Annotated in this window: 58 protein-coding genes (1 of these 58 only partly in view); 36 read left to right on the top strand and 22 right to left on the bottom strand. The window is 63.1% G+C overall.

Annotation, left to right across the window (positions count from 1 at the left end; translation table 11 throughout):
- The 24 genes from HEP69_RS06305 to cysE all read left to right on the top strand — a co-directional run.
- A protein-coding gene (locus tag HEP69_RS06305; protein WP_290557716.1) for a GNAT family N-acetyltransferase crosses the window boundary here: on the top strand, positions 1-511 show its 3' portion. The gene continues 62 nt to the left of window position 1, outside the view; only the last 511 of its 573 coding nucleotides appear in the window; its start codon lies beyond the left edge, outside the window; its stop codon occupies positions 509-511.
- 80 nt (positions 512-591) lie between these two features.
- Entirely contained in the window at positions 592-1,335 is a 744-nt protein-coding gene (locus HEP69_RS06300; protein WP_290557715.1) for a 1-(5-phosphoribosyl)-5-[(5-phosphoribosylamino)methylideneamino] imidazole-4-carboxamide isomerase, read from the top strand.
- Positions 1,336-1,338: 3 nt separating this feature from the next.
- Complete coding sequence (locus tag HEP69_RS06295; RefSeq protein ID WP_290557714.1) at positions 1,339-2,286, top strand: arginase family protein; 948 nt, start codon at positions 1,339-1,341, stop codon at positions 2,284-2,286.
- A 73-nt stretch (positions 2,287-2,359) separates the two neighbouring features.
- Complete coding sequence (gene fabF / locus HEP69_RS06290) at positions 2,360-3,619, top strand: beta-ketoacyl-ACP synthase II (RefSeq protein WP_290557713.1); 1,260 nt, start codon at positions 2,360-2,362, stop codon at positions 3,617-3,619.
- Positions 3,619-4,776: an endolytic transglycosylase MltG gene (gene mltG, locus HEP69_RS06285; protein ID WP_290557712.1), complete on the top strand. Its 1,158-nt coding sequence runs from the start codon at positions 3,619-3,621 to the stop codon at positions 4,774-4,776. The genes fabF and mltG overlap by 1 nt, the downstream gene beginning before the upstream one ends.
- A gap of 213 nt (positions 4,777-4,989) precedes the next feature.
- Positions 4,990-5,334, top strand: a complete 345-nt coding sequence (locus tag HEP69_RS06280) for a hypothetical protein (protein ID WP_290557711.1) — start codon at positions 4,990-4,992, stop codon at positions 5,332-5,334.
- On the top strand, positions 5,243-6,613 hold the full coding sequence (locus tag HEP69_RS06275) for a terminase family protein (protein WP_290557710.1): 1,371 nt from the start codon (positions 5,243-5,245) through the stop codon (positions 6,611-6,613). The genes HEP69_RS06280 and HEP69_RS06275 overlap by 92 nt, the downstream gene beginning before the upstream one ends.
- Before the next feature lie 123 nt (positions 6,614-6,736).
- Positions 6,737-7,921, top strand: a complete 1,185-nt coding sequence (locus HEP69_RS06270; protein WP_290557709.1) for a phage portal protein — start codon at positions 6,737-6,739, stop codon at positions 7,919-7,921.
- Positions 7,914-8,132, top strand: a complete 219-nt coding sequence (locus HEP69_RS06265; RefSeq protein WP_290557708.1) for a hypothetical protein — start codon at positions 7,914-7,916, stop codon at positions 8,130-8,132. The genes HEP69_RS06270 and HEP69_RS06265 overlap by 8 nt, the downstream gene beginning before the upstream one ends.
- A gap of 20 nt (positions 8,133-8,152) precedes the next feature.
- Positions 8,153-8,707 carry an HK97 family phage prohead protease gene (locus HEP69_RS06260; RefSeq protein ID WP_290557707.1) on the top strand — a complete coding sequence of 185 codons (555 nt, stop codon included), beginning with the start codon at positions 8,153-8,155 and terminating at the stop codon, positions 8,705-8,707.
- Between the two features lie 34 nt (positions 8,708-8,741).
- Complete coding sequence (locus tag HEP69_RS06255) at positions 8,742-9,923, top strand: phage major capsid protein (protein ID WP_290557706.1); 1,182 nt, start codon at positions 8,742-8,744, stop codon at positions 9,921-9,923.
- Positions 9,924-10,096: 173 nt separating this feature from the next.
- Positions 10,097-10,693, top strand: coding sequence for a hypothetical protein (locus tag HEP69_RS06250; RefSeq protein ID WP_290557705.1), 597 nt, complete (start codon positions 10,097-10,099; stop codon positions 10,691-10,693).
- Complete coding sequence (locus tag HEP69_RS06245) at positions 10,693-11,031, top strand: head-tail adaptor protein (protein ID WP_290557704.1); 339 nt, start codon at positions 10,693-10,695, stop codon at positions 11,029-11,031. Before HEP69_RS06250 ends, HEP69_RS06245 begins: the two co-directional genes overlap by 1 nt.
- Entirely contained in the window at positions 11,028-11,438 is a 411-nt protein-coding gene (locus HEP69_RS06240; RefSeq protein ID WP_290557703.1) for a DUF3168 domain-containing protein, read from the top strand. The genes HEP69_RS06245 and HEP69_RS06240 overlap by 4 nt, the downstream gene beginning before the upstream one ends.
- 21 nt (positions 11,439-11,459) lie before the next feature.
- A complete protein-coding gene (locus HEP69_RS06235) occupies positions 11,460-11,873 on the top strand; it encodes a phage major tail protein, TP901-1 family (protein WP_290557702.1) in 414 nt (137 codons plus the stop codon).
- A 4-nt stretch (positions 11,874-11,877) separates the two neighbouring features.
- Positions 11,878-12,201, top strand: coding sequence for a gene transfer agent family protein (locus tag HEP69_RS06230; RefSeq protein ID WP_290557701.1), 324 nt, complete (start codon positions 11,878-11,880; stop codon positions 12,199-12,201).
- A complete protein-coding gene (locus HEP69_RS06225; RefSeq protein ID WP_290557700.1) occupies positions 12,198-12,401 on the top strand; it encodes a rcc01693 family protein in 204 nt (67 codons plus the stop codon). Before HEP69_RS06230 ends, HEP69_RS06225 begins: the two co-directional genes overlap by 4 nt.
- The gene (locus HEP69_RS06220) at positions 12,394-13,050 is read left to right on the top strand and encodes a phage tail tape measure protein (protein ID WP_290557699.1); all 657 of its coding nucleotides are present in this window, start codon (positions 12,394-12,396) and stop codon (positions 13,048-13,050) included. Before HEP69_RS06225 ends, HEP69_RS06220 begins: the two co-directional genes overlap by 8 nt.
- Before the next feature lie 15 nt (positions 13,051-13,065).
- Positions 13,066-13,698, top strand: a complete 633-nt coding sequence (locus HEP69_RS06215) for a DUF2460 domain-containing protein (RefSeq protein ID WP_290557698.1) — start codon at positions 13,066-13,068, stop codon at positions 13,696-13,698.
- Complete coding sequence (locus tag HEP69_RS06210; RefSeq protein ID WP_290557697.1) at positions 13,698-14,585, top strand: DUF2163 domain-containing protein; 888 nt, start codon at positions 13,698-13,700, stop codon at positions 14,583-14,585. The genes HEP69_RS06215 and HEP69_RS06210 overlap by 1 nt, the downstream gene beginning before the upstream one ends.
- Positions 14,582-15,025 carry a peptidase gene (locus HEP69_RS06205; RefSeq protein ID WP_290557696.1) on the top strand — a complete coding sequence of 148 codons (444 nt, stop codon included), beginning with the start codon at positions 14,582-14,584 and terminating at the stop codon, positions 15,023-15,025. The genes HEP69_RS06210 and HEP69_RS06205 overlap by 4 nt, the downstream gene beginning before the upstream one ends.
- Positions 15,022-18,951: a glycoside hydrolase/phage tail family protein gene (locus HEP69_RS06200; protein WP_290557695.1), complete on the top strand. Its 3,930-nt coding sequence runs from the start codon at positions 15,022-15,024 to the stop codon at positions 18,949-18,951. Before HEP69_RS06205 ends, HEP69_RS06200 begins: the two co-directional genes overlap by 4 nt.
- On the top strand, positions 18,951-19,247 hold the full coding sequence (locus HEP69_RS06195) for a hypothetical protein (protein WP_290557694.1): 297 nt from the start codon (positions 18,951-18,953) through the stop codon (positions 19,245-19,247). The genes HEP69_RS06200 and HEP69_RS06195 overlap by 1 nt, the downstream gene beginning before the upstream one ends.
- Positions 19,248-19,541: 294 nt before the next feature.
- Positions 19,542-20,351, top strand: coding sequence for a serine O-acetyltransferase (gene cysE / locus HEP69_RS06190; protein ID WP_290557693.1), 810 nt, complete (start codon positions 19,542-19,544; stop codon positions 20,349-20,351).
- 119 nt (positions 20,352-20,470) lie between these two features.
- Here cysE and HEP69_RS06185 read toward each other — a convergent pair whose 3' ends face one another.
- From HEP69_RS06185 to HEP69_RS06160, 6 genes are all read right to left on the bottom strand, one after another.
- Complete coding sequence (locus HEP69_RS06185; RefSeq protein WP_290557692.1) at positions 20,471-21,772, bottom strand: pyruvate dehydrogenase complex dihydrolipoamide acetyltransferase; 1,302 nt, start codon at positions 21,770-21,772, stop codon at positions 20,471-20,473.
- Between the two features lie 10 nt (positions 21,773-21,782).
- Positions 21,783-23,138: a pyruvate dehydrogenase complex E1 component subunit beta gene (locus HEP69_RS06180; RefSeq protein ID WP_290557691.1), complete on the bottom strand. Its 1,356-nt coding sequence runs from the start codon at positions 23,136-23,138 to the stop codon at positions 21,783-21,785.
- A gap of 14 nt (positions 23,139-23,152) precedes the next feature.
- The gene (gene pdhA / locus HEP69_RS06175) at positions 23,153-24,154 is read right to left on the bottom strand and encodes a pyruvate dehydrogenase (acetyl-transferring) E1 component subunit alpha (protein WP_290557690.1); all 1,002 of its coding nucleotides are present in this window, start codon (positions 24,152-24,154) and stop codon (positions 23,153-23,155) included.
- Positions 24,155-24,341: 187 nt separating this feature from the next.
- Positions 24,342-24,641, bottom strand: coding sequence for a septum formation initiator family protein (locus tag HEP69_RS06170; protein WP_290557689.1), 300 nt, complete (start codon positions 24,639-24,641; stop codon positions 24,342-24,344).
- Positions 24,642-24,865: 224 nt separating this feature from the next.
- A complete protein-coding gene (locus HEP69_RS06165) occupies positions 24,866-25,642 on the bottom strand; it encodes an SDR family oxidoreductase (RefSeq protein ID WP_290557688.1) in 777 nt (258 codons plus the stop codon).
- A 66-nt stretch (positions 25,643-25,708) separates the two neighbouring features.
- A complete protein-coding gene (locus HEP69_RS06160; protein ID WP_290557687.1) occupies positions 25,709-26,899 on the bottom strand; it encodes a phosphoglycerate kinase in 1,191 nt (396 codons plus the stop codon).
- Between the two features lie 126 nt (positions 26,900-27,025).
- On the opposite strand from HEP69_RS06160, the gene HEP69_RS06155 reads away from it, so the two are divergent.
- The 3 genes from HEP69_RS06155 to HEP69_RS06145 all read left to right on the top strand — a co-directional run bounded on the left by HEP69_RS06155 (position 27,026) and on the right by HEP69_RS06145 (position 29,469).
- Positions 27,026-27,532, top strand: coding sequence for a peptidylprolyl isomerase (locus tag HEP69_RS06155; protein WP_290557686.1), 507 nt, complete (start codon positions 27,026-27,028; stop codon positions 27,530-27,532).
- Positions 27,525-28,073 (top strand): peptidylprolyl isomerase, encoded by a 549-nt coding sequence (locus HEP69_RS06150; RefSeq protein WP_290557685.1) that lies wholly within the window; start codon positions 27,525-27,527, stop codon positions 28,071-28,073. The genes HEP69_RS06155 and HEP69_RS06150 overlap by 8 nt, the downstream gene beginning before the upstream one ends.
- A gap of 457 nt (positions 28,074-28,530) precedes the next feature.
- Complete coding sequence (locus HEP69_RS06145) at positions 28,531-29,469, top strand: DUF3179 domain-containing protein (protein WP_290557684.1); 939 nt, start codon at positions 28,531-28,533, stop codon at positions 29,467-29,469.
- A 315-nt stretch (positions 29,470-29,784) separates the two neighbouring features.
- Here the strand turns inward: HEP69_RS06145 and HEP69_RS06140 are convergent, their stop codons facing one another.
- The 5 genes from HEP69_RS06140 to HEP69_RS06120 all read right to left on the bottom strand — a co-directional run bounded on the left by HEP69_RS06140 (position 29,785) and on the right by HEP69_RS06120 (position 34,632).
- Complete coding sequence (locus HEP69_RS06140) at positions 29,785-31,275, bottom strand: MFS transporter (protein ID WP_290557683.1); 1,491 nt, start codon at positions 31,273-31,275, stop codon at positions 29,785-29,787.
- A 10-nt stretch (positions 31,276-31,285) separates the two neighbouring features.
- Positions 31,286-31,804 (bottom strand): polymer-forming cytoskeletal protein, encoded by a 519-nt coding sequence (locus HEP69_RS06135; protein ID WP_290557682.1) that lies wholly within the window; start codon positions 31,802-31,804, stop codon positions 31,286-31,288.
- A complete protein-coding gene (locus HEP69_RS06130; protein ID WP_290557681.1) occupies positions 31,794-33,119 on the bottom strand; it encodes a M23 family metallopeptidase in 1,326 nt (441 codons plus the stop codon). Before HEP69_RS06130 ends, HEP69_RS06135 begins: the two co-directional genes overlap by 11 nt.
- A 229-nt stretch (positions 33,120-33,348) precedes the next feature.
- Positions 33,349-34,167 (bottom strand): ferritin-like domain-containing protein, encoded by an 819-nt coding sequence (locus HEP69_RS06125; RefSeq protein ID WP_290557680.1) that lies wholly within the window; start codon positions 34,165-34,167, stop codon positions 33,349-33,351.
- Positions 34,168-34,632, bottom strand: coding sequence for a peroxiredoxin (locus tag HEP69_RS06120; protein ID WP_290557679.1), 465 nt, complete (start codon positions 34,630-34,632; stop codon positions 34,168-34,170). It lies immediately after the preceding gene.
- A gap of 156 nt (positions 34,633-34,788) precedes the next feature.
- Between HEP69_RS06120 and HEP69_RS06115 the strand changes: the two genes are divergently transcribed.
- From HEP69_RS06115 to uvrA, 8 genes are all read left to right on the top strand, one after another.
- Positions 34,789-38,145 carry an AsmA-like C-terminal region-containing protein gene (locus HEP69_RS06115; protein ID WP_290557678.1) on the top strand — a complete coding sequence of 1,119 codons (3,357 nt, stop codon included), beginning with the start codon at positions 34,789-34,791 and terminating at the stop codon, positions 38,143-38,145.
- A gap of 108 nt (positions 38,146-38,253) precedes the next feature.
- A complete protein-coding gene (gene queA, locus HEP69_RS06110; protein ID WP_290557677.1) occupies positions 38,254-39,309 on the top strand; it encodes a tRNA preQ1(34) S-adenosylmethionine ribosyltransferase-isomerase QueA in 1,056 nt (351 codons plus the stop codon).
- Positions 39,310-39,409: 100 nt separating this feature from the next.
- Positions 39,410-40,663 (top strand): MFS transporter, encoded by a 1,254-nt coding sequence (locus HEP69_RS06105; RefSeq protein ID WP_290557676.1) that lies wholly within the window; start codon positions 39,410-39,412, stop codon positions 40,661-40,663.
- Positions 40,664-40,773: 110 nt separating this feature from the next.
- Complete coding sequence (locus tag HEP69_RS06100; RefSeq protein WP_290557675.1) at positions 40,774-41,352, top strand: DUF924 family protein; 579 nt, start codon at positions 40,774-40,776, stop codon at positions 41,350-41,352.
- Between the two features lie 337 nt (positions 41,353-41,689).
- Positions 41,690-43,084: a dihydrolipoyl dehydrogenase gene (gene lpdA / locus HEP69_RS06095; protein WP_290557674.1), complete on the top strand. Its 1,395-nt coding sequence runs from the start codon at positions 41,690-41,692 to the stop codon at positions 43,082-43,084.
- A gap of 66 nt (positions 43,085-43,150) precedes the next feature.
- Positions 43,151-43,708, top strand: a complete 558-nt coding sequence (locus tag HEP69_RS06090) for a class I SAM-dependent methyltransferase (protein ID WP_290557673.1) — start codon at positions 43,151-43,153, stop codon at positions 43,706-43,708.
- On the top strand, positions 43,709-44,866 hold the full coding sequence (locus HEP69_RS06085; protein WP_290557672.1) for an MFS transporter: 1,158 nt from the start codon (positions 43,709-43,711) through the stop codon (positions 44,864-44,866).
- A gap of 71 nt (positions 44,867-44,937) precedes the next feature.
- Entirely contained in the window at positions 44,938-47,802 is a 2,865-nt protein-coding gene (gene uvrA / locus HEP69_RS06080) for an excinuclease ABC subunit UvrA (protein WP_290557671.1), read from the top strand.
- Between the two features lie 130 nt (positions 47,803-47,932).
- Here the strand turns inward: uvrA and mmsB are convergent, their stop codons facing one another.
- The 4 genes from mmsB to HEP69_RS06060 form a co-directional block, all read right to left on the bottom strand.
- Positions 47,933-48,808, bottom strand: coding sequence for a 3-hydroxyisobutyrate dehydrogenase (gene mmsB, locus HEP69_RS06075; RefSeq protein ID WP_290557670.1), 876 nt, complete (start codon positions 48,806-48,808; stop codon positions 47,933-47,935).
- A gap of 11 nt (positions 48,809-48,819) precedes the next feature.
- Positions 48,820-49,851, bottom strand: coding sequence for an enoyl-CoA hydratase/isomerase family protein (locus tag HEP69_RS06070; RefSeq protein WP_290557669.1), 1,032 nt, complete (start codon positions 49,849-49,851; stop codon positions 48,820-48,822).
- A gap of 78 nt (positions 49,852-49,929) precedes the next feature.
- Positions 49,930-51,075, bottom strand: a complete 1,146-nt coding sequence (locus HEP69_RS06065) for an acyl-CoA dehydrogenase family protein (protein ID WP_290557668.1) — start codon at positions 51,073-51,075, stop codon at positions 49,930-49,932.
- 162 nt (positions 51,076-51,237) lie between these two features.
- A complete protein-coding gene (locus HEP69_RS06060) occupies positions 51,238-52,068 on the bottom strand; it encodes a DNA adenine methylase (protein ID WP_290557667.1) in 831 nt (276 codons plus the stop codon).
- Positions 52,069-52,144: 76 nt separating this feature from the next.
- Here HEP69_RS06060 and HEP69_RS06055 point away from each other — a divergent pair, with 76 nt between their 5' ends.
- Entirely contained in the window at positions 52,145-52,291 is a 147-nt protein-coding gene (locus HEP69_RS06055) for a hypothetical protein (RefSeq protein ID WP_290557666.1), read from the top strand.
- Here HEP69_RS06055 and HEP69_RS06050 read toward each other — a convergent pair.
- The 7 genes from HEP69_RS06050 to HEP69_RS06025 all read right to left on the bottom strand — a co-directional run bounded on the left by HEP69_RS06050 (position 52,279) and on the right by HEP69_RS06025 (position 56,255).
- On the bottom strand, positions 52,279-53,178 hold the full coding sequence (locus tag HEP69_RS06050; protein ID WP_290557665.1) for a DNA cytosine methyltransferase: 900 nt from the start codon (positions 53,176-53,178) through the stop codon (positions 52,279-52,281). The two genes, HEP69_RS06055 and HEP69_RS06050, sit on opposite strands and share 13 nt — an antisense overlap.
- 10 nt (positions 53,179-53,188) lie before the next feature.
- The gene (locus HEP69_RS23710; RefSeq protein WP_366111306.1) at positions 53,189-53,341 is read right to left on the bottom strand and encodes a Com family DNA-binding transcriptional regulator; all 153 of its coding nucleotides are present in this window, start codon (positions 53,339-53,341) and stop codon (positions 53,189-53,191) included.
- 211 nt (positions 53,342-53,552) lie between these two features.
- Positions 53,553-53,963, bottom strand: a complete 411-nt coding sequence (locus HEP69_RS06045; protein ID WP_290557664.1) for a DUF4376 domain-containing protein — start codon at positions 53,961-53,963, stop codon at positions 53,553-53,555.
- On the bottom strand, positions 53,960-54,271 hold the full coding sequence (locus HEP69_RS06040; protein WP_290557663.1) for a hypothetical protein: 312 nt from the start codon (positions 54,269-54,271) through the stop codon (positions 53,960-53,962). The genes HEP69_RS06045 and HEP69_RS06040 overlap by 4 nt, the downstream gene beginning before the upstream one ends.
- Positions 54,272-54,281: 10 nt before the next feature.
- Positions 54,282-55,187 carry a hypothetical protein gene (locus tag HEP69_RS06035; protein WP_290557662.1) on the bottom strand — a complete coding sequence of 302 codons (906 nt, stop codon included), beginning with the start codon at positions 55,185-55,187 and terminating at the stop codon, positions 54,282-54,284.
- 12 nt (positions 55,188-55,199) lie between these two features.
- A complete protein-coding gene (locus tag HEP69_RS06030; protein WP_290557661.1) occupies positions 55,200-55,616 on the bottom strand; it encodes a phage tail assembly chaperone in 417 nt (138 codons plus the stop codon).
- 3 nt (positions 55,617-55,619) lie between these two features.
- Positions 55,620-56,255, bottom strand: coding sequence for a hypothetical protein (locus HEP69_RS06025; RefSeq protein ID WP_290557660.1), 636 nt, complete (start codon positions 56,253-56,255; stop codon positions 55,620-55,622).
- Positions 56,256-56,577: the final 322 nt, after the last annotated feature.

The raw sequence follows: 56,577 nt of genomic DNA, 5'->3' as shown, positions 1-56,577 counted from the left end.
AGACTTTGATCGCTTTGCGGAAATCTGGGCAGACCCAGAGGTCGTCGCGCAGATCCGGGGCGGGCCGAGGTCGCGCGCGGCGAGTTGGGACGCCTTCCTGCGCAATGCCGGGCACTGGCAGATGACCGGGTTTGGTCAATGGGCCATCTCGGAGGTGCGCTCGCGCCGGATGGTCGGGCAGACCGGGTTCTTTTATGGCAACCGCGAACTGGGCGATGATTTCGACCCCTATCCAGAGGCGGGCTGGGTTCTGGCCCGCGAGGCGCAAGGACAGGGTCTGGCTCTGGAAGCGGTACAGGCCGCACATGAGTGGTTCGACCGGGTCATTCCCGGTCCGCTCACCGCGCTGATCACGCAGGCGCATGACCGGTCGCTGAGGATTGCGGAGGCGTTGGGATATCGTACGCTGCGCGATGCCGAGATGGACGGTGTTGCGCTGGTTCTGATGCGCCGAAACGGCCCACCCGGAGGCCGACCATGCCGCTATCGGTCCGCGGGATGTCGAAACTGAGGATCGGTGTGGCTCGCTCTGTGGTAGAGTGATCGGACCCAGAGCGGTGCGATGATGGTCCAGGCGGGGAGGCCGAGACGATGATACTCTTTCCGACAATCGAATTGCAGCACGGGGGCTGCGTGACACTGAACCGGGGACGGCTGGAAGAACCGGTGATCTGGCATGTTGATCCGGTCGAAACCGCGCGCGGTTATGCCTCGGCGGGGGCGGAGTGGATGCATCTGACCGATTTGGATGCGGTGGAGGGGCGGTCGGAAAACAGTGATCTGGTCGAAGAGATCATCCGCGCCGCAGGGATTCCGGTGCAGTTGGGCGGCGGGTTCCGGACACGCGATGGGGTGGAACGCTGGATCGACAAAGGGGCCGGGCGTGTGGTTGTGGGCACGCTTGCGGCGCAAAATCCCGATCTGGTCAAGGAGTTGGCCAAGTACCACCCCGATCAGATCGTTCTGGCGGTGGATGTATGGCAGGGTCAGGTGATGACCGAGGGGTGGCGCACGCCCAGTGCCTTTACACCATCCGGGTTCATCCAAGCGTTCGATGACGCGCCGCTGGCCGGCATAATCGTGACGGATATCGACAGCGATATGGCGGAGGTGGAGGCGCAATTGGGTCTGATTTCCGGTTTGGCGACCGAGGCCCGCACGCCGGTGATCGCGAGCGGTGTGGTCCGCAACATCGACGATATCGCGCGTCTGAAATATGTGCCCAATATCGCCGGTGCGATCGTTGGCAGGGCGCTCTTTCGCAAGGATATCGATCTGGTAGAGGCGCTGGGTGTGGCGCGCCCGGGACCGGAACCCGTGGCAGGCTTTCAGTAAGCGATGGTGTTGTTGTCGGATATGTTTGGCGGCGATGCGGGCGAAACGCTGATGGGGTTGCCTGCCGCGAGGGCCGAGAGTTTTTCAGGCGATATAGGGGTCTTTGGCGCCGATTGCGCAACGCCCTACGGATCCGTGGGGGCCTATTGCGCAGGCGGGCCGCACGCGATGCGCCTGGGGGCCGCCGCCTATGCGGGCAGCCATGACCGGTACAATTTCGATCTGGGCCATCGCGTCCTGCCAAAGGGCATATGCGCGTTCGATTTGGGCAATCTGCCGGTCGATCCCAACACTCCCCAGGAGAACCGGCGACTGATCTCAGAGAGGACCTCTCAAATCCTGGACGGCGGCGGTGTCCCTGTGCTGTTGGGCGGTGACGACTCGGTCCCGATCCCGATGCTGAAGGCCTTTGCCGGGCGGGGCATATTCAACATATTGCAGATAGATGCCCATATCGACTGGCGTGCAGAGGTGGAGGGGACGCCCTGGGGGCTGAGTTCCACAATGCGGCGCGCCAGCGAGATGGAGCATATCGGCACGATTGTTCAGGTCGGTGCGCGCGGCATTGGATCGGCAGGCAAGGCCGAGGTGGCAGCAGCCGACGCTTATGGCGCGCAGATCATGCCTGCTCACATTGTGCATCAGGTTGGTGTGAGTTCTGTCTTGGACGCCGTGCCTGCGGGCCAGCCGGTGATCGTGTGCTTTGATTGTGACGCGCTGGACCCGTCGATCATGCCCGCGGTGATCGCCGCTACCGGTGGCGGCCTGACCCATGCGCAGGTCTTGCAGCTGTTGCGCGGGCTTGCCGCGCGATGCCCGATTGCGGGGTTCGATCTGGTCGAGTTCATGCCAGAGGCGGATCAGGCTGGCATCGGCGCACGCACCGCCGGCCAGATCCTGGCGACGGTGCTGGGTCTGATTGCGCGTCAGGTCGCCGACCGGGACATCTGAGCACCCTTGCCCCCGGGGGACCGGTCGGGGTAAGAGCAGGGCGCTGGAAAGACGACAGGCAAGAGGGCAGTTCATGCGCAGAGTTGTGGTGACGGGTCTGGGGCTGGTGACGCCTCTGGCGGATGGTGTGGACGAATCCTGGGCGCGGATCCTCGCGGGGAAATCGGGGGCCGGTCCAATTGCCGGTTTTGACACCACCGGGTTGACGACGACCTATGCCTGTGAGGTGCCGCGCGGGGACGGCAGTGACGGGACATTCAATCCCGATACCTATCTGGAGCCCAAAGAGCAGCGCAAGATCGACACGTTTATCATGTTTGGTCTTGCCGCCGCGCAGCAGGCGGTTGAGGATTCGGGCTGGATGCCGGACGATGCCGAAAGCCAGGAGCGGACCGGTGTCCTGATCGGCTCGGGGATCGGCGGGCTGAATTCCATCGCAAATACGGCCGTGATGATGGAAGAGAAGGGCCCGCGCCGCGTCAGCCCGTTCTTTGTTCCGGGCGCGCTGATCAATCTGATCTCGGGTCAGGTGAGCATCCGTTATGGTTTTCGAGGGCCAAACCATTCTGTGGTCACGGCCTGTTCCACAGGTGCCCACGCGATCGGCGACGCGGCCCGTTTCATCAAATACGGCGATGCGGATGTCATGGTCGCAGGCGGCGCCGAGGCCGCAATCTGCCGGGTGGGTATAGCTGGATTTAACGCCTGTAAGGCGCTGTCGACGAAGCGCCCGGACGCGCCAGAGACGGCCAGCCGCCCTTATGACGCAGACCGCGATGGGTTCGTCATGGGCGAAGGGGCGGGCATCGTCGTTCTCGAAGAGTATGAACACGCCAAGGCGCGCGGCGCGAAGATCTATGCCGAGGTTCTGGGCTATGGTCTGTCGGGGGATGCGTATCATATCACCGCCCCGTCCGAGAATGGCGAAGGCGCAGAGCGGTCGATGCGCGCGGCCCTGCGTGATGCCGATATTGATCCGTCGGCAGTGGATTACATCAATGCGCATGGCACCTCGACCATGGCGGATGTGATTGAGCTGGCCGCGGTCGAACGTCTGATGGGCGATGCGGCGGGCAAGGTGACGATGTCGTCGACCAAATCCGCGACGGGGCATCTGTTGGGTGCGGCAGGCGCGATCGAGGCGATTTTCTCGGTCCTGGCGATCCGCGACCAGGTGGCTCCGCCGACCATCAATCTGGACACACCCGCCGTGGAGACACCGGTTGATCTGGCCCCGAATGCCAAGCGTGAGCGCGATATCAACATCGCGCTGTCGAACTCGTTCGGGTTCGGCGGGACAAATGCAAGCGTGGTCTTTGGGAAGGTCGACTGATGTGGCGGGCGGTTGCCTCTAACGGGCTGTCCCTGCTGATCGTGGGGCTGTTTCTGCTGGGCGGCCTGATCATGTGGGGTCAGGGTCAGTATCGTGGACCCGGCCCGTTGAGCGAGGCGATCTGTGTTCAGGTCGAGCGCGGCTCGAACATGGGGCGGGTGAGCCAGACGCTGGAGGCGGATGGCGCCATTACATCGGCGCGCATCTTCCGGATGGGCGCGGATTACTCCGAGAAATCCGATCAGTTGAAGGCGGGGAGTTTTCTTGTCGCGCCGGGTGCATCGATGGAGACCATCGTTGACCAGATCACCCGTGGCGGGGCCAGCACCTGTGGCACCGAGATTGTGTACCGGATCGGTGTCACACGGGTTCTTGCCGAAGTGCGCGAGCTTGATCCGGCAACAAACCGGTTTGTCGAGATGGCGCAATACAACCCGGCCGAAGAAGAGGCTCCCGACCTTTACGTGGAGAAGAAGGCCGAGATCGGAACGCGCTTCCGGATCGCTCTGGCCGAAGGCGTCACCAGCTGGCAGGTCGTGGAAAGCCTCAAAGCGATGGATGTGTTGGAGGGGGAGGTTGAGGCCGTTCCCGCCGAGGGTCGCCTTGCGCCAGACAGCTATGAGGTGCAGGCCGGTGACAACCGGGCGGATATCGTGAGCAGGATGGAGGCAGCACAGACCGAGCGCATCGCGCAGGCCTGGCAGAACCGGCAAGAGGGCCTTCCGCTGGAAAGCCCCGAAGAGATGCTGATCCTGGCCTCGATCATTGAAAAGGAAACCTCGGTCGCAGAAGAGCGCGAGCAGGTGGCAAGCGTCTTTGTGAACCGACTGAACCGGGGCATGCGCCTGCAAACCGACCCCACGGTAATCTATGGCATTACTCAGGGTCAGGGAACGTTGGGCCGCGGCCTGAGACGCAGTGAATTGCGCGGCGAAACACCTTGGAATACTTATGTTATTTCAGGTTTGCCGCCAACCCCCATCGCCAATCCGGGATTGGCCAGTCTTGAGGCGGCCGTGAACCCGGACGAGACTGATTATGTGTTCTTCGTGGCCGACGGCACCGGTGGTCATGCCTTTGCCGAGACCCTGGCCGAGCATAACCGCAATGTGGCGCGCTGGCGCCAGATCGAAGCGGAACGGGCCAATTCCGACTGACCTTGCGAACGCCCTGTTAACCAATAAATAACATTTATAATCAGGGGGTTGGGTGGCGAAGCTCATCAGAAATTCCTTGACATTCCGAACGCTTTCCCTTATAAGTTGCGACAAGCTGGAAGATTTGCATAACCCATCCTGAGGCGATGCTTCAGGGGCGGATCTGCGTCTCTCTCGTGCGGAGTTCACTCACGCATGAGGATAATAATCAATATGACTATCGTGACCCCGGAAGACCATGAGCATGGCACGGCCGATCTGATCGGTGCGTTCCACGACTCGATCCGAGAACTACGGATCGTCATTGAAGATCTGAAACAACAGATCCGCGACAGTGAGGGCGTTGATTTGACGGTGGCGTCGAAACATCTGGCGCCGTCAGAAGCCTTGATCAGAAATTGTTTGAAAGTGGAGGCAAACCTTGTTGATCAAAAGAACCGAGAGCTGGGAATCGCGCAAGGTGGATATGCCATCGACCTTGACCGCGCTCGATTTGAAGTCGGGTGCCGCCTGGCTCGCCTCCGCGCCTGTTGCACAACAGGAGCGGTTCCTAAATGAGATCGGAGAGGGAGGGCTCGCTGCCCTCCCTTTTCTTTTTGAGTTTTGGGCCTTGCCGCATCAGCTTCCTCCTGGGGGCGATTGGCGATCCTGGGTCGTGATGGGGGGCCGGGGTGCTGGCAAGACGCGCGCCGGTGCCGAATGGGTGCGCGCACAGGTCGAAGGGGCGATGCCGCTGGATCCTGGAGCGGCGTCCCGCGTGGCGCTGGTTGGCGAAACCTTTGACCAGGTGCGCGATGTGATGGTGTTCGGCGAAAGCGGCATTCTGGCTTGTTCGCCGCCCGATCGCCGCCCTGTATGGAAGGCGGGGGAAGCCAAGTTGATCTGGCCCAACGGAGCAGAGGCCAAGGCCTATTCCGCGCATGACCCCGAAGGGTTGCGCGGCCCGCAATTCGATGCGGCCTGGGTGGATGAACTGGCCAAGTGGCGCAAGGCGCGCGACACCTGGGACATGTTGCAATTTGCCTTGCGGCTGGGCGAGGATCCGCGGGTTTGCGTGACCACCACGCCGCGCAATGTCGATATACTCAAGGAACTGCTGGAGGCGCCATCGACGGTTGTTACCCATGCGCCGACGGAGGCTAATCGCGCCAATCTTGCCGGATCCTTTCTGGAAGAGGTGCGGCGACGCTATGCCGGAACCCGATTGGGCCAGCAGGAGCTGGACGGGGTTCTGTTGTCGGATGTGGACGGGGCGCTTTGGACCTCGGATCTGTTGGAAGGGGCCTTGATCGACCATGCCCCGCCGCTGGACCGGGTGGTTGTGGCGCTGGATCCGGCGGTGTCGGGGAAGACGTCGTCAGATGCCTGTGGGATTGTCGTGGCCGGGGTGCGGATGGACGGGCCGCCGCAGAACTGGCAGGCGGTCGTTCTGGCCGATGAGACCGTACAGGGGCAAAGCCCGCTGGGCTGGGCGCGCACCGCGATCGAGGCGATGCGGGAACATGGCGCGGACCGGCTGGTGGCCGAAGTCAATCAGGGCGGGCAGCTTGTCGAGGAGGTGGTGCGCCAGCTCGATCCGTTGGTGGCCTATCGCGGGGTGCACGCAAGCCGGGGCAAGGCCGCGCGGGCCGAACCGGTGGCGGCCCTTTATGAGCAGGGGCGGGTGCGGCATCTGCGGGGGTTGGGCGCGCTTGAAGAGCAGATGGTGCAGATGACAGTGAGCGGGTATCGCGGCAGCGGATCGCCCGACCGGGTCGATGCGTTGGTCTGGGCGCTGCATGAGCTGATGATTGAACCGGCGGCCAAATGGCGGCTGCCGCGGGTTCGGTCCTTGTAAACAAGGGCCCGGCGAGCACCGTTCGGTGGATTGTGAAAGTCTTCGGAAAGCTCTGTCAAAACTCTTCTCAACACGACGGGTACGAGGCCCGGCCAGGGTGCCGGGCGAACGAGGAGCTTGAGAATGGTGTTTGATTTCTTGCGCGGCACAAAGCAGGAGAACCTGCCGGAACAAAAGGCGAGCCGGACGGGGCCGGTGGTCGCCTATCACAGCTCGGGCCGGGTGGCGTGGAGCCCGCGCGATACCGTCTCGCTGACCAAGACCGGCTTTGCGGGCAACCCCGTGGGGTTCCGGTCGGTCAAGCTGATCGCCGAGGCTGCCGCCGCGTTGCCGGTGGTGTTACAGGATGCGGAGCGGCGCTATGACACGCACCCGCTGCTGACATTGCTGGCGCGCCCCAATCTGGCGCAAGGGCGGGCGGAGTTGATGGAGGCGCTTTATGGTCAGTTGATGCTGTCGGGCAATGCCTATCTTGAAGCCGTGCCCGGCGACGGTCTTGTGCCTGTTGAATTGCATGTCTTGCGGTCTGACCGGATGCATGTGGTGCCCGGGTCCGATGGCTGGCCTGCCGCCTATGAATATGCGGTTGGGGGACAGAAGCATCGCTTTCACGTGACCGAGCCGTCGCCGATCTGCCATATCCGCAGCTTTCATCCGCAAGACGACCATTACGGGCTTTCGCCGATGCAGGCCGCCGCGATGGCGTTGGATGTGCATAACGCGGCCAGCCGCTGGTCAAAGGCACTGCTGGACAATGCCGCGCGGCCGTCAGGTGCGATCGTCTATCGCGGGGCCGACGGGCAGGGCGTGATGAGCGCCGAGCAATATGACCGCCTGCAATCTGAGATGGAGAGCCATCATCAGGGTGCGCGGAACGCCGGTCGCCCGATGCTGCTGGAGGGGGGGCTTGACTGGAAACCGATGGGGTTTTCGCCCTCGGACATGGAATTTCAGAAGACCAAGGATGCCGCGGCGCGTGAGATTGCTTTGGCCTTTGGCGTGCCGCCGATGCTGCTGGGGATCGCGGGAGACGCGACCTATGCCAATTATCAGGAGGCCAACCGCGCGTTTTACCGCCTGACTGTGCTGCCGCTGGCCACGCGGGTCACGGCGGCGGTGTCGTCCTGGCTTTCAGCCTATAGCGGCGAGGCGGTGGAGTTAAAGCCCGACCTTGATCAGGTGCCTGCCCTGGCAGCGGAGCGCGATGCGCAATGGGCGCGCGTGACCCAGGCCGATTTTCTGAGCGAGGGGGAGAAACGCGCCTTGCTGGGTCTGCCCGCGCGGGATGAAGGGTCTGCGGATGGCTGAGCCCGACACAAGCTTTCTGTGTGCTCCCGGTCTGCGGCTGGAAGCGCACGAAAGGGTGACGAAAATTCAGATTGAGATGCTGCACACGCAAATCCAGCGGATCGAGGACATGGTCGAGCTGATCGAACGGCGGCTGTGGCTGATGGTCTACGGCATGCTCGCGGTGATCCTGGCGGAGACATTCCGGTCGGTATCGAGCCTGGTGATGTGAGACAACGAGGAGTGGATGAGATGCAAGAGACGGGTTTGGAGCACAAATTCGCCCGGTTTGGCGAAGGAGTGCAGCTGTCGGAAGGGTCGGTGATCGGTGGCTATGCCAGCCTTTTTGGCGAGACCGATCAGGGCGGGGATATAGTCCAGCGGGGCGCCTATGCCGCCTCATTGGCCGCGTTCAGGACGGAAAACCGTCACCTCAAGATGCTGTGGCAGCACGATCCGGCGCAGCCCATCGGGATCTGGGACGAGGTGCGCGAGGATCAAAAGGGGCTTTTTGTCCGGGGGCGGCTTTTGGACAGCACCCAGCGAGGTCGGGAGGCCGCCGCACTGATCGAGGCGGGCGCGCTGGACGGATTGTCGATCGGGTATCGCACGCTCAAGGCGGCAAAGAACGACAAGGGCCAGCGGCTCTTGACAGAACTGGAGCTCTGGGAGGTGTCGTTGGTGACCTTCCCGATGCTGCCCAGTGCGCGGGTGGCGTCCAAGGGCGAAAGCCTGGAAACCGACGCTGGCCTGCGCGAATTGGCGGCGGCCCTTGAGGGCGCGCGGCTGGAGCTGGGGCGCCGCTGACGCGCCTCTTTCTCAGCATCAAAAGGAAAAGCTGATGAGCAAGACCGAGACGAAGGCTCGGGTCGGGGAAGGTGTGTCTCCGGCTGAGGAAGTGAAGCAGGCGGTGACCGGTTTCATTTCCGATTTCAAGGGCTTTCAGAATGAAATTCAACACAAACTTCAACAAACGGAAGAGCGACTGACCATGCTGGATCGTAAAACCCAATTTGCGGCGCGCCCGCATCTGGCAGGCGGCGTCGAGATGGACGCACCGCACCAGAAAGCCTTTAAAGCCTATCTGCGCAGCGGCGATGACGATGCGCTGCGGGGCCTGGAGATGGAGGGCAAGGCGCTCTCGACGGCCGTCAACAGCGATGGCGGGTATCTGGTGGATCCGCAAACCTCTGACACGGTGCAGTCGGTTCTGAATGCCACGGCCTCGATCCGGGCGATTGCCAATGTGGTCAATGTCGAAGCGACGTCCTATGACGTGCTGGTCGATCACACCGATGTGGGCGCAGGCTGGGCCACCGAGACTGCAGCCACCGGCGAGACCGACAGCCCGCAGATCGACAGGATCTCTATTGCGCTGAACGAGCTGAGCGCGATGCCCAAAGCCTCCCAACGGCTGCTCGATGACAGTGCCTTCGATATTGAAGGCTGGCTGGCAGGCCGGATCGCGGACAAGTTCGCGCGCGCCGAGGCGGCGGCCTTTGTCGCAGGTGACGGTGTGGACAAGCCCAAGGGGTTTCTGGCGCATACCATCGTGGATGACGCATCGTGGTCCTGGGGGGATCTGGGCTATGTCGCGACCGGGACCGATGGCGGGATCGGCAATGCGGAGGCGATCGTCGACCTGGTCTATGCCCTGGGGGCGGAGTATCGCGCCAATGCGACTTTCGTGATGAATTCCAAGGTAGCGGGCCTGGTGCGCAAGCTCAAGGATGCCGATGGCCGGTTTTTGTGGTCCGACGGTCTCGCGGCGGCGGAACCCGCGCGCCTGATGGGGTATCCTGTGCTGATTGCCGAGGATATGCCGGATGCGGCCAGCGGCAGTCATTCCATTGCCTTTGGCGATTTCGCCGCCGGTTACACCGTGGCCGAGCGTCCCGATCTGCGCGTGCTGCGCGACCCGTTCAGCGCCAAGCCGCATGTTCTGTTTTACGCGACCAAGCGCGTCGGCGGGGATGTGAGCGATTTCGCGGCCATAAAGCTGCTGAAATTCGGCCTTTCGTAAGGAAGGTCGATAGAGGTCGGCCTGTGCAGGCCGACCTCGGGATCGGGCGCGTGTCTGAGAAGACCCCTCATGTTGTCTAGCTGCTCCCCTCCGTCCGAGCAACGTGGGGCGGCACGCGGTCGATTTCCCGCGCCGAGCAGGTGCGGACGGGCAGAGAGATTCGGAGTGAATTGATGATGTTGATAGAAGAGAACATCGTACCTGATGCGGCATTGCCGGTGGAGGCGTTCAAGGCGCATCTGCATATGGGCAGCGGGTTTGACGAAGGCAGTTTGCAAGACAGTGTCTTGCAGTCATTTTTGCGCGCGGCCATCGCTGCGGTTGAGGCCCGAACGGGCAAGGTGCTGATCACGCGCAACTTTTCCCTTGTTCTGAACGGTTGGCAGAATGCCATGGGTCAGGTGTTTCCGGTGGCTCCGATTGCAGCGGTCGATGCGGTGACGTTGATGGATCGCCTGGGTCAGGAGACCGCCGTTCCGGCCGAAAGCTACTGGCTGGAGCAGGATACGCACAGGCCCGCGCTCAAGCCGCGCAGCATGTTGCTGCCTTTGTTGCCTCAGGACGGCTCGGTCAAGGTTACCTTCAGCGCCGGCTATGCGGCGGCGTTCACGGAGATTCCGTCTGATCTGGCTCAGGCCGTTCTGATGCTGGCCGCGCATTATTACGAGTTCCGGCATGAGACCGGCCTTTCGGGCGGCTGCATGCCGTTTGGCGTCTCGAGTCTGATCGAGCGGTACAAATCATTGCGCCTGCGCGCGGGCCGGGCGTGATGAAGGTGCCGCATCTGAACCGCAAGCTGGTGCTGGAATCTCCGGAGCGCGCGCCCGACGGCGCGGGCGGCTATTCTGAGACCTGGGTCGCGCTGGGAGAGCTTTGGGCGGGGATTCAAAGCCGCTCGGGGCGGGAACGGACATCTGGCACGGCAACCGTTGCAACGGTTCCGCTTAAGATCGTTGTGCGCGGGGCGCCCTATGGGGCGGCATCGCATCCTCAGCCCGGACAGCGGTTTCGAGAAGGGACGCGGATCTATGCCATCACAGCAGTGACCGAATGGGACGGGCATGGCCGGTACCTGACATGCTTTGCGCAAGAGGAGGTCGTGGCATGAGCTATGCAGTGTCCGCGGCGTTGCAATCGGCAGTGTATCAACACCTGCAAGCGGATCCCGCGTTGGACGCGTTGGTCGGCAGCGCGATTTACGATGCAATGCCCGAGGGGGCCTTGCCGAGCCTCTATGTAAGCCTTGGACCCGAAACCGCCACCGACCGGTCGGATGTGACGGGATCGGGCAGCCTGCACCGGTTCACCGTTTCGGTGGTGTCGGCGGCGGCCGGGTTCGCATTGGCCAAGCAGGCCGCCGGTGCGATCACGGATGCGCTGGACATGCCGCTGCCTCTGACCCGTGGCACGCTCGTCTATCTCAATTTCGACCGCGCCGTTGCGCGGCGGACCGGGCCCGCGGGATCGCTGCGGCAGATCGATCTGAGATTTCGCGCCCGCGTCGATGACATTTAACACTCAACACGGAGAAGAGACATGGTTGCCCAATCTGGCAAGGATCTTTTGGTCAAGGTGGACATGACCGGTGGCGGTCAGTTCGAAACAATCGCGGGGCTGCGCGCCACGCGGGTCAGCTTCAACGCCGAGGCGGTGGATGTCACCAGCCTGGAAAGCCAGGGCGGCTGGCGGGAATTGCTGAGCGGGGCAGGCGTCAAATCTGCGGCGATCTCCGGCTCGGGCGTGTTCAAGGATCAGGGCACCGATGAGCGGACACGGCAACTGTTCTTCGATGGGGAGACGCCGGAGTTTCAGGTGATCATTCCCGATTTCGGCATTGTGGAGGGCGCCTTTCAAGTCACCGCGATAGAGTATTCCGGCGCGCATAATGGTGAGGCGACCTATGAAATCTCGCTGGCCAGTGCCGGTGCGCTGACCTTCACCGCGATCTGAGCCGATGACCAATCCGTGGAGGGGAGAGGTGGCGCTGACCATCAACGGGGAGCCGCATGTCCTCAAGCTGACGCTGGGGGCGCTGGCCGCTCTTGAGGCGCGGGTTGAAGCAGGTTCGCTGGTGGCGCTGGTGGAGCGGTTCGAGGGCGGTGCGTTTTCCTCGGCGGATGTGTTGGCGCTGGTGCATGCCGGGCTGCTGGGCGGCGGCGCGGTGATCAGCATCCAAGAGCTGGGCCAAGCCGATATCGCGGGTGGGCCGATGGCTGCCGCGCGGGCGGGTGCCGAGCTTTTGGCGCGCGCATTCATTGTGCCCGGAGAGAACGCATGAGCGGGTTTGATTGGCCTGGCCTGATGCGCGCCGGGATGCAGGGGCTTCGGCTGGAGCCCGAGCGGTTCTGGGCGCTGACACCGGCGGAGCTGGCGATGATGCTGGGCCATGGCGGAGGCCGCGCGCCGATGACACGGGCCGGGTTGGAGACGCTGGAAGCGGCGTTTCCCGATCACCGAAAGGAGACAGGGGATGAGTGAAGGCGAAGGTATTGAGAACCTTGAACTGGCATCCAACGGGCTGGGCGACAGCCTGAACGTCGCATCCCAGATGGCGGCCGGTTTCAACGGCGAATTGCGGCGTATCCGCGAGAGCTTTGCCGCCACGGGCAAGGATGCGGCCACGCTGGAGCGGGGGCTGTCACGCGGTTTGCGCAAGGCGTTCGACGGTGTGGTCTTTGACGGTGACAAGCTATCCGACGCGCTCGACACGCTGGCTCACTCGATGATCAACACGGTCTATTCCTCGGCGATGAAGCCGGTGACCGACCATTTTGGTGGTCTGATTGCGGGCGGTGTATCGAACCTGATGCAAGGGCTATTGCCCTTTGCCGATGGCGGCTCATTTGCCCAGGGCCGGGTGATGCCCTTCGCCTCGGGCGGGATCGTGAACGGTCCGACGATGTTTCCGATGCGTGGTGGCACCGGTCTGATGGGCGAGGCGGGGCCGGAGGCGATCATGCCCCTGGCGCGCGGCCCCGATGGCAAGCTGGGCGTGCGTGGATCGGGGGGTACGACCCATGTCGTCATCCAGGTGAGCACGCCCGATGTGCAGGGTTTTCAGCGCAGCCAGGGGCAGATTGCGGCGCAGATGGGCCGGGCGCTTGGCCGCGGCAACCGCAATCGTTGATCGAAGGAGAAGGCGATGAACTTCCATGATGTCCGGTTTCCCGCCTCGTTGAGCTTTGGCTCGATTGGCGGGCCAGAGCGGCGCACCGATGTGGTGACGCTGGCCAACGGGTTTGAAGAGCGCAATACGCCCTGGGCGCATTCGCGCAGGCGGTATGACGCGGGGCTGGGCATGCGCTCGCTCGACGATGTCGAAACGCTGATTGCGTTCTTCGAAGCGCGGCGTGGGCAGATGTACGGATTTCGCTGGAAGGACTGGTCCGACTTCAAATCCGGCCGCGCCAAGGAAGAGGTCACCTATCAGGATCAGGTCATCGCCCTGGGCAACGGGGTGCAGACCGTCTTTCCGCTGGTCAAGACCTATCGGTCGGGCGCGTTCAGCTATGCCCGCCCGATTTCCAAACCGGTCTCGGGCACGGTGCGGGTCGGCATCGAAGAGGACGAGATGCAGGAAGCGGTCGATTACACTGTCGACGAGACCACAGGTCTGATCGCCTTTGCGCGCCCCCCCGATCAGGACATGTCTGTGACCGCCGGGTTTGAGTTCGACGTGCCGGTGCGGTTTGACACGGACCGGATCCAGACAAGCGTGGCCAGTTTTCAGGCAGGTGACGTACCCAATGTGCCGGTGGTCGAGGTGCGTGTGTGATGACCCGGATTTCAGTTGAGTTGAAGGCGCATATGGCGGGGGGCGAGACAACGCTCTGCCGCTGCTGGGCCATAGCGCGCCGCGATGGCGTCGCGTTTGGGTTCACCGATCACGATCTGCCATTGCAGTTCGAGGGGGTCGATTTCAAGCCCGATACGGGGCTCACGGCCTATGCCTTGCAACAGTCGACCGGCCTCTCGGTGGACAATACCGAAGCGCTGGGCGCGATCAGCGACGCCTCTATCACCGAAGCCGATATCGAGGCGGGCCGCTTTGACGGCGCGGATGTGCGGTGCTGGCTGGTCAACTGGGCCGCACCTGAGCAACGCCTGCTTCAGTTTCGCGGCTCGATTGGTGAGTTGCGGCGCGCGGGGGGCGCGTTTCAGGCCGAACTTCGGGGGCTGACCGAAGGGTTGAATGCGCCGCAGGGCCGGATCTATCAAAAACCGTGTACGGCTGTTCTGGGCGATGTGACCTGCCGGTTCGATCTGAACGATCCGGGATATGCGGTCGAGTTGGCGGTCGAGGATGTGGTCGATCAGGGGCGTTTGGCCTGGGCTGCGCTGGATGGCTTTGCGCCCGACTGGTTTGCGCGTGGGCGGCTGAGCGTGCTGAGCGGTGCGGCGACCGGCCTCTGGGCCGCGATCAAACAGGACCGTGCGCAGGCAGGGCGGCGCGAGATCGCGCTGTGGACCCCGTTGCGCGCGCCGATCGCTGCGGGCGATCTGGTCCGGCTTGAGGCGGGATGCGACAAGCGGTCGGAAACCTGTCGTCTCAAGTTCAATAACCTTCTGAACTTCCAGGGCTTTCCGGATATCCCCGGTGAGGATTGGATGGTGGCCTATCCGCGCTCGGGCAATCCCAATACCGGGGGCAGCCGCAGATGAAGCGTGACGATATCGTAACTGAGGCGCGTTTTTGGTTGGGCACACCCTATCACCATCAGGCCTCTACCGTCGGTGCGGGCACAGATTGTCTGGGCCTGATCCGGGGGGTGTGGCGCGGCCTTTACGGGCATGAGCCCGAGGCTGTCCCGGCCTATTCCATGGACTGGTCCGAGCCGCAGGGCCAAGAGCGGTTGTGGCAGGCGGCATTGCGCCATTTGGTGGGCAAACCCCTTCAGGCTGAGCTGCCAGGAGATGTGATCCTGTTTCGGATGCGCGCGGGCGCGGTGGCCAAGCATCTTGGCATTGTCTCGACCGTTGGGGCGCAGGCGGCGTTCATCCACGCGTACGCCGGGCGCGGGGTGGTTGAAAGCCTGCTTAGCGCCCCCTGGCGGCGCCGCATTGTGGCACGGTTTGAATTTCCAACGGAGAGGCAGTCATGAGCACAGTCGTATTGTCAGCGGCAGGGGCCGCAATCGGTGGCTCGATCGGTGGTACAGTTCTGGGGCTGTCCTCGGTCGCGGTGGGTCGTGCAGTTGGTGCGACGGTCGGCAAACTGATCGACCAGCAGCTTTTGGGGCGCGGATCACAAAGCGTCGAAACAGGCCGCGTGGATCGCTTCCGGCTTACCGGCGCCAGCGAAGGGGGCGCGGTGGCACAGGGCTTTGGCCGGGTGCGGTTGGGCGGGCAGGTGATCTGGGCGTCGGATTTTGCCGAAACCGCGACGACCTCAGGTGGCGGCAAGGGCGGGCCTGCACAACCCAAGACAACCACCTACAGCTATACCGTGAGCCTCGCCGTCGCGATTTGTGAGGGAGAGATCACCAGCGTCGGTCGGGTGTGGGCGGATGGGCAGGAACTGGCGCCCAAAGACCTCAATATGTCGATCTACTCAGGCACCATGGATCAGGTGCCCGATCCTGTGATGGAAGCGGTCGAAGGGGCGGGGCAGGTGCCGGCCTATCGCGGCACCGCTTATGTGGTGATGGAAAACCTGCCATTGGAGCCCTTCGGCAACCGGGTTCCCCAGTTTTCGTTTGAAGTGACCCGCCCCGAGCAGCGCGGCACCGCGGCTGCACCGGGATCGATGCCGCATGGCGTAGAGGCCGTCGCACTGGTGCCTGGATCCGGTGAATACGCGCTGGCCACCACGCCAGTCTATTACTCCACCGGACCGGGGGCGCAGAAAGCGGCGAATGTAAACAGCCCTTCGGGCCTCACGGATTTTGAGACGTCCTTTGGCCATTTGCGCGATGAGCTGCCCAATTGTTCCGCCGCCTCATTGGTGGTCTGCTGGTTTGGCGACGATCTGCGGTGCGATGCGTGCACGCTGACCCCCAAGGTCGAAAGCGCGGAGGACGAAGGATCGGGCATGCCCTGGTCGGTCTCGGGCCTAGCGCGGTCCGGAGCGGATGTGATCGCGCGGCAGGACGGGCGTCCGATCTATGGCGGCACACCTGCCGACGCATCCGTGGTCGAAGCGATCCGGTACATGCGTGCGGAAGGCCAACGTGTCCTGTTTTATCCGTTCATTCTGATGGACCAGCTTGATGGGAACGGATTGCCCGATCCCTATAGCGATGCGCCCGATCAGCCGGTGCTTCCCTGGCGGGGCCGCATCACCCTGAGCGAGGCTCCGGGGCGACCCGGCTCGCCCGACGGGACGGCGCAGGCAAACGCAGAGGTGGATACGTTCTTTGGCACGGCGACCGCAGCCGATTTCACCGTCGGCGACGGCGTCGTTACTTATGGCGGTGCGCCCGAGGATTGGGGGTTTCGCCGGTTCATCCTGCACTATGCCGCGCTGTGCGCGGCGGCGGGGGGTATCGACAGCTTCTGTATCGGCAGTGAAATGCGGGGCCTCACCTGGATCCGGGGCACGGGCAATACCTTTGTTGCGGTACAACATCTGCGCGATCTCGCGGCAGAGGTGCGCATGTTGCTGCCGGAGACACAGATCGGGTATGCGGCGGATTGGTCGGAATATTTCGGCTATCAGCCGCAGGACGGGTCGGGCGACAGATACTTTCACCTTGATCCGCTTTGGGCCGATGACGCCATCGATTTCGTGGGCATCGACAATTACATGCCGCTGTCGGACTGGCGCGACGGGCAGGATCACCTGGATGCCGCCGACTGGGCGTCGATCTATGATCTTGATTACCTCAAGGGCAATATCGAAGGCGGCGAGGGCTATGACTGGTACTACCATTCGTCCGAGGCGCGCGCGGCGCAAATCCGCACCGATATCACCGACGCGGAGGAGGGGGAGCCATGGATCTGGCGCTATAAGGATATGCGGAACTGGTGGCAAAGCGCGCATTACGAGCGGACCGGAGGCGTGCGCGCCGCAGAGCCCACCGATTGGAAGCCGCGCAGCAAACCGATCTGGTTTACCGAACTGGGCTGTGGCGCCGTTGACAAGGGCACCAACCAACCCAACAAGTTCGTCGATCCCAAGTCTTCGGAAAGTGCCTTGCCGCGGTTTTCAGACGGGCGGCGCGACGATTTCATTCAGGCGCAATATCTGCGCGCGATGTTCGAATATTGGAACGATCCTGCCAAAAACCCCGAGGCTGACCTTTATGAGGGGCGCATGCTGGATATGTCGAACGCCTATGTCTGGGCGTGGGATACGCGGCCGTTTCCGTTCTTCCCCAATAATCTCGCGGTCTGGAGTGACGGGCTGAATTACCTGCGCGGGCACTGGATCAATGGGCGCTGTTCGGCTCGGACGCTGGCGTCGGTCGTGTCGGAAGTGTGCGCGCGCGCGGGGCTGACAACCTATGACGTCGAGGGGTTACGCGGCGTGGTGCGCGGCTACAGCCTGGATTATGTCGGGGATGCGCGCAGCGCGCTTCAGCCACTGATGCTGAGCTATGGGTTCGATGCGGTGGAGCGCAACGGCACCCTGATCTTTGCGATGCGGGACGGGTTGGACGCACAGCCGATTGACCCTCAGATGGTGGTCGTGAACGACGAGATCCCTGGCGGGATTGAACGCGCGCGTGAGACCGAGGCCGAGCTTGCCGGACGTGTGCGCTTGCAGTTCATCGAATCCGAAGGCGATCATGTGCTGCAATCCGAAGAGTCGGTCCTGCCCGATCAGGCCACACATGCGGTTTCGGCCACCGAGTTGACCCTGTCTTTGACACGCGGGGAGGCGCGCCAGGTTGTGGACCGCTGGCTGAGCGAGGCACGCGTGGCGCGCGACAGCGCCCGGTTTGCGCTGCCGCCCTCGCGGATGGATCTGGGCGCGGGCGATGTCGTCTCCCTGCCCAGTGAGGATGGCGCCACGTCCGAGCTTTATCGGATCGACCGCGTCGATCAGGGGACCGAGCAGATCCTCGAAGCGGTGCGGGTGGAGCCGGGCGTTTACGAGCCCGCAGAGCAGGCTGACGGCCTTGCCGGTTTGCGCCCCTTTGTTGCGCCGGTACCGGTGCAGCCTCTGTTCCTCGATCTTCCTCTGATCACCGGAGACGAGGTGCCGCATGCTCCGCATCTGGCGGTCACGGCCAAGCCCTGGCCCGGCAGTGTTGCGCTTTACAGTTCGGATCTGGATGCCGACTACTGGTTGACACAGGTTCTCACTGCGCGGTCCGTGATCGGTGTGACACAGACCCCGCTTGCGGCTGCGTGTGCAGGGCTTTGGGATGATGGGGCGCCACTGGAGGTCGAGCTGATTTCTGGCACGCTTGAAAACCGACCCGAAGCGGCGGTTCTCAACGGTGCCAATCTGGCCGCGATCGGCGATGGGACCCCGGGCAATTGGGAGCTCTTTCAGTTCCGCGATGCCCGACTTGTCGGGCCCAACACCTATTGGCTCAGCCGCCGTCTGCGCGGTCAGTTGGGCAGCGATGCCGCGTTGCCGGAGATCTGGCCGGAGGGGTCATGGTTCGTGTTGTTGAACGGAGCGCCGGAACAGATCGATCTGAGCCCGACGCAGCGCAGGATTGCGCGACACTATCGTATCGGGCCCGCGCAACGGCCCTTGGACGATCCGTCTTATGTCGAGCGCGTGGAGGCGTTTGACGGCATCGGGCTGAGACCCCTGTCGCCGGTGCATTTGCGCGCCGTCCCCCGCCCCGATGGCGCGATTGAGCTGAGTTGGATTCGACGCACCCGGATCGACGGAGACAGCTGGGATCTGCCGGAGGTCCCTCTGGGAGAAGAGCGCGAGGCCTATGTCGTGCGGATCTTTGACGATGCCGGAGTGTTGCGGGAGGAAGAGGTGAGCGTGCCGCAATGGCGTTATCAGGCCGCAGCTCAGACTGCGGATGGCGCATCAGGTTTGATACGTTTCGAGGTTGCGCAGATCTCGGCCCGATTCGGCCCCGGCGTGCCTGCGACCTGCACCTTTGCACTCTGATGCGCCGCATTCACTATGGCGATGTATGTGCGGCGGCCCGTGCTCTGATGCGGGTCGAGACGGGCGCGCAATCGGGGCTCTGCCTGCGGATGATCCGACAGGCGCAAACCGCCGAGGCGCACCGGCGCGAAACCGGGCGGCCTCATCCGCTTTGGGGGACCGGATCGCTGATGGAGGTCGCGCGCTGCCATCCCCTGGCCGCCGAGCCTGGGTTTGAGAACCCCGACTACTGCGCGGCGATGCGGCTGGTGCTGGGGTGTCTGATGCAACAGGCCCTCAGTCAGCGGCGGACCTGAAGTGGCGCGGATGCGGGCTTGCATCCGCGCGCGACATCGCGGCGTTCCTGCCCTGAGCCGAACGCGCCTTTATCCCTGAGGGCCGCCCGAGAAACGGTCGGTCACGGGGGGTGCATATCGGGTCCTTGTCCCAGGTGATGGGCTCCCCGCTTTCTCGGCCAAACCGTAGGGCATGCCGGAGTGCCCTGGGACCGGATGGGGGGCATTCATGTGCGTGATCGACCCGATCACAGGTTTGCGTTTGGTCATTTTTGACTTATGTGAATAGCCTGAGGCGAGAAAAGGATGACCGCCATGGCCGAAGCACACCCGAATATCGCAGCAATGGACCCGGTTTGGGACCGTATCACCTCAGAGGCCCGGCAGGCTGTCGCGGACGAGCCGTTGATGGGTGGGTTGGTTCACGCCTGTATCCTGCATCACAAATCCATCGAAAAGGCGCTGAGCTATCGCGTGGCGGCCAAGCTGGCATCGAACGAGATGTCGATGGTGATCCTGCGCGAGATCGCCGATGACGCCTATGCGGACGCGCCCGAACTGATCGAGGCCGCGCGTGCCGATCTGGTCGCGGTGTTCGAACGGGATCCGGCCTGTCACCGGCTCTTGCAGCCGATCCTCTATTTCAAGGGATACCAGGCGATGCAGGCCTATCGTATCGGCCACTATCTGTGGCAGCAGGGCAAGCAAGATCTGGCGTATTTCTTTCAGATGCGGATCTCGGAGATCTTTGGGATCGACATTCACCCGGCGGCCCGGATCGGCAAGGGCATCATGATCGACCACGCCCATTCCATCGTGATCGGTGAAACGGCAGTGGTGGGCGACAATGTTTCCATGCTGCATTCCGTGACGCTGGGCGGGACCGGCAAGGAAGAGGAAGATCGCCATCCCAAGATCGAGGACGGTGTCCTGATCGGGGCAGGAGCCAAGGTGCTGGGCAATATCCGGGTTGGCCATTGCTCGCGCATAGCGGCCGGGTCGGTTGTTCTGGCGGATGTGCCTGCCTGCAAGACCGTGGCGGGAATTCCAGCCAAGATCGTGGGCGAGGCTGGCTGCGATCAGCCCGCGATTTCCATGAACCATATGTTGGGCAAGGACGGCTGAGCCGGATCTGATTGAACGGGAAAAGCCGGGCGGTTGCCCGGCTTTTGTTGTTTCTGGCAGATCCTTGGGGGCGCTGCCCCCAACCCCCCGCCGGTATTTTCAAAGAGAAGAAGGCAGGGTCAGGCCAGCATCACCATCGGGTTCTCCAGATTGTCGACGATGGCCTGGAGCAGCTCGGCCCCCAGCGCCCCGTCGATGACCCTGTGGTCGACACTGAGCGTGACCGACATCACGGTGGCCACCGCCAATTCGCCATCCGCGCCGACCACGGGCTTTTTGACGCCCGCGCCCACGGCCAGGATCGCGCCATGGGGCGGGTTGATCACCGCGTCGAAATTGTCGATGCCGAACATACCCAGATTGGAGATCGCAAAGCTGCCGCCCATATATTCATGCGGGGCGAGCTTGCGGTCGCGGGCGCGGGTGGCGAGGTCTTTCATTTCCGCCGAGAGGGCGGAGAGGGATTTCATCTCTGCGTCTTTCAGAACCGGGGTAAAGAGGCCACCCTCGATGGCTACGGCGACGGCCACATCCGACGGGGTCAGGCGCAGCATGCGGTCGCCCGCCCAGACCGCGTTGGCCGCGGGCACCTGTTGCAGCGCCAGGGCGCAGGCCTTGATGATGAAATCATTGACCGACAGCTTGACCCCACGCCCGTCCAGCTGGGCGTTGAGATCGCCACGGAATTTCAGCAGCGCATCCAGTCGGATGTCCCGGCGCAAGTAGAAATGCGGAATGGTTTGCTTGGCCTCGGTCAGGCGTGCGGCCACGGTCCTGCGCATGCCATCGAGTGGAACCTCTTCAAAGGCGCGGCCCTCATACATCTTGAGGACCTGGTCGGTCGCGGGACCTGTCGGCATCGCGGCGGACACAGCGGGTGCGCCTGGCGCCTGGGCGGCTGCCGGAGGTGCGGCGACGGGCTGGATCGAGGCGGTTTCGACATCTGCCTTCACGATCCGCCCATGCGGTCCGGAGCCTGTGATCTGCGACAGGTCGAGGCCTTTGTCGGCGGCAATCCGGCGGGCCAGCGGCGAGGCGAAGATGCGGGTGCCATCCTTGGCCGGTGCAGCGGGTGCCGCGGTTGGAGGCGGCGGCGCGGCTGCGGGCGTTTGGGAGCCTTCTTCGGAGGCGGGCTCTGGACTTGGGACGGCGGTCGCTCCGATGTCATCCGCGCTTTCGCCCTCTTCGAGCAGCACGGCGATGGGGCTGTTGACCTTGACCCCTTCGGCGCCTTCGGCGACCAGGATCTTTCCGATGACACCTTCATCGACGGCCTCGAACTCCATCGTGGCCTTGTCGGTCTCGATCTCGGCCAGAAGATCACCGGAGGTGACGGTATCGCCCTCCTTGACCAGCCATTTGGCGAGCGTGCCTTCCTCCATCGTGGGCGAGAGCGCAGGCATGAGGATTTCTGTGGGCATGGTCCGCTCCTTACCGGTAGGTCACTTTTTTGACGGCTTCGATCACCTCGTCGGTGGTCACCAGCGCCAGTTTTTCGAGGTTCGCGGCATAGGGCATCGGCACGTCCTTACCGGTGAGGTTGATCACAGGCGCGTCGAGATAATCGAACGCCTCCTGCATGATCACCGAGGTGATGTAGTTGCCAACCGCGTTCTGCGGCCAGCCTTCCTCGACCGTGACGCAGCGATTGGTTTTCATCACCGATTTGAGGATCGCGGCGGTGTCCATGGGCCGGATCGTGCGCAGATCGAGAACTTCGGCGCTGATGCCGTCCTCGGCCAGCCGGTCGGCGGCCTCCAGCGCGTAGGTCATGCCGATGCCGAAACTGACGAGGGTGACATCCGTGCCCTCGCGCCAGATCCGCGCCTTGCCGAAGGGGACGGTGTAATCGTCGATCTCGGGCACGTCGAAGGACCGGCCGTAGAGGATCTCGTTTTCCAGAAAGATCACCGGGTTGGGATCGCGAATGGCGGTCTTCAGGAGGCCCTTGGCGTCGGAGGCCGAATAGGGCATCGCCACCTTGAGGCCCGGCACATGCGAGTACCAGGCGGTAAAATCCTGCGAGTGCTGGGCGCCGACGCGGGCCGCGGCCCCGTTCGGACCCCGGAACACCATCGGCGCGCCCATCTGACCGCCTGACATATAGAGCGTCTTGGCCGCCGAATTGATGATCTGGTCGATCGCCTGCATGGCAAAGTTGAAGGTCATGAATTCGACAATCGGGCGCAGGCCGCCGAAGGCCGCGCCGACCGCGATCCCGGTAAAGCCGTGTTCGGTGATCGGCGTGTCGATCACGCGCTTGGCGCCGAACTCATCCAGCAGGCCTTGGGAGACCTTGTAGGCGCCCTGGTATTCGCCCACTTCCTCGCCCATCAGATAGACGGTGGGATCGGCGCGCATCTCTTCGGCCATCGCATCGCGCAGCGCCTCGCGCACGGTTTGCTGTTTCATCGCTGTCCCGTCTGGCCAATCGGGGGAGGTGTCGGCCACAGGGGCGGCGGGGGCAGCGGTCGCCGGGGCAGGCTCAGGGACCGCGGGTGCTTCGGCTGCGGGCGCGGATGCCGGGGTTGCGCCGACCTCTTCGCCGTCTTCGACCAGAATGGCGATGGCTGTGTTGACCTTGACCCCTTCGGTGCCCTCGGGGATCAGGATCTTGCCGATGACACCTTCATCGACGGCCTCGAACTCCATCGTGGCCTTGTCGGTCTCGATCTCGGCCATGATATCGCCCGACGAGACGGTGTCGCCTTCCTTGACCAGCCATTTGGCCAATGTGCCTTCTTCCATCGTGGGGCTGAGGGCGGGCATCAGAATTTCGGTTGCCATTATGCGTCGTCCTCTTATTCAGTCGCGTCTGCGTAGATGTCTGTCCAAAGCTCGTCGAGCGCCGGTTCCGGGCTTTCCTTGGCAAACTCGGCCGAGGCGTTGACGATGTCCTTGATCTCTTTGTCGATGGTTTTCAGATCGTCTTCGCTGGCGTGTTTGCCGGTCAAAAGCATGTCGCGCACCTGTTCGATCGGGTCGCGTTCTTCGCGCATTTTCTGCACCTCTTCGCGGGTCCGGTATTTGGCCGGATCCGACATCGAATGGCCGCGATAGCGATAGGTCTTGACCTCAAGGATGTAGGGGCCCTTGCCGGAGCGGCAGTGGGCAACCGCCTTTTCGCCGGCCTCTTTGACCGAGAGCACATTCATGCCGTCAACGGCTTCGCCCGGAATGCCAAACGCCTCTCCGCGGGTAAACAGTTCCGGCGTCGATGTGGAACGCTTTTGCGCGGTGCCCATGGCGTATTGGTTGTTCTCGATCACGAAAACCACCGGCAAATCCCAGAGCGCGGCCATGTTGAAGGTCTCATAGATCTGACCCTGATTGGCCGCGCCATCGCCGAAATAGGCGAATGTTACGCGGCCGTTTTCGAGGTATTTGTCGGCAAAGGCGAGGCCCGCGCCGATGGGCACCTGGGCCCCGACGATGCCATGCCCGCCATAGAAATGCTTCTCCTTGGAGAACATGTGCATGGAGCCGCCCTTGCCCTTGGAATAGCCGCCCTCGCGGCCCGTCAGCTCGGCCATGACCCCGTTTGCGTCCATCCCGCAGGCCAGCATATGGCCATGATCGCGATAGGATGTGACGCGCTTGTCGCCCTCTTCGGCCGCGGCTTCAAGTCCGACAACGACGGCTTCCTGCCCGATATAGAGATGGCAGAAGCCACCGATCAGGCCCATGCCATAAAGCTGGCCTGCCTTTTCCTCGAACCGGCGGATCAGCAGCATGTCGCGGTAGTGGGTCTTGAGCTCCTCCGCCGAGACGTTGGGGGTTTTGGTCGTTTTGCGCGCGGCCATCGTTCGGGGCTCCCTCTCTGGCGGAATAGTTTAGCGTTAAACTACCCAATAATCGAAATTTCGCGGCGATGCGAGAGTTATTGTGACGCGGCGTGCGAACAAGGTCCGGCACCCGTGCACGGACCCGTGTCAGTGCGAGGCTCTGCCTCGCGCTCCGGGAATATTTAGAGCCAGAAGAAGCAACAGGTCAGCGAATGACGATTTCATCGGCGCGCAACAGGCCGAGGACCGAACGGGCCTGTTCGTCCAGAAGATCGAGGTCGAGATAGGTATCCGACAGGCGCAGCGTGAGGTTCTCCATCCGCGCGACCTCCATCCGCAGCCGCTCCAGATCCTGGGCGGTGTCGCGGGTTTCGGCCGCGATTTCAGCGCGACGGAACAGCCCGAAATCGCCCTGTACGGCGGCAAAGGTGAAATAGATGCTCAGTGCGAAGGCCGCGAAGAAATAGATCGCTGTGCCAAAGCCGGGTCTGGAGGAACGTGTCACTGCTGTCTGCCTCTGTCGCGGTCTCTTTCCGAACCGCTGAGGTAGAGTATCGCACAGGTGATTCGCGAAAGGAAGCCCTTGTTTTGCATCGACAAAGGGGGGTGCTGCCGGGATCGTCAGGCGGGCGCCGTGGCTGTCAACCGCCATTAGGGGGCAGATCCGCTCCCGGGCGGAGGTCTGGACCTGCCGCGAGGCCTGGAAGGTTGTGCGCTGCTTGTGAATAGTCAGCGCTTGCCCATGACCTTGCGGGCGATGATGGTGGTGAGCTGTCGCGGGGTGATCCGTGGCAGGAAGGCCAGGACCTTGTTCAGGGCGCCGGGCACAACGATCCGTTTGCCGATCCGCGCGGCAAGCCAGCCCGCTTCGGCCACCTTGCGCGCGGACATTGGTTTGCCCAGCTCCAGAAGGCGCACGCCACCCATATCGGCGGCCTCGAAGAACGCGGTCTGTGTGGGCCCGGGGCAAAGCGCGGTGACGGTGACAGGGGATCCGCGCAGCTCTTCGGCGACGGCTTCGGAGAGCGACACGACAAATGCCTTGGTGGCGTGATAGACGGCCATGTTGGGGCCCGGGGTAAAGCCCGCGACGGAGGCCACGTTCAGGATGCGCCCTTTGCCGATGGCCTCCATCTGGGGGATGGCCTGTTTCATCAGATAGGCCAGCGCGGTCATGTTCACGGTCATCGACTGCATCTCGCGCGCCCAGGTCTGGCCGCTGGCGAAATCGCCATGGCTGCCCAGACCCGCGTTGTTGACCAGCACATCGATACGGCGATCCGTGCTGGCCTCGGCCCAGAGCCGTTCCACCTCATCCTGTCTGCTCAGATCCGCAGGGATGACCACGATGTCCCGCCCGTCGGAGGCCAGATCCCGGGCCAGCGCATCCAGCTTGTCTTTCGAGCGGGCTGTGAGGATGAGATTATGGCCATCGCGGGCGGCGAGGCGGGCGAACTCTACCCCCAGCCCGGTCGAGGCGCCGGTGATCAGGGTCCAGGTCTGCATATCATCCCTCCGGTTGGGTCGGTTCAGATGTGCAGTATATGGGGCAGGCGCGGGTCTTTGACAGGGTCAGGTCTCGAGCGCTGCGACACCGGGGAGGGTTTTGCCCTCCATCCATTCCAGAAACGCGCCGCCGGCGGTGGAAATATAGGTGAAATCATGCGCCGCCCCCGCCTGGTTGAGGGCCGCCACCGTATCGCCGCCGCCGGCAACTGTCACCAGTTGGCCGGCCTTGGTCAACGCCGCGGCCTTGCGCGCGGCGGCGAAGGTGGCAGTGCCAAAAGGCGCGATCTCGAACGCGCCGAGGGGGCCATTCCAGATCAGTGTGCGCGCGCGCTCCATCACCTGGCCGATGCGCGCCACGCTCTGCGGGCCTGCATCCAGGATCATCGCGTCGGTGGGACAGGCGCTTACAGGCAGCGTCTGGTGCGCGGCGTTCTCGCGGAACGCGCGCGCCACGACCACATCGCTGGGCAGGATGATCTCGCAGCCTGTCTTGTCGGCCTTGCTGAGAATATCCGATGCGGTATCGGTCATATCATGTTCGGCCAGCGAAGTGCCGATGCCCAGCCCCTGGGCCGCCAGAAAGGTGTTTGCCATGCCTCCGCCAATCACCAGATGATCGACCTTTTCAACCAGGTTGGACAGCAGATCGAGCTTGGTGGAGACTTTGGCGCCGCCGACCACAGCGATCAACGGGCGGTCCGGGTTGCCCAATGCGGCCTCGAGCGCGACAAGCTCGGCCTGCATCAGGCGGCCCGCGCAGGACGGCAGCAGATGCGCCACCCCGGTGGTCGAGGCATGGGCGCGGTGCGCGCAGGAAAACGCATCGTTGCAGAACACATCCCCCAGATCGGCAAGAGCGGCTGCAAGCGCGGGGTCGTTTTGTTCCTCACCGGCATAGAACCGGGTGTTCTCCAACATCAGGACCGTGCCAGGCTCCAGAGCGGCCACCGCCGCTTCGGCCGAGGGTCCGCGGCAGTCGGCGGCAAAGCTGACGGGCACGCCAAAGGCGGCCTCGATCGCGGGCAGCAGCGGGCGCAGCGACATCTCGGGGACATGTTTGCCTTTGGGGCGTCCGAAATGGGACAGAAGGATCGGCAGGCCGCCTGCGCCCAGAATATCGCGGATTGTGGGCACCAGGCGCTGGATGCGGGTGTCATCGCTGACGGTCTCGCCATCCATCGGCACGTTCAGATCGACGCGCACCAGCACCCTCTTGCCGGTCAGCTCCATATCGTCCAGCGTGTTCCAGCCCATCGTTGCCATCCCCCGTTTTCGTGACGGTGCCCATGTCGACTGAATCGTGCCGCGCGTCAATGCTTGGCTTGGCAATTGCGCGGCAGGGTCTTACCTATCGTCGCAAGATTTTCAAAGGAGGGCCCCATGGCCGAGATCAAAGACCCCGAAAACACCATTCTGATGGAACTGTCGGCAGGCACCGTCACGATTGAGCTTTTGCCCGATATCGCACCAAAACACGCAGAACGGATGAAAGAGCTGGCCCGGGCCGGTCACTATGACAACGTGGCCTTTCACCGGGTGATCGACGGGTTCATGGCGCAGACAGGTGATGTGAAGAACGGCAATATGGAAACCGATTTCAATCTGCGTCTGGCGGGTACCGGCGGATCGGATCTGCCCGATCTTCCGGCCGAGTTCTCGGGCATCCCGCATGATCGCGGCACGCTGGGCGCGGCGCGGTCCGCCAATCCCGACAGCGCCAATTCGCAATTCTTCATCAACTTTTCGGACAATCATTTCCTCAATCGGCAATACACCGTCTATGGCCGCGTGATCGAGGGTATGGAGCATGTGGATGCGATCACCCGGGGCGAGCCGCCCGCCGAGCCCGATCGGATGATCAGCGTCAAGGTGGCCGCAGATGCGTAAGCTGGCATTTGCATTTGCGCTTTTGGCCGGCCCCGCGGCGGCGGCGGGCATTGAAATCGAGATTGCGGGGGACGGGGCCAACGGCACCGTCACGATTGATCTGTTCGAGGAGGTGGCGCCGCGCCATGTGGCGCGGATCACCGATCTTGCGGCAGAGGGGGCCTATGACGATGTGGTGTTTCACAGGGTGATTGACGGGTTCATGGCGCAAACGGGGGATGTGGAGTTTGGCAAGATGGGCGGTGATATGCGCATGGCCGGGCGCGGGGGATCCGATAGCCCCGATCTGGCCGCGGAATTTTCCGACATCCCCTTCGATCGCGGCGTGGTCGGCATGGCACGGTCGCAATCGCCCGACAGCGCCAACAGCCAGTTCTTCATCATGTTCGATGAGGGCTATTTCCTGAACGGGCAATATACGGTTGTGGGCCGCGTGACCGAGGGCATGGAGATTGTCGATGCCATCAAACGCGGGGAAGGCCGGAACGGATCCGTTATGGGGCAGCCGGATCGGATGAGTGTGGTGTCGGTGACGCCCTAAATAGGGGCATGTCGGTGACGCCCTGAATAGGGGCATGTCGGTGACGCCCTAAATAGGGGCATGTCGGTGACGCCCTGAATAGGGGCATATCGGTGACGCCCCTGGTCTTTGGGGGCTGTCGATCTTTGAGAGGTTTCGCCGCCCGGGTGGGCGGCGACCCGCGGCGAGAGGCGGTGGCCCCCGCCGTTTTGGTTCGTGACCGACTTTCGCCTGGCGGGTGGTGGCGGTTTTTTTTTGGTCGGGAATGTGTAGTTTGGAGAGGGGCCAGCCCCTCGCGCTCCCCGATCGTATTTTCAGCAAGAAGAAGGACCGAGGCCGTTTGCTCCGGTGATGTGCCGCTTTCGTCACAAGCGCGTTGGGTGGGCTGTGCGGGGTGCAGGTTTTGCGGCATCCTTGCCAGCACGGATAGGGGGAGGATGATATGACGCGATGGGGGATTGGTCTCGCGGTATGTTTGATGGCACTGGGGTCTCCGGGGGCGGGGCAGGCCAATCCGGAGCGGTGGGGGTATCAGTGGCCCAAGACCGATTTTGGCACGACATCAGTGGAGAGCTGGGATGAGATCCGCGATGGCGGACCCGGCCGGGACGGAATTCCGGCATTGGATGATCCGTCATTCGTTCCGGCGGCCACGGTCATGCTGGACGCGCGTGAGCCTGTGGTCACGGTGGAAATCGACGGTGCGGCTCCGCGTGCCTATCCGGTCCGCTTTCTGATCTGGCATGAGATTGTGAATGACACCGTGGGCGGCATTCCCATCGCCGTCACCTATTGCCCATTGTGCAATTCGTTCATCACCTTCGACAGGCGCACCCCGGTGGGGGTATTGCGGTTTGGGGTGAGCGGTAAACTGCGCCACTCCGATATGGTGATGTTCGACCGTCAGACCGAGAGCTGGTGGCAACAGGCGGTGGGCGAGGCGATTGTCGGTGCCTTGACCGGTACGGAGCTGGACGTTCTGCCCACCTGGATAGAAAGCTGGGGGGCGTTCACGAGCCGTCATCCCGACGGGCTGGTCATGGCAGAGCCCGCGATGCGCAGGCCCTATGGAAGCACCCCCTATCAGGGGTATGACCGGGCGGCGCGGCCGTTTCTCTACTCCGGTGACCCGCCACCACATGGGGTGCCGCCGCTGATGCGCGTGGTTCGTGTCGGCGACCGCGCCTGGCCGCTGACCCGTTTTGCGCAAGAGGCCGAGATTTCGGAGGCCGGGGTGCGGATGTCCTGGACGCCCGGGCAGGCCTCGGCGCTCGATCATGGCATCATTGCCAAGGGGCGCGATGTGGGCTCGATCCGGGTGCGCGATGCTGCGGGGCGGGATGTCGCGCATGATGTGATGTTTGCCTTTGCGTTTCACGCGTTCTGGCCCGAGGGGATCTGGATGCTGGGGGATTAATGCATTTCGAGTAAAACCTGCCCCCCTTGGTCGCTGCCTCTCGCTTCGGTCGAATGCCAAAAGTGATGTTAGATGCCTCAAGTTAAACTCGAAAAGCTATAGGATCGGGAGACACTTGTCCGGTGCCTTGGGACAAGGTCCGGTGCAGCGATGGACGATCCTCCCCGACGGTGGCGGCGGCACGCCAGCGACGCATCCTGGGTCTGACCGGATCCCGACGGGTCGAAAACGAGCCGGTGACCCGTTGGCCTTGTTCGATGTCGGAGGACTATCCACTCAGTGCGGCTTGATCGCCCGGTCCTCGGCATCGCGCGATCAAGCGTCCGGAGGTGCGACCGGGTTGCGCCGGGTCAGAAGGGCCAGGCCTGCACTGAGCGCACAGAGTGCCGCGGCAAACCAGGCCAGCGCCTGAAACCCGGCTGTCATCGCGCCTGCGTGACCGGGTGTCTGCGAGGTCACGCCAAAGCTGTCGGTCCCGCCCGCCGCGGCATAGACGCCCGCCACAAGCCCGCCCACCGCAGCGACCCAGATCAGACCCGCGAGCCGGGTGATCGCGTTGTTCACGCCCGAGGCGATACCGGCCTGGTTGTCCGCGACCGCGGCCATCACCGTTGTCGACAGCGGGGCAACCACCATTGCCATGCCCAGACCCACCAGGCACATCGCGGGCACGATCCCGTCCCAGAACATCTGGTACGGGGCGACCAGCGCCATGGCTGCATATCCAAGCCCCGCCAGGGCCGATCCGCCCGACAGCAGCGGTGCGGGTCCCCAGGTGACGGCAAGCTGTCCTATACGGGCAGAGAGCAGAGCGATGAACACCGACAAGGGCGCGAAAGCCGCCGAGGTCTGAAACGCGTCAATTCCCCAACCGGCGATCATCGTCATCGGCAGGAAAAAGAGCACGATGTTGAGCGCACCGTACAGAACGAAGCACAGCAGGTTGACCACCGTGAAGTTGCGCGAGGCAAAGAGCGTCAGCGGCATCATCGCGTGATCGCTGCGCGCCTCGACGATCAGGAACACCACCAGCAAGCCCAGACCGGCTCCGATCCACAGGGTGACGGATGCGCCTTGCCCATGTTGGAGGCTTGTGAGCCCCCAGGCCAGCGCCAGCAAGGCGATCGTCGCACTCAGCGCGCCGGGATAGTCAATCGGGCTGCCGGGCTGATTGGGGTCTGCCTGAACCCGGGTGCGCAGCAGGTAAATCGCCAAGGCCCCCAGGGGCAGGTTCACCGCAAAGATCCAGCGCCACATCTCGGGGCCGCCCAGGCTGAGCGCTAACCCTCCGATAATCGGGCCGAGCGCAGTGGTCAGGGCCGAGGCTGCGGCCCAGATGCCGATGGCGCGGCCACGCTCGGCTTTGGGATAGGCGCGCGCGATGATCGCCATGGACCCCGGCACCATGATCGCGGCGCCGATCCCCTGAAGCGCGCGCATGACAATCAGGAATTCCGCGTTCGGGGCCACGGCGCACAGCATCGAGGCGACAACGAAGGCGCCGATCCCCCAGGTAAAGACGCGGGCCAGGCCGAACCGGTCTCCCGCGGCACCCCCCACCAGGATCAGCGCCGACAATGTCAGCAGATAGGCATTGTGGACCCATTGCGCCTGGGCCAGCGTCGCGCCCAGCGTCTCGCGGATCGCGGGCATCGCGATGGCGACCACGGTGCCGTCGATGAACCCCAGCGCCGAGGCCAGAATGGCCGCGAACAGAACGAATTTCCGGCCTTGCGGCGCGCAAAAGCCCGGAACGGAAACAGGCGCCGCAGACCCAGCTGACGACGCCTGTCCGGTATCGCTCATCCCCGTCTGCTTACGAAGCCGTGTCCGGTTTCTTGGCCGCGGCCGGATTCGCCGTTTCCGGCTTGCTCCCGCGGCCCGGGTTCAAAGGGTCGTCTTGCCGCTGCACAGAGCCCTCGAAATGGGCGCCGCTTTCAATGGCGATGGTCTTGTGGATGATGTCGCCCTCGACACGCGCGGTGGAGGTCAGACGCACCTTCAGACCCCGCACACGGCCAACGATACGTCCGTTGATGACCACATCATCGGCGGTGACTTCGCCTTTGATGGTCGCACTTTCGCCGATGGTCAGCAGATGTGCGCGGATGTCGCCTTCGACCGTGCCCTCGACCTGGATGTCTCCAGTGGTCTTCATGTTACCGGTGATGTGCAAATCCGACGACAAGGTCGATGCGGGAGGTTTGGCTTTCGGCGTGACCGGCTTTGCATCGGCAGCCGCTGGGGGGACCGAAGGCGTCGGCTTGGGTGCTGCCGCACTGGCCGTGTCCGCCGTCTTGGGCCCGGGTTCGTTGATTTTGCTTTTAGAAAACATCGTTTGCAGCCTTGATATAGATCATGGGGTTAACGGGGTTGCCGCCGACACGCACTTCGTAATGGAGATGGGTGCCGGTCGACCGGCCGGTACTACCCATATCAGCTATGTGATCCCCGCGCGAGACCCTTTGGCCTTTTCTCACGCGAATGTTCGAGTTGTGGGCGTAGAGGGTTTCGATGCCAAAGTCGTGCTGAATCTTGACCATCCGGCCAAAGCCCGATTGCCAGCCGGCATGAATGATGACCCCATCGGCAGTGGCATAGATATTGGTGCCGGGGGCCGCCGCAAAGTCGGTGCCGTTATGCATCCGGCGACCGCCGGTCTTGGGGTCGCGCCGATAGCCGTAGCCCGACGTGTACCGGAATGCGCTTTTCACAGGCATTGCAAAGGGCGCGCGTTCGGCCGCGATGCGATAGAGGTTCAGCTTGTCCATCTGCTCAAGCAGGCGGTTCGCGCGCAGCTCGTCGGCCGAAGGCTCTTCACCGCTTGTCGAAAAGGACAAAGGGGTCAGGGGACCGCCTTGCCCCGAGTATCCGCGCCGGACCTGTTCGATGATCCGGTCCGTCGGCATGCCGGCCGAGCGGAACATCTTGTCGAGCGGCTCGACCGAGACGGCCATGGCTTCTTCGAGCTGGCGGAAGATTTCGTCATTGCGGTCGCGCATCATCGCGATCTCGAACTCCATCTCCTCCGCCCGGTCCAGCGCTTCCTGAGCATCGGCATAGATCTGATCGCGCTCCTGCGCGGTTTCGGCCAGCGCGGTCGCCAGGAAATCCACCGGGGCCGAGATGGTGACCCCACCATCGGCGGCGGCGGTTTCTGCATTGGCCTCTTTGAGGGCCGCGATCTGGTCGCGCGCGCTCTCGCGGTCTTGCATCGTGTCGCGCAATGTCGCCTGGATCACGTCGATGCCGGTCTCCAGCTCGCGCCTCCGCGTCTCGGATGCCAGAAGCTGCGACTGCATCACCGATATCTGATCCAGCGCCGCGTTGAACCGCTCTTGCGCGGCCAGCGCTTCCTCGACGCGCATGTCGCGCTCGCTGGCCAGCACGTTCAAACGCTCCTGATAGAGCCGTTGGTCGCGCTTGGCCTGCTCGCGGAAATTTCCAGCGCCGATGGAATCCATCAGCAGAATGGCCGTCGCGATAATGGCCCAGGCCACCACCAGCGAACTGCCGACAAACGCCAGAAGTTGCGTTTCGGGCCGCAGGCGGATGAACCGCATCTCGGTGTCGGATTTCATAAAAACCCGGCGTTCAGGAAAATACCGCTCGACCAGATTATGTGCTTTTATTGCCAGACGTGTTCGCACGCGCCCTTCCTTGTCCCATCGCAATGACGACGCAGCCCTGTGAGCAAGGGCACTGGTTTACGTCCCGGGATGCATATCCAGAGCGGTGCATTTGGGCAAGGATGTTGTCCCATTCTGTGGCGAGATCGGCGCATCAGTGCCATAATTGGCAAAAAATCGCCGACTCCCGGTAGGTTGACCGCCGGAGTTCGTGCGATTCACGCCAGCCCAAAACACAGGCACAGTCAGATTACTGCGCAGGCGCTTCAACCAATGGCCAATAAAAATCGGGTGGAATGCCCGCCTCGGCCCGCTTTTCCTCGTTGAAGGGCGGTTTGAGCCCGCCATGAAAATAACGCCGCACCAGTTCGTGGAAAACGACCGTTGGATCCTTGTTCTCGCGTCCGCAGAGGAAATGGAACCATTTCGAGCCATAGGCCACGTGATGCACTTCTTCGGCGTAGATCGTCTCGAGCGCCGCGACAGCGCTCTGGGCCTTGGCCCGGCGAAACACTTCGATCATGCCCGGCGTGACGTCGAGCCCGCGCGCCTCCAGGACCATCGGCACGACCGCCAGACGGCCCATGAAATCCTCGGCCGTATCCTCGGCCGCACGCCACATGCCCGCATGGGCGGGCAGGGCGCCGTAAAAGCTGCCCAGTTGTTCGAGGCAGTCGCACATCAGGTTGAAATGCTTGGATTCCTCATCCGCCGCCTTAACCCAATCGTCAAAGAACCCCATCGGCATCGGAACGTGCGAAAACCGCGCAATCAGGTCCCAATGCAGGTCGACGGCATTCAGCTCGATATGGGCGACCGCATGCAAAAGCGCTATGCGCCCGGCCTCCGTTCCCGGCTTGCGCCGGGGCACGTCGCGGGGCGAGAGGAGCTCCGGCTTGGCAGGGCGCGACGGGTGCAGCGGCGGCTGCGCGGTGCCTACCGGGATGTCCGGCCCGTCGCCGTTGCGGGACGCCTTCCAGGCTGCGGCCTGCGACCGGGAGAGGGCCGTCTTGGCCCGCCCGTCGGGCGTGGTCAGAACCTCGACAGCGCGGGCGGCCAGCGATTGCATTCAGCCCATGCCTTTCACGGCATCCAGTACCGCCTCGACATGACCGGGCACTTTGACCTTGCGCCAGACATGGGCGATCTTGCCCTCGGCGTCGATCACGAATGTGCTGCGTTCGATCCCCATATAGGTCTTGCCATACATCTTTTTCTCGACCCAGACACCGTAATCCTCGCACATGGTTCCAGTCTCATCCGACAGAAGCGGTACGGTGAGCGCGCGTTTTTTGACGAATTTGTCGTGGCTTGCGACACTGTCCTTGGAGATGCCATAGATCACCGCACCGGCGGCGGCGAAATCGTCCTGCGCTTCGGAAAACCCGATGGATTCCTTGGTACAGCCCGATGTATCGTCCCGCGGATAAAAGAACAGCACCACGGTCTTGCCGCGCAATTGGGACAAACTGACCTCTGCACCGCCATCGCGCGGCAGGGTAAAGTCGGGGGCCATGTCGTTGACTTCGGGCATCAGGCGGATCCTCGCTAATTCTGGACTTCTTAAAGGGTTTGTGAGTTTCATATTAGGACAAGGCCCGCAACAATAAAGGCAGACGCCGCCACAAAACTGGCCCAGACCGATGGCACCGCAGTGACCCGATCCGACCGACCTACCTTTGAGGACCGCGTGCGCCGTTTGCGGCGGCGCCGCCAGATGCGCACGGCGCGCAAAGCCGGGGCGTGGTCGGTCCTGAGCCTGTCTGCGCTGGGCATTCTGGCGGGGCTTGCGGTGGTGCTGATCATCGACCAGACCCTGCGTGCGCCGCAATGGGTGCGCGACCGGGTCGAGGCGCGGATCGAAGCCGGGCTGGGCGGGCTTCAGATCGCGTTCGGCGATGTCGAGCTGGTGATCTCGGACGGGTGGCGCCCGCGCGCGGCGCTGCGCGATGTGAGCCTCTCGGACGCAGATGGGCGCCCGATCCTGTCGCTGTCGAATGCCGAGGCCAGCCTGGCGATGCGCCCGTTGCTCAGGGGCCAGATCCAACCGCGCGAGATTGCGCTGACCGGCGCGTTTGCGGTGCTGCGTCGGGATGCCGAAGGCGGCGTCACCCTTGCGTTTGACGGCGCCACGGCCCCGGTGGAAACCGCGCAGGGGATCGTGCCGCTGGTCAAGCAGCTCGACGACGCCTTTGGCACGCCGTTCCTGTCGGCCTTGACCACGGTTGAGCTTACGGAGGTCAATCTGCGCTATGAGGATGCGCGCTCTGGCCAGGCCTGGACGGTCGATGACGGCGCGTTCCTTTTGACGCGCGAGGCCGGTGAGCTGCGCGTCTCGGGTAATCTGGCTGTGCTGACGGGGCGCGATTTCGCCTCCCTGGTCGAGGTGAACTATAGCTCGGATATGGGCGAAGCGTCGGCCCGGTTCGGATTGACCCTGACGGATGTGCCCGCCCGTGATATCGCCAGCCAAAGCGTGGCGCTGTCGTGGCTGAGGCCGCTTCGCGCGCCGCTCTCGGGGGCGCTGCGCGGAGAAATTGATGAGACCGGCGCGTTCGGCCTGCTGAATGCGACGCTTCAGATCGGTGCCGGCGTGCTGCAGCCAACCGATCAGACCCGGCCGATCCCGTTCGAGCGCGCGCAGGCCTATTTGACCTATGACCCGGCCCAGCAGCTGATCGTCTTCGACGAGGTCGCGGTGGTCAGCGATTGGGTCACCGGCAGCGCCGAAGGCACGATGTCTCTGGGTGGGATCGGGTCGGGCGGACTGGACGACCTGATCGGCCAGATGCGGCTGACCACCACGCGGCTGAACCCGGCGGGGCTTTATTCAGAGCCGATCACGCTGAGTGGGGCTGCCGCGGATTTCCGGCTGGATCTTGATCCGTTTACGCTGACGCTCGGGGAGCTTTTCATCGCCGATCAGGGCAATGCGTTGCATCTGACAGGTGCGCTGCGCGCGACCGAGGCGGGCTGGGATCTGGCGCTGGATGGCGAAATGGACGCGCTGACGCCCGCGCGGCTTCTGGCACTCTGGCCGGAAGGGGCGATCCCGAAAACCCGAAGCTGGATCGCGCGCAACCTGTCGGGCGGGCGGCTCAGCGATGTCAACCTTGCCGTGCGGATCACACCCCAACGCGCGCCGGGTGTCTATATCGACTTCGACTATGCCAATGCCCAGGTTCAATTCATGCGTTCGATGCCGCCCATCCAAGGGGCCACCGGTCAAGCGAGTCTGATCAACAACCGCTTTGTCACAACCGCCACCGCGGGCCGTGTGATGGCCCAGCAGGGGGGGGCGGTCGATGTGGCGGGCACATCCTTTATCATCCCCGACACCTCGATCCGCCAGGCGGCCCCGGCGATTGTGCGGCTGATGGGGCGGGGCACGATCACCAGCGTTTTGTCGCTTCTGAACCGCCCGCCGCTCAGCATTCTGGAGCTGCCCGGATTGCCGGTCACGCTGGCCGACGGCACGGCGGTGTTTCAGGGCAATATCTCTCTGCCGCTCAAGGAGAGGGTGGACGTCGCCGAGGTGAGCTTTTTCGTCGATGCGCTGGCCCGCGATGTGCAGAGCGGCATTCTGGTGCCGGGACGGACCCTTTCTGCGCCGACGCTGAACGTCAGCGCCACCCATGACGGGATCGAAATCGGCGGCGCCGGGCTGATCAGTGCGGTGCCGTTTCAGGCGACCTGGATCCAGCCCTTTGGCCAGCCGGGCATAGGCAGCCGTGTCGAAGGCACTCTGACCCTTGGCCCGGAGATGCTCGACGCGTTCCAGATCGGGTTGCCGCCGGGATCGGTCACCGGATCGGGTATCGGCCGGTTCGAGATCGACCTGCCCCCCGGCGCGCCGCCGCAATTGCAGCTTAGCTCGACCCTTGAAGGGCTCCGCCTGTCGATCCCGGAACTGGGTTGGACGAAATCGGCCACCCGCACCGGGGCCCTGACGCTGGCCGCCGAGCTGTCCGAGACCGCCTTTGTCAGATCGCTGACCCTGCGCGCGCCGGGGCTGAGTGCCAGCGGGCAGGTGCGCGGCGCGCCGGGGGGCGGGCTGGCTCTGGCGGAGTTTTCTCAGCTTCGGCGCGGCGACTGGATGGATGTGCGCGCGCGTCTCGAAGGGCGCGGTCCGGGCCGCGCGCCCGCGGTGCGGATCCTCGGTGGGACGCTGGATCTGAGGCGTGCGACATTCGGATCCTCGGGCGGGCGCGGGACAGCAGCCAGCGGGTCCGACGCGCTGGTGGCCCAGCTCGACCGGCTTCAGGTGACCGACACGATCGCGCTCACCGCATTCAACGGGCAGTTCGCATTGGCCGGGGGGCTCGCTGGCGGGTTTCAGGGCCGCATCAACGGTCAGACCCAGATCACCGGGCAGGTCGTGCCCGAGGACGGGCGGAGCGCGGTGCGGGTGCAATCGGGTGACGCGGGCGGCGTGTTCCGCGACGCCGGTCTTTTGAAACAGGCCCATGAGGGCCGCTTTGACATGACCCTGCGCCCGGTCGGTGAGCCGGGCAATTTCGACGGCACCATCACAGTCGCCGACACGTACATCCGGGACGCGCCGGCAATCGCGGCCCTTTTGAATGCGATTTCGATCGTCGGGCTGATCAACGAGCTAGCCGGGCAGGGCATCCTCTTTTCCGAAGTGGCCGCCCGGTTCCGGATGAGCCCGTCGCGCATCACCCTTTACGAGAGCCGTGCGACCGGACCTTCGCTGGGTCTGTCGATGGACGGTGTCTATGACGTGCCGAACCAGCGTCTCAATATGCAGGGCGTGATCTCGCCGGTGTATCTGCTCAACCAGATCGGCGGTCTTCTGGCGCCGCGTCGGGGGGAGGGGCTTTTTGGGTTCAACTATACGCTCACCGGCTCGGCGCAGAACCCGCAAGTGTTCGTCAACCCGTTGTCCGGGCTGACCCCGGGCATCTTTCGCGAGATCTTTCGCGCGCCCGCCCCGGAGCCGCCCCCAGCGGCGAGCAGTTCGGGCGACGCGCCAGCCGCACCCCTGCCCAACCGCCCCCGTGCGCCTGCGGGCGGGGAGCGTTAGCGCCTTTGGGGTCGGCCGGTAGCCCAGAATTTGCAAGGCGCGCCGCCAGCCTCGGTCAGCGACGGTCGGCTCTGGCAATTCTTGCCATGACGGCTTAAGTGCCGCGCCATGAAACTGAGCGATTTCGATTTCCATCTGCCCGACGACCGCATCGCGACCCGGCCCGCGCGGCCGCGATCCTCGGCCCGGATGCTGCTGGCGCGGGGCGATGCCATTTACGATCACATCGTGTCAGATCTGCCGCAGCTTTTGCAGCCAGGCGACCGGCTGGTGCTCAACGATACGCGGGTGATCCCCGCGCGCCTGTCCGGTCAGCGCCACCGTCAGAGCGCGCAAGGCCCGGTCAGCGCCAGGATCGCGGTCACCTTGCTGGAGCCGCGTATGGGCGGCGATTGGACGGCGTTGATCAAGCCGCTCAAAAAGCTCAAGATCGGCGAAGAGATTGTCTTTTCCCAGGACCTCAGCGCCACGCTTAAGGATATCGCCGACGGGCAGGGCCTGTTGCAGTTCAACCTGACGGGCGAAGATTTCGATGCCGCGCTGGCCCAGGCGGGCGCGATGCCGCTGCCGCCCTATATCGCCTCGAAACGTGCGGCGGACAGCCGCGACACCGAAGACTATCAGACCGTCTTTGCCCGCCATCCCGGCGCTGTCGCCGCGCCCACGGCCAGCCTGCATTTCGATGATGCGCTGATAGAGGCATTGCGCGCGCGCGGCGTGGCGTTCACCTATGTCACGCTTCATGTGGGGGCGGGCACGTTCCTGCCGGTCAAGGTCGATGATGTGACCGATCACAAGATGCATGCCGAATGGGGCCGGGTCAGTGCGCAGGCCGCCGCCGAGATTGCCGCGACCAAAGCCGCGGGTCATCGTGTGATCCCGGTGGGCACCACCGCGCTGCGCCTGATTGAGAGCGCCGCGCGGGGCGGAACCATCCAGCCCTGGGAAGGCGACACCGATATCTTTATCTACCCCGGGTTTCGGTTTCAGGTGACCGACGCGCTGATGACCAATTTCCATCTGCCGAAATCGACGCTGATGATGCTGGTCTCGGCCCTGATGGGGCGCGAGCGGATCATGGGCATCTATGACCATGCCGTACACACGGGTTATCGCTTTTTCTCCTACGGTGACAGTTCGCTGTTGATCCCGACCCCCGACTGACACGGCCCAAAAACGCCGCGCCGATGTCGTTTCTGCTTGCGACTCGGATGGTTCCGGCGGCCAGGTACAGGGATAGGTAAGGCGGAAAGGTCCCGATCAGATGATGCAGGTCCTCAAAAGCGCGTGGGCGCTGCTCCTCGGTATGGGTCTTTTGATGATCGGCAACGGGATGCAAGGCACCCTGCTGGGCATCCGGGGCGAGATCGAGGCGTTTTCCACGCTGGAGATGTCGGTGATCGTCTCGGCCTATTTCGTGGGTTTTCTGGGCGGCAGTCGCATGGCGCCGGGTATGATCCGACGGGTCGGGCATGTGCGGGTCTTTGCAGCACTCGCTTCGCTGATTTCGGCGGTGATGATCCTCTATCCCACACTTGTCGATCCGATCGTCTGGACACTGGGCCGGGTGCTGATCGGGTTTTGTTTCTCGGCCGTTTATGTCACTGCCGAAAGCTGGCTGAACAACGCGGCCGACAACAATACACGGGGGCAGGCGCTCTCGCTTTACATGATCGTGCAGACCACCGGCATCGTGGTGGCGCAGGCCCTGCTGCTGACTGCCGATCCGTCGGGTTATGTCCTGTTTGTGATTCCGTCGATCCTGGTGTCGATCGCAATCACGCCGATCCTGTTGTCAATCAGCCCCACGCCCGCCTTTGACAGCGCCAAACCGATGAGCCTTCGGCAACTTTTCTCCTATTCGCCGCTGGGATGTGTGGGGATGTTCCTGCTGGGCGGGATCTTTTCGGCGCAGTTCGGCATGTCGGCGGTTTACGGCACACAGGCCAATCTCAGCATTCCGCAGATCTCGACATTCGTGTCCACCTTCTTCATCGGCGCGATCATCACGCAATATCCTATCGGCTGGATTTCAGACCGGATGGACCGGCGCCGCCTGATCGTGATCGTGTCGGTGGTCGGGACGGCAGGCGCGGTTGTCGGCGCGCTTTTCGGCGGATCGTTTCCGCTGCTGCTGCTGGCGGCCTTCCTGATGGGCGGCGCGTCCAACCCGCTTTATTCGCTGCTGATCGCGCATACCAACGACTTTCTGGACTATGACGATATGGCCGCGGCTTCGGGCGGGCTGGTGTTTATCAACGGTCTGGGCGCGATTACCGGCCCGCTGATCACAGGCTGGGCGATGGAAGTCGTCGGCCCGCCGGGTTTCTTCATGTTCGCCGGATCGCTGATCGCGGCGCTGGCGGTTTACGGCGTCTACCGGTCGACACAAAGGCCCTCGACCCCGGTCGAAGACACCGGAGCCTATGTTGCCATGGGCCCCGGTGTCGGCCCTGTTGCCGTGGAACTGGCCCAGGAAATCGCAAGCGATGAGGCGAAAGACGACGATGCTGCCTAATTGTTACGCAATCGTGAATGTGACGAAGCTGAAAGCATTCGTGACTTTGCATTGTATCAAAAGGCTTTGTAACGTTCAGGTGACTGAATTCGAGGCCATGGAGCGTTAAGATGACCGGTCCACAAGATGTATTGAGTTTTTGGTTGGATGAGGTCGGCCCCGATGGCTGGTACGCGCAGGATGACGCGCTTGACCAGACCATCCGTGACCGGTTCGAGGGTCTGTGGTCTCGCAGCGCCGATGGGGCGCTGTCGATGTGGCTGACCTATCCCAGCGGGGCGTTGGCCTATATCCTGCTCACCGACCAGTTTCCCCGCAACATGTTCCGCGGCCAGGCCAAGGCGTTTGCGACGGATCGTGCGGCGCTGGCCGTCGCGAAATCGTCTATCGACAAACGTTGGGACATGAAGATCGACGAGCCCGCGCGACAGTTCTATTACATGCCGTTGATGCATTCGGAGAACCTGTGCGATCAGGAACGCTGCGTGCGGCTGATGTGCGAACGGATGCCGCAGTCCGGCGCGCATAACCTGGTTCATGCTCGCGCCCATCGGGAAGTGATCCGGCAGTTCGGTCGGTTCCCGTATCGGAATGAGGCTCTTGCCCGGGCCATGACCACACCCGAGCGCGCCTATGTCGAGGCGGGCGGTTACGGCGCCACGATCCGGACACTGGAAGCGGCGAACTGACCCTAAGGTGGGAACGCCCGACGGTCTCCTCGGTGGGATCCTGCGGGGGTTATGGTGCGGACGATTATCCAATCCTTGAGAGATCCCATGGGATCACCCGCTGCGAGAGCCGCCCATGTGGCCGTGAGGCCCCATCGCCGCGCCACACCCCCTTGTTCAAAAAATGGCTGGCCTTTGGGGCGCAATACGGTGTGAACTGGTGGTATCGGGGGACAACGCTCCTATTCCACAGGCCAAGGATGCCCCATTCGATTTGTCGCGGTGGGAGCCGTTGATGTGTTTTGAAAAGTAGTTTAGTGCTGAACTAATTTCTTACCTCACGCGAAAGGCGTATGATATGGCGGCGACTTCCTTTGATCTGGTGGTGATTGGGTCCGGGCCGGGGGGCTATGTGGCGGCCATTCGGGCGGCTCAGCTTGGGTTGAGCACAGCCGTCATCGAACGCGAGCATCTGGGCGGGATCTGTCTGAACTGGGGGTGCATCCCGACCAAGGCGATGCTGCGCTCATCGGAGGTGTTTCACCTGATGGAGCGCGCCGCCGAGTTCGGGTTGAGCGCGGGGAATATCGGCTATGACCTGGATGCGGTCGTCAAACGTTCGCGCAATGTGGCCGGGCAACTGTCGGGTGGGGTCAAGCATCTGCTGAAAAAGAACAAGGTCACCGTGATCATGGGCGAGGGGTCGATCCCCGCCAAGGGCAAGGTCAGCGTCAAGACCGACAAGGAGACATTGGACCTGACCGCCAAAAGCATCATCGTCGCCACCGGCGCGCGCGCGCGCGAACTGCCGGGGCTGGAGGCGGACGGCGATCTTGTGTGGACCTATAAACATGCGCTGGTGCCCCAACGGATGCCCAAGAAACTGCTGGTCATCGGATCCGGTGCCATCGGGATCGAATTCGCCAGCTTCTATAACACGCTGGGGGCGGAAACGACTGTGGTCGAAGTGATGGACCGCATCCTGCCGGTTGAAGATGCCGAGATAAGCGCCTTTGCCAAAAAGCAATTCGTCAAACAGGGCATGACGATCCTGGAAAAGGCCATGGTCAAGAAACTGGATCGCGCCAAGGGCAAGGTGACCGCGCATATCGAGACGGGCGGCAAGGTGGAACAGCATGATTTTGACACCGTGATCTCTGCCGTGGGCATCGTCGGCAATACCGAAGGGCTGGGGCTGGAGGCGTTGGGTGTCACCGTGGACCGGAGCCATGTGGTGACCGATGCCTATTGCCGGACCGGCGTGGATGGTGTCTGGGCCATCGGCGATATCGCGGGGGCGCCTTGGCTTGCGCACAAGGCCAGCCACGAGGGTGTGATGGTCGCCGAAATGATCGCGGGCGGCACGCCGCACCCGGTCAAACCCGAAAGCATCGCGGGCTGCACCTATTGTCATCCGCAGATCGCGTCGGTCGGGTATTCCGAGGCGCGCGCCAAGGAGCTGGGATACGATGTAAAGGTCGGTCGCTTTCCGTTCATGGGCAACGGCAAGGCCATCGCCCTGGGTGAGCAGGAGGGCATGATCAAGACCGTGTTCGACGCCAAGACAGGCGAGCTTTTGGGCGCGCATATGGTGGGCGCCGAGGTGACGGAACTGATCCAGGGCTATGTGGTGGGTCGCCAGCTGGAGACCACCGAAGAGGATCTGATGAACACCGTCTTCCCCCACCCCACGCTCAGCGAGATGATGCATGAAAGCGTATTGGACGCCTACGGTCGCGTGATCCACATGTAGGCGTGCCGCAGCCGGATCGCGCGGTGATGGATTGCAAACCGCGCGGCCCCGGGTCATAGATTGGGCATGGTCAGTCTCAACCGTGTCGCAATGCAACGTTTCAGCCGGAAAATGATCCGGGCGCTGGGGCCGGAAGCCTTGGATGTTGCCGAGATTTCAGGCAAGTGGGGCAAGAACTTCACCTTCGCCAGCTATACGCAGTTCAAATATCCCGACTATGACATCTGTGCCGGGCCGATCCGCAATGACGACCGATCGGTGCGCACCTATGACCTGATCCTGGCCAATCAGGTGTGGGAGCATCTGGACCGCCCCTATGCCGCCACCCGCAACGTGCGCAACATGCTGCGCCCTGGTGGGCATTTCTGGCTCGCCGTGCCGTTCTTCATCCCCTTCCATGCGGCGCCTTACGATTGCTCGCGCTGGTCGGCGCGGGGGCTGAAGAACCTGCTGATCGAAGGCGGGTTCGACGAAGACAAGATCGAGGCGCATCAATGGGGCAACCGCAACGCAGCGCTCAGGAACATGGGTGAGGACTGGCCCCCCGTCTATGACGAGGCGGTCGATACGCTGGAAGATGATCCCCAGATGCCGATCTGCGCCTGGGCGATTGCCCGACGATGAATGCCTGAGCGCACCCCGTTTGGGCTGATCATTCTGATTTGGTTCGCCGGGCTGGGCGCCGCGGCCCAATATGGCAAGATCAGCGTCATCTATGATCAGTTGCCGCAGATCTATCCGCAGGCGGGTGCATCTCTTGGTTTTATCGTGTCGCTGGTGGGCTTTGTCGGCATCGTCTTTGGCGTGGTGGCGGGGCTTTTGGTGGCGCGGGTGGGGTATCGGCGCGCCCTGATCCGGGCGCTTTGGGGCGGGGCCGTTCTGTCACTGGCCCAGGCGCTGTTGCCGCCACTGCCTGCGATGCTGGCTCTGCGCGCGCTGGAGGGGGCATCGCATCTGGCCATCGTTGTGGCCGCGCCCACGTTGATTGCACAACTGTCTCAGCCGTCCCACCGAGGTTTGACGCTGACCTTGTGGAGCACATTTTTCGGCGTTGCCTATACCGCGCTCGTCTGGGCGGGCCTGCCACTGGTGGGTCATCTTGGCTTGCCTGCGCTGTTTGTGGCACATGCGCTGTGGATGGCCGGGCTGGCGCTCTGGCTGGGGGCGGCGCTGCGCCGCCTGAACGTGCCGCGCCCGGTAGGGGCCCTGTCGCTGGGCGGGGTGATGCGCGATCATGTGACCATCTACAGCTCGCCCTATATCGCGGCACCTGCGATTGGCTGGCTGTTTTACACCTTCTGTTTTCTCGCGCTGCTGACGCTGATCCCGCCTTATCTGCCGGACGATCTGCGGGCACCGGTGCTGGGGGCGATGCCGCTGGTGTCGATCCTGGTGTCGATGACGCTGGGCGTGGCGCTGATGCGGTGGATCAGCGCGATGTCGGTGATCCTGCTGGGTTTTGGCGGGACGGTGCTGTGCCTTTTGTGGCTGCTCTTCGCACCGGGTCTGCCGCTGGCCTGTCTGGTGCTGGCGGGTGCGCTGGGCCTGGTGCAGGGCGCCTCCTTTGCCGTGGTGCCGCAGCTCAACGATAATGCGGTCACCCAGGCGCAGGCCAACGGGGCCATTGCGCAGATGGGCAATGTGGGCAATACGCTGGGCACGCCCATTCTGGCGGCGGTTCTGGCGATTGCGGGCTATGGCGGGATGATCGGATTGGCGGCGATTGTCTTTGCTTTGGGCGGTGCCGCGCATCTTTGGATGGCCAAACAGCGCCGTTCATGATCTGTTCTCATTTTTTGGTTGGAGACTCAGGGCGCGTGGCTTATGTCTGAACCGTTAACCCCGGGGGTCGCATGGCTGAGCTGAAAAAGATCGAGGTGCGCGGCGCGCGCGAGCACAACCTCAAGAGTATCGACGTCGATATTCCACGCGATCAACTGGTGGTGATCACCGGGCTGTCGGGGTCGGGCAAATCCTCGCTCGCCTTCGACACGATCTATGCCGAAGGCCAGCGGCGTTACGTCGAAAGCCTCAGCGCCTATGCGCGGCAATTCCTCGACATGATGGAAAAACCGGATGTGGATCACATCAGCGGTCTCAGCCCCGCGATCTCGATCGAGCAGAAGACGACGTCGAAAAACCCGCGCTCCACCGTCGGCACGGTGACGGAGATCTACGACTATATGCGCTTGCTTTTTGCGCGCGCGGGCACGCCGTACAGTCCGGCCACCGGCCAGCCCATCGAAGCGCAGCAGGTGCAGGATATGGTCGACCGGATCATGGGCATGGAGGAGGGGACACGCGCCTATCTGCTGGCCCCCATCGTGCGCGACCGCAAGGGCGAGTACCGCAAGGAATTCATTGAGTTGCGCAAGCAGGGCTTCCAGCGGGTCAAGGTCGATGGCGCATTCTACGAGCTCGATGAGCCGCCCACGCTCGACAAGAAGTTCCGCCACGATATTGACGTCGTGGTGGATCGTATCGTGGTGCGCGCGGGGCTGGAGACCCGGCTGGCCGACAGTCTGCGCACCGCGCTTGATCTGGCCGATGGCATTGCCATTCTGGAGACCGCAACGGAAGAGCCGGAACGCTTTACCTTTTCGGAGAAATTCGCCTGCCCGGTCAGCGGGTTCACCATTTCCGAGATCGAGCCGCGGCTGTTTTCGTTCAACGCGCCTTTTGGGGCCTGTCCGTCCTGCGATGGTCTGGGCGTCGAGTTGTTTTTCGACGAACGGCTCGTCGTGCCCGATCAGACGCTGAAAATCAGCGATGGCGCCCTGGCGCCCTGGCGCAAGGGCAAGAGCCCCTATTTCCTGCAAACCATTGAGGCGATTGCGAAACACTACGAGTTCGACAAGAACGCCCGTTGGAAAGATCTGCCCGCCCATGTGCAGCAGGTTTTCCTTTATGGCTCGGGCGAGGATGAGATCCCGTTCCGCTATGACGAGGGCGGTCGCGTCTATCAGGTGACCCGTGTCTTTGAAGGGGTCGTCCCGAACATGGAGCGGCGATACCGCGAGACTGACAGCAACTGGATCCGCGAAGAATTCGAGCGCTATCAGAACAACCGTCCCTGCGGCACCTGCGAGGGGTACCGCCTGCGCGAAGAGGCTCTTGCGGTCAAGATCGGCGGGCCAAGCGGGCTCATGCATGTGGGCCAGGTGGTGCGGATGTCGATCCGCGAGGCCTATGCCTGGGTCGAGAGCGTGCCGAACCATCTCAGCGACCAGAAGAACGAGATTGCGCGGGCGATCCTCAAGGAGATCCGCGAGCGTTTGGGATTCCTGAATAACGTGGGATTGGAATATCTTACGCTCTCACGTTCAAGTGGAACATTAAGTGGCGGGGAAAGCCAGCGTATCCGCTTGGCCTCGCAGATCGGCTCGGGGCTGACAGGCGTTCTCTATGTGTTGGACGAGCCCTCCATCGGGTTGCATCAGCGCGACAATGACAGGCTGCTGGGCACACTGAAATCGCTGCGCGATCAGGGCAACACGGTGATTGTGGTCGAACATGACGAGGAGGCCATTCGTGAGGCCGATTACGTCTATGACATCGGCCCCGGCGCGGGCGTGCATGGCGGGCGGGTCGTCTCGCATGGCACCCCGGCCCAGATCGCGGCGGACGCGGCCTCGATCACCGGACAATACCTGTCGGGCACGCGCGAGATCGCGGTGCCTGCCAAACGGCGCAAGGGAACAAAAAAGAAAGTGACCGTGGTCAAGGCCACCGGCAACAACCTCAAGAAGGTCACGGTCGATTTCCCGCTGGGCAAATTCGTTTGCGTGACGGGCGTGTCGGGGGGCGGTAAATCCACGCTGACCATCGAGACGCTGTTCAAGACCGCCTCGATGCGCCTGAACGGGGCGCGCCAGACGCCCGCACCCTGTGAGACGATCAAGGGGCTGGAACATCTCGACAAGGTGATCGACATCGACCAGCGCCCCATTGGGCGCACGCCCCGGTCGAACCCCGCGACCTATACCGGCGCCTTCACGCCCATCCGTGACTGGTTCGCGGGCCTGCCCGAATCCAAGGCGCGCGGTTACAAGCCGGGGCGGTTTTCCTTCAACGTCAAGGGCGGCCGGTGCGAGGCCTGCCAGGGCGATGGCGTGATCAAGATCGAAATGCACTTCCTTCCGGACGTCTACGTGACCTGCGAGACCTGCAAAGGCGCACGTTACAACCGCGAAACGCTGGAGATCAAATTCAAGGGCAAAAGCATCGCCGATGTTCTGGATATGACGGTGGAGGACGCGCAGGCGTTCTTCAAGGCGGTGCCGTCGATCCGCGAAAAGATGGACGCGCTGGTGCGGGTCGGCCTGGGCTATATCAAGGTCGGCCAACAGGCGACAACGCTATCGGGAGGAGAGGCGCAGCGGGTCAAGCTCTCAAAGGAACTGTCGAAACGCTCGACCGGCCGCACACTCTATATCCTGGACGAGCCGACCACTGGTCTGCATTTCGAGGACGTGCGCAAGCTATTGGAAGTGCTGCATGAATTGGTCGATCAGGGCAACACGGTCGTGGTGATCGAGCATAATCTCGACGTGGTTAAAACCGCCGATCACATCATCGATATCGGCCCCGAAGGCGGCGATGGCGGCGGCGAGGTTGTGGCGACCGGCACGCCCGAAAAGGTCGCCGATGCGGAACGCTCGCATACCGGTCGGTACCTCAAACCGATGCTGAGTGCGAAAAAGGTCGCGGCGGAGTAGGGGCGTTTCACGTCGGCGCCGACCGTGCGTTTACTCCTGAGATTTGCCGGTCAGATGAGACGCGGATATCGGTCCATGTCTCATCCTACCAAGGAAAGTCACGCCGCAGGCGTGGGGCGCAATGTCTGAATCAGGTTTCGCGGCGGCGTTTCTCAAACCGCGGGAGCATGGCGCTGAAGTCCCGACCGGCGCCGTCCTCGTTCTCGACGAACGCTTCGTAAAGCGTTTCGGCGAGCTGCCCCATCGGGGTGTCGGCATCGGCGCTGGCCGCGGCCTGTTGGCTGAGGCGGAGATCCTTGAGCATCAGATCGGCGGCAAATCCGGGGATGTAATCGTTGTCGGCAGGCGAGGTCGGGCCAACGCCAGGGGCGGGGCAATAGGCGTTCATCGTCCAGCTATAGCCCGAAGAGGTCGAGACGACATCGAACATCTTTTGGCGATCCAGCCCCAGCTTGTCGGCCAGCGCAAAAGCCTCGCAGGTTGCAATCATCGTGACGCCAAAGATCATGTTGTTGCAGATCTTTGCGGCCTGACCGGCGCCCGCGTCGCCGCAATGGACGGCCTTCTGTCCCATGATGTCGAACAGGGGCTGAGCCTTGGCAAATGCGGCATCCGAGCCACCCGCCATGAAGGTCAGCGTCCCCGCCAAAGCGCCACCGACGCCGCCCGAAACAGGGGCATCGACAGGCAGCAGGCCCGCATCTGCGGCCTGTCGGGCCACGGCGCGTGCGCTGTCCACATCGACGGTGGAGCAATCGACGAACCCGGCGCCTTGAGACATTGCGGGGATGATCTGTGCGGCGACCGCCCGCAGAATTTGCCCGTTTGGCAGCATGGTGATGACCACATCCGCGCCGGTCGCGGCCTCTTGGGCACTTGCTGCGGCCGTGACCCCTTGGGCGCGAACGCCCGCGGTGTCAAAGCCCGTGACCTCATGGCCTGCCTTGGCCAGGTTTGCGGCCATGGGCGCGCCCATATTGCCCAGTCCGATGACTCCGATCTTCATTGCACCCTCCCTTAGAATGTCAGCGTGTCTGGTCCCAGCGGCTGCAACATGGCGCTGACGGCACTGGTCGGGACCGTCCCGTCGGCGAATTGCCAGTGCGGGGTGCGGTCCTTGTCGATGATCTGCGCGCGGATCCCTTCGAGGAAATCGCCATGCTCCATCGCGCGGTAGGCAAACCGGTATTCCATCTCCAGCGCTTTGCGGATGGTAAGCGAGGATGTGCGAAGCCGGTGCACGATCTCAATCGTGCAGGCAGCCGAAAGAGGCGAGACACGGCTCAGAGCCTTGAGGGCGTCGGCAGCCACTTGGCCCGCATCGGCGCGCAGCGTGTTGTGGATATCCCCCAATGCCTCACCGTCAAAAAGCAGGTCGATCTGAGGTTGCTGGGCGGCAAGGCTGCCACTGGGCGGCGTGGTGTCGAAATCTTTCAGCAGGTCGGCCTTGCCGGTTTCAACCAGCTGTGTGGTCAGCTCCTGCCAGGCGTCTTGGGGGATATAGTGATCTGCAAATCCGGCGTAAATCGCATCCGCCGGTCCCATGCGCGCACCGGTGACGCCCAGGTACTCCCCCAGGCGCCCGGGCGCGAGCGCCAGCATCAACGACCCGCCGACATCCGGCACGAGCCCTATGCCACATTCGGGCATGGCGATCTGACTGCTTTCTCCGACAACCCGGTGCGAGCCATGGCAGCCCAGGCCCACACCGCCGCCCATGGTAAAGCCCTGCATCAGGCTGACCACGGGTTTGGGGTATTCAAAGAGTTTGGCATTCAGCCGGTATTCGTCGCTCCAGAATGATCGGCCATAGGCAAAGTCGCCTTTGGTGCCTGTGGCGTAAAGCTCGGCGATATCGCCGCCCGCGCAGAAGGCCTTGTCCCCTGCCGCGTCGAAAAGAACGAGGGCCACGCTGTCATCGGCGGCCCAGGCGTCAATCGCATCTTCGATGGCGGTGCACATCTCGTATGTCAAGGCGTTGAGTGCCGCGGGCCGGTTCAGCGTGATGCGGCCTGCCAGGCCCTCGATGCGGATGTGGATATCAGTCATGTGCACATATTTGTGTTGATTTCAGTCCGGTGAAAGAAGAGCGATTATTCGACGAATAATCCGCGCCCGGCCCGGAGGTCATCCCCGGTCCGCCAGCATGTGGCGCGCCGTGATCATGCGCATGATCTCATTGGTGCCTTCGAGGATCTGGTGCACCCTGAGATCGCGCACCAGCTTCTCGATCCCGTAATCGGCCAGATAGCCGTATCCGCCATGGAGTTGCAGGCATTGATCGACGACCCTGGAGCCAGCGTCGGTCACGAATTTCTTGGCCATCGCGCAATGCTTGGTGGCGTCCGGCGCACCCTGGTCCAGCTTCCACGCCGCCTGGCGCAAAAACACGCGCGCCGCCTGCAGCTCGATCTCCATATCGGCAAGACGGAATTGCAGACCCTGAAACTGGTCGATGGGTTGGCCAAAGGCCTTGCGCTCTCCCATATAGGTCAGTGTCTGATTGATGGCCGTTTGCGCCGCTCCGAGGGAACAGGCCGCGATATTCAGCCGACCGCCATCCAGCCCCATCATCGCGTATTTGAACCCGTGGCCTTCCTCGCCCACAAGGTTGCCCGCGGGGATGTGGCAGCCATCGAACTGGACCTGCGCGGTGGGCTGCGACCGCCAGCCCATCTTGTCCTCAAGCCCGCCGAAGGACAGACCGGGCGTGCCGTCCTCGACATAGACGGTGGAGATGCCCTTGGGCCCGTCCTCGCCCGTGCGGACCATGCAGACATAGGCATCCGAGTAGCCACCGCCCGAGATGAACGCCTTGGTGCCGGTCAGGCTGTAGCCCTCATTCGTGCGCTCTGCCCGGGTCTTGAGAGCGGCCGCGTCCGAGCCCGAGCCGGGCTCGGTCAGACAATAGGACAGCACCGTGTTGAGCGACAGCACATCGCCCATCACACGCGACTTCAGATCGTCATTGCCAAATGTGTCGAGCATCTTGGCGCACATATTATGGATCGACAGGAAGGCCGCGACCGACGGGCAGGCCATTGACAGCGCTTCAAAAACCAATGTGGCATCCAGGCGGGACAGGCCGGCGCCGCCTGCGTCTTCGGAGACATAGAGCCCGCCAAACCCCAATTCACCCACCATCGGCCACAGCTCTTTGGGGATGGTGCCATCAGCTTCCCACTGCCGGGCATGGGGGGCAATATGGTCCTGTCCAAAGGCATGGGCCATGTCGAAAATGGCGGTTTGTTCCTCGGTCAGCGCGAAATCCATCGGCAAGTCCTCCCTCACGCGTCCAATAATTGAACAAATGTTTAATAACCCAACGGATGGTCGGCTTTCAACGGGCAAAGCTGCAAATTGGATTTGCGGGTGTAGCTGTAGCGGGACACGGATTTTTTCCAAAATGACAGAGATATTTTCAACAAATGTTTTTCAGGACGTCAGATCGGCCAGCGGGGCGCTTGAAATGATCAGTTCCGCGTTCCCGCCTGACCGCCGCCCCTGCTTGGCGATCGAATAGCTGGTCAGAACAGGGGTCATTTCAAAGCCTTTAAACACCTCTCGAACACCGGTCACATCGTTCAGCGAGAGCAGGAAGTTCCCCTCGATCCCGCGCAGCTGGTCGGCCAGGGCCTCGAAGTCAGACCGGGCAAACATGTCCTTGCCGTAATCGGTCTCACACCCCCAATAGGGCGGATCGAGGTAGAACAGCGTTCCCGCAGCGTCATAACGATCGATAAAGGCACCATACGGCAAACACTCGATCACCACACCGGAGAGGCGCATGTGCAAGTCCTCGAGCATCGGCTCGAGCGTGGTCAGATTGAACCGGGCTCCGCGATCGGCCGAGACCCCGAAATTGCGGCCCGATACCTTGCCACCGAACGCCGTCCTCTGGAGGTAGAGAAACCGCGCGGCCCGCTCTAGATCGGTGAGCGTTGCGGGATCCGTCGCAACAAGGCGCTCGAACTCGACCCGCGTGGTCAGCTGGAACCGCAAACAGTCGATGAACTGCGGATAGTGACGCTGCAGGATGCGAAACAGGTTTGCGATGTCCCGGCCGAGATCGTTGATGATCTCAGTCTTGGGGCGCAGCGCGCGGCGCAGAAAGATGCCGCCCATGCCCACAAAGGGTTCGGCATAGGTACTGTGCGGGATCCGGTCGAGGATCGCGGTCAGCCGCTTTGCAAGGACGCGCTTGCCGCCCAGCCAGGGGGCCGCGGGCCGAACCGGGGTGACGGGCTGAAGATCAGGATCGTGCATGAAGATTTATCCTTGCGATGGGCTGTAGCGGCGGGGCCGCGCGCCTCTGTCGGGGTCACCCAAACGGACACACCCCATGATGACGTTTCGGATTGCCAATGAGCGCAGCGGAACCTTTACGGTGGACGGCTTGTCGTTCGTATCAGAGGCGGGCGCGGTCAACATGTGCATCCGCATGGCCCAGGACATGGGCGCGATGTATCGGATCATTTACCCCTCCTGAAACGCCGCTTTCAAAGCGACATACGCATGCGCCGCAGCCAGCGGGACCACCCCGTTACCGGCCGCCGCGGATCGCTCCAGCCGATCGGCCAGCCCATCGTCCAATCGGTCCAGGCCGGGTTTAAGGTCGGGCCGGGCGTCCAGCGCCGCTCCCCATTCGACAAATTGACCCGGCAGCGGTGGGAAGAGGGGAAGGGCGCTGGCGTCCAACCGGAGGCGATCAGAAGATCCCAGAACAGTGTCCAGGCCACCACCGCATTCTTGATCCCGATCTGCTTGCCTGCCTGGTTGCGGTCGGTGCAGAACTTCAGCCCCTCGGGTCCGACCAGAATGCAGGCCCTGTTGCCGCTGCCCTTGAAGGTCGGCGTGGGCCAGAATGAAGAGCCTTTCCCTAAGATGAGACCCGCCGACTTCCGCCGCTGATACGACGCGCGCAGCAACGAGATAGCCCAGCTGTTGAAGGTCTCCCACGACGTCCCGGAAACCGAGGGTGAGATGGCCGGGGACGTTCTCGAAGAAACACCATTCCGGCTGGACCTCACTGACGACCCGGGCGACATCGGGCCAAAGGTGGCGGGGGTCTTGGGCGCCCTTGCGATGACCGGAGAGGGCGAAGGGCTGGCACGGATATCCGGCAGTGACGATATGAATGCGGCCGCGCCACGCTCGGCCGTCAAAGGATCGCAGATCGTCCCATATAGGCGCTGGAGCCAGGGCCGTGTCCGCCATCCGCGCCACGAGACAGGCCGCGGCGAAACTGTTTCGCTCGACAAAGCACACAGTGCGATATCCCGGTTCGGCAATGTGCAATCCGAGGTCGAGGCCGCCAACGCCGGCGCACAAGCTGAGCCCGCGCAATTCATCAGGTCTTTGGGGATATGGAGCCACATGTAGCCGCCTATTCGTCGCGCTCTGGGCGCTTCGGTTCGGGGCTCTGGTTCGGCCTCAGGATGGTCAGGGTCTTGCAGCGCGGGCATTTTATCTCAAGACAACCAAGCGCTGCTGGATCGCTGGCTTTGAATAGCAGACGCGCACAGGCGGCACAACGCACTTCATGTTGCAACCGAATCACTCCAGTTTGGCCGCGCCTCGCAAGAGGCGGGAGCGGCCGTAATCTAGGTGCGGTCGGCGGGGGTGACTTGGTAGGTTTTGCCCCGTTCGAAGGGGGCGTTTCCGCCCCCTTCGCTCCTCATTCTGTGTCCGCGATATCAACGCCTATGGACCGGCCCATCTCCCTCGTCAGGCACTCAGCGCCTCCCGCCTCAGGGCCAGTGGCTGTCGTCGCCGTAATCCTGTGGCGGCGCGGCCATGTCCTTCATCGTCCAGGCCGCGGCATAGATCGCGGAGGCGGCCTGCTTGGCCTTGTCGACCATCTCGATCATTTGCGGGGGTGTGAGCTGATGCATCACGTTGTCGGCATCGCGGAACGGGACGGTCTGTGAGACCTGCCCGGCCTCGATCAGGGACCGCGCGGTGTCCGCCAGGGCGATGAGGTTGATGCGATCTTTTTCGCGGCCCTGCACGGGCACCTCGCCATAGCCGTCGATGGGGATCACGACGCCGCTTTCAAGGCGCCTGTTTCGTTCTGCGGTGATCCCCGCGCGGCATTTCTCCATTGCCTGGGCATCCTTGTCCTGGGCGGTGATCACGGCGCCAAAGTCGATATTGCTCATTCGGACATCTCCTCATAGGCAGGCAGATCGACCGGACCGTCCGCGCCGATCGTGACGGGGGCTGGAAACCGGGTTTCTTGCGGGGCATTGGCCCCGTGCGGCAGGATCAGCGTCAGGTGGATCGCCCCGTCGATGCGCTCAACGTCGGACGCCAGCCAATCGCACGCGACTGCCGCGCGCGGCAGGGTCGCGCCATCGGGCAATGGGCTGAAATCGAACGCCTCGCCGTTGATCGTCAGAACCTCGCCATTCACTGCGAGACTGGGTTGCGCCTTGTCCATTCGGCATGGAGAGAATGATAACTGCATCTTGATTTCCTTATGTGAACCAACGGCCAGAAGCGTAGAGAGATATGCTCACCGCTCCTGTTGATGCCGACGAGTAGAGGCGCGCGACGCCCGTCGTGGTAGCGGTCGTGCGGCCCTTGCCCCAGACATTGGCCGAGGTGAGGGGCGTGCATGCAACATAAGCGTCCGTTGACGTGATGAATGGTGCGGGGAATGTCCACGTGTAATCCGCGCTGGTGAATATGTTTCCTGTTGCCACGTTCGAAGACAGCGCAGACGCCACAAAATGCTGACAAAACATTGTTCCGTCAGCGACCTTCACATATTCGCCGTTGGCATTGCTGCCGCGCTCGATCACCGCACCGGTGGGCACGCCGCCGCTTTGCGACACGGTCCCCAGCAGGTTGCCCGGCCCGAACCCGTGTTGCGCAAGCATCAGGCGTCCTGGAGTGACGTCTGTGGCGCCGGATTGCACCGCCGCCCCGGAGGCGACACCCCCAACGAGATCAAGCTGATCGACACCCCCGGCGACAAGGGCCACGCGATTGGACGCGGGCCGCCGCAGGCCCGTGTCGGTATCCGCGACAAAGGTGATTCCCGGAAGCGCCAAGGTGCCGTCCAGGAACTTGCCGACGAGAGAGGTGTCGATGTAGCCCTGAAAGGTGGATTGGATCGTCTGGAATGCAGACGCAAGATCCTCTCGCAGGCTGTTGGTCGGGAAACAGGCGTAACTCTGCCCGCTCGCTGTTGCGCCCTGATAAGGTGTATCGAGAACCAATGTCGTCGCTTCCGTGACCGAGGCGATCTCATATGCGCGACCGTCCGGCCCGACAAATCCCCAACCGTCCTGCAATGCGCCGAACCACCCGGTCCCTGCACCATTGACTGTCGTGCCTCCGTTTGTGACCGACACTGTGCCGGTGCTGTACCATGCCATTTGTTCTACCTCCTAGAATTCGGTGTCTGTGGGTGGGGTCGGCCACGTGATCGAGGCCGGGAATCCGGGTTGGTTGGGGACCGCGCGCAGGGCGGCGCGGTAGTTAAGCCACAGTGTCGGGTCATTGAGCTGCGCGTCAGGCAACACGGCCCAGTCGCTGGCCCGAAGCCGCTCGGTGATATCGCGACGCGCGGCCTCTTCTGTGATTGCTGTTGACGGGACGGGGATCGCGGTGACGGAACTGTCTGTCGTGTCGTAGGTGTAGGAGAAATCCGAGGTGAAGTTAGACGTGTCGAACTGCACCGCAGTTTCATCGGGGCTGGTGGCCTGGATTGCGATGTCGGCCACGGTTGGGGTCTCGCCCCAAGCGCTGACAGGGCGCGCCGTCGCTGTGCCCTCGTTCGTGATATAGACGATGTAACCTGCCATACCCTACCTCTGAAACTGCCAGGCTGCGAGATGGCGATTGAAGACGCGAAGATTGGCGTCCCAGCCGCCTGTAACGCCCGGGGTCGCGCGGCGGCCCTTGATCTGAAACACAGTGGGTCCCGTGCCTTCGTCGAAATCCGTGAAGGTCGCCGACACTTGCGTCTGACGGCCCATCGGTGCGGTCGCATGGTGGCGCTTGTTCAAGAGCACACCGTCGCGGAAAAAACCAAACTCAAGCACACCGGACCCGAAGCCGTCGAGTGTGGCCGAAAAGCTGAGGTCGGTGGCATAGCCCTTCCGGTTCATTGCGAGGCTGGCCAGAACCTCCCACGTGCTAACCGACGTCATCTCCACGACGCCGGGGCGTGTCACCCGCGCCGGGACCGTGACGGCATTCCCGGCGATCTGGAGCGTGCCGACGCGGGCAGTCTGAATGATCGCGTCTTTGGAGTAGAGCGCGGGCGGATAGGTCACACCGTCGATCACCTGTGGCGTCGAATAGTACACGAACGGGCTGCGCGCGGTGGCGGATGGATCGCCCGGCGCGATGATCGAGAACTTGTCGACCTGATAGACCGCAGCCGTTGTGGGCACACCTGCGTTGTCCAGATCAGACCGAATGACGACACCGGAAATCACGCCGTTATTGTCGATACGCAGGGCATGTTCCGCTTCGATACCGTCAATCGAAGTCTGCTGCGCTTGGATGGTCGCGGACTGCGACCCAACTGTGCTGGTCAGGCTGGTCAGACTGGTCGCCTGTGAGGTCAGCTGCCCCTCGGCATCGCTGACCCACGTTGTCAGCCCGGAAATCGCCCCGGCACTCGCCGCGATGCTGGTCTCGGCGGGTCCCTCGGACTAACCTGTCGATTCCGCCGCCTGGGCCGGGGCGGGCCCCTCGCCCGGCCGGATACCGGGGGGGCAGGGGACTCATCTCTACGCATCTACAGAAAGACTGCTA

This window comes from Aestuariivita sp. (genome assembly GCF_021404545.1).
In the GTDB taxonomy this organism is placed as follows: Bacteria; Pseudomonadota; Alphaproteobacteria; order Rhodobacterales; family Rhodobacteraceae; genus Aestuariivita.
Note: the sequence above shows the minus strand (reverse complement) of the source record. Positions and strands in the feature narration are given on the sequence as shown.

Coding starts and splice junctions, on each gene's coding strand:
- HEP69_RS06300 (WP_290557715.1), top strand. CDS start 592: ATGATACTCTTTCCGACAATCGAATTGCAGCACGGGGGCTGCGTGACA.
- HEP69_RS06295 (WP_290557714.1), top strand. CDS start 1,339: ATGGTGTTGTTGTCGGATATGTTTGGCGGCGATGCGGGCGAAACGCTG.
- fabF (WP_290557713.1), top strand. CDS start 2,360: ATGCGCAGAGTTGTGGTGACGGGTCTGGGGCTGGTGACGCCTCTGGCG.
- mltG (WP_290557712.1), top strand. CDS start 3,619: ATGTGGCGGGCGGTTGCCTCTAACGGGCTGTCCCTGCTGATCGTGGGG.
- HEP69_RS06280 (WP_290557711.1), top strand. CDS start 4,990: ATGACTATCGTGACCCCGGAAGACCATGAGCATGGCACGGCCGATCTG.
- HEP69_RS06275 (WP_290557710.1), top strand. CDS start 5,243: ATGCCATCGACCTTGACCGCGCTCGATTTGAAGTCGGGTGCCGCCTGG.
- HEP69_RS06270 (WP_290557709.1), top strand. CDS start 6,737: ATGGTGTTTGATTTCTTGCGCGGCACAAAGCAGGAGAACCTGCCGGAA.
- HEP69_RS06265 (WP_290557708.1), top strand. CDS start 7,914: ATGGCTGAGCCCGACACAAGCTTTCTGTGTGCTCCCGGTCTGCGGCTG.
- HEP69_RS06260 (WP_290557707.1), top strand. CDS start 8,153: ATGCAAGAGACGGGTTTGGAGCACAAATTCGCCCGGTTTGGCGAAGGA.
- HEP69_RS06255 (WP_290557706.1), top strand. CDS start 8,742: ATGAGCAAGACCGAGACGAAGGCTCGGGTCGGGGAAGGTGTGTCTCCG.
- HEP69_RS06250 (WP_290557705.1), top strand. CDS start 10,097: ATGATGTTGATAGAAGAGAACATCGTACCTGATGCGGCATTGCCGGTG.
- HEP69_RS06245 (WP_290557704.1), top strand. CDS start 10,693: ATGAAGGTGCCGCATCTGAACCGCAAGCTGGTGCTGGAATCTCCGGAG.
- HEP69_RS06240 (WP_290557703.1), top strand. CDS start 11,028: ATGAGCTATGCAGTGTCCGCGGCGTTGCAATCGGCAGTGTATCAACAC.
- HEP69_RS06235 (WP_290557702.1), top strand. CDS start 11,460: ATGGTTGCCCAATCTGGCAAGGATCTTTTGGTCAAGGTGGACATGACC.
- HEP69_RS06230 (WP_290557701.1), top strand. CDS start 11,878: ATGACCAATCCGTGGAGGGGAGAGGTGGCGCTGACCATCAACGGGGAG.
- HEP69_RS06225 (WP_290557700.1), top strand. CDS start 12,198: ATGAGCGGGTTTGATTGGCCTGGCCTGATGCGCGCCGGGATGCAGGGG.
- HEP69_RS06220 (WP_290557699.1), top strand. CDS start 12,394: ATGAGTGAAGGCGAAGGTATTGAGAACCTTGAACTGGCATCCAACGGG.
- HEP69_RS06215 (WP_290557698.1), top strand. CDS start 13,066: ATGAACTTCCATGATGTCCGGTTTCCCGCCTCGTTGAGCTTTGGCTCG.
- HEP69_RS06210 (WP_290557697.1), top strand. CDS start 13,698: ATGACCCGGATTTCAGTTGAGTTGAAGGCGCATATGGCGGGGGGCGAG.
- HEP69_RS06205 (WP_290557696.1), top strand. CDS start 14,582: ATGAAGCGTGACGATATCGTAACTGAGGCGCGTTTTTGGTTGGGCACA.
- HEP69_RS06200 (WP_290557695.1), top strand. CDS start 15,022: ATGAGCACAGTCGTATTGTCAGCGGCAGGGGCCGCAATCGGTGGCTCG.
- HEP69_RS06195 (WP_290557694.1), top strand. CDS start 18,951: ATGCGCCGCATTCACTATGGCGATGTATGTGCGGCGGCCCGTGCTCTG.
- cysE (WP_290557693.1), top strand. CDS start 19,542: ATGGCCGAAGCACACCCGAATATCGCAGCAATGGACCCGGTTTGGGAC.
- HEP69_RS06185 (WP_290557692.1), bottom strand. CDS start 21,772: ATGCCCACAGAAATCCTCATGCCTGCGCTCTCGCCCACGATGGAGGAA.
- HEP69_RS06180 (WP_290557691.1), bottom strand. CDS start 23,138: ATGGCAACCGAAATTCTGATGCCCGCCCTCAGCCCCACGATGGAAGAA.
- pdhA (WP_290557690.1), bottom strand. CDS start 24,154: ATGGCCGCGCGCAAAACGACCAAAACCCCCAACGTCTCGGCGGAGGAG.
- HEP69_RS06165 (WP_290557688.1), bottom strand. CDS start 25,642: ATGCAGACCTGGACCCTGATCACCGGCGCCTCGACCGGGCTGGGGGTA.
- HEP69_RS06160 (WP_290557687.1), bottom strand. CDS start 26,899: ATGGGCTGGAACACGCTGGACGATATGGAGCTGACCGGCAAGAGGGTG.
- HEP69_RS06155 (WP_290557686.1), top strand. CDS start 27,026: ATGGCCGAGATCAAAGACCCCGAAAACACCATTCTGATGGAACTGTCG.
- HEP69_RS06150 (WP_290557685.1), top strand. CDS start 27,525: ATGCGTAAGCTGGCATTTGCATTTGCGCTTTTGGCCGGCCCCGCGGCG.
- HEP69_RS06145 (WP_290557684.1), top strand. CDS start 28,531: ATGGCACTGGGGTCTCCGGGGGCGGGGCAGGCCAATCCGGAGCGGTGG.
- HEP69_RS06140 (WP_290557683.1), bottom strand. CDS start 31,275: ATGAGCGATACCGGACAGGCGTCGTCAGCTGGGTCTGCGGCGCCTGTT.
- HEP69_RS06135 (WP_290557682.1), bottom strand. CDS start 31,804: ATGTTTTCTAAAAGCAAAATCAACGAACCCGGGCCCAAGACGGCGGAC.
- HEP69_RS06125 (WP_290557680.1), bottom strand. CDS start 34,167: ATGCAATCGCTGGCCGCCCGCGCTGTCGAGGTTCTGACCACGCCCGAC.
- HEP69_RS06120 (WP_290557679.1), bottom strand. CDS start 34,632: ATGCCCGAAGTCAACGACATGGCCCCCGACTTTACCCTGCCGCGCGAT.
- queA (WP_290557677.1), top strand. CDS start 38,254: ATGAAACTGAGCGATTTCGATTTCCATCTGCCCGACGACCGCATCGCG.
- HEP69_RS06105 (WP_290557676.1), top strand. CDS start 39,410: ATGATGCAGGTCCTCAAAAGCGCGTGGGCGCTGCTCCTCGGTATGGGT.
- HEP69_RS06100 (WP_290557675.1), top strand. CDS start 40,774: ATGACCGGTCCACAAGATGTATTGAGTTTTTGGTTGGATGAGGTCGGC.
- lpdA (WP_290557674.1), top strand. CDS start 41,690: ATGGCGGCGACTTCCTTTGATCTGGTGGTGATTGGGTCCGGGCCGGGG.
- HEP69_RS06090 (WP_290557673.1), top strand. CDS start 43,151: ATGGTCAGTCTCAACCGTGTCGCAATGCAACGTTTCAGCCGGAAAATG.
- HEP69_RS06085 (WP_290557672.1), top strand. CDS start 43,709: ATGCCTGAGCGCACCCCGTTTGGGCTGATCATTCTGATTTGGTTCGCC.
- uvrA (WP_290557671.1), top strand. CDS start 44,938: ATGGCTGAGCTGAAAAAGATCGAGGTGCGCGGCGCGCGCGAGCACAAC.
- mmsB (WP_290557670.1), bottom strand. CDS start 48,808: ATGAAGATCGGAGTCATCGGACTGGGCAATATGGGCGCGCCCATGGCC.
- HEP69_RS06070 (WP_290557669.1), bottom strand. CDS start 49,851: ATGACTGATATCCACATCCGCATCGAGGGCCTGGCAGGCCGCATCACG.
- HEP69_RS06065 (WP_290557668.1), bottom strand. CDS start 51,075: ATGGATTTCGCGCTGACCGAGGAACAAACCGCCATTTTCGACATGGCC.
- HEP69_RS06060 (WP_290557667.1), bottom strand. CDS start 52,068: ATGCACGATCCTGATCTTCAGCCCGTCACCCCGGTTCGGCCCGCGGCC.
- HEP69_RS06055 (WP_290557666.1), top strand. CDS start 52,145: ATGATGACGTTTCGGATTGCCAATGAGCGCAGCGGAACCTTTACGGTG.
- HEP69_RS06045 (WP_290557664.1), bottom strand. CDS start 53,963: ATGAGCAATATCGACTTTGGCGCCGTGATCACCGCCCAGGACAAGGAT.
- HEP69_RS06040 (WP_290557663.1), bottom strand. CDS start 54,271: ATGCAGTTATCATTCTCTCCATGCCGAATGGACAAGGCGCAACCCAGT.
- HEP69_RS06035 (WP_290557662.1), bottom strand. CDS start 55,187: ATGGCATGGTACAGCACCGGCACAGTGTCGGTCACAAACGGAGGCACG.
- HEP69_RS06030 (WP_290557661.1), bottom strand. CDS start 55,616: ATGGCAGGTTACATCGTCTATATCACGAACGAGGGCACAGCGACGGCG.